We start from the raw sequence: 57,671 nt of genomic DNA, 5'->3' as shown, positions 1-57,671 counted from the left end.
CCACGGTTCGAACCATGAGTAGTCGTCCTGCTCACCGTTCAGGAACCGCCGCAACGGATCTGACTCGCTCGGTACTGCGTAGGTGTCCCTGACTTCGAGGTGGAAGGCTTCACTGTGGCACTGCCCGAACAGGTCAGGCCACGGATTTCCGCGAAGCAACTGCACCGAAAAACATCCTCTCTGCCTTCGGAACCTCAATGGCGGTTTCGTAGGTCTCCATGGTCATCTGTTCCAGAGTTTCAGGGTCGGTGATCGCCCGACCCGACACGGTGAACGTGCCGCGCCCTGTGTCCGCCAACGTGGTGCTGATGAACGTGTCCGGCTCCAGGAAGCCGAGCAGCAGGTGAGGAATCTCGACAGTGCCGGGTTGATCTGTAACCCATCCGATGATGACGTAGCTGTCCTGGTCATTGGCGTAAAGGGTGGGGCAGTCGTTGCCGCCTGAACCACCCTTGCCGAGGAAGTGCAAACGCATGATCTAGCTCCGTATTCGCTTGTATGCACAGACTTTCCGTGCTGCCTTCGATGATCCCTCGAACTATCCGAGTGGTCTGGCTGATCGCTCAATATGAGCAAGTTTTGTCATACTTCTAGACCCGTCTACAGACCGCTTCCTAGCGTGAGGTCCAGGCGTCCGGGGCCGGTGCAGTCGTCCCGGTCCCGGATTGCCTAACCAGCGACGACAGGGGCAGTCATGGCCGACACGCCTGACGAACGAGACCGCTTGGGAGTCTTCGAGTTCCCGGGTGGCTGTCTGGAGCTTCAGAGCACCGGAGACGAGTCCGACGACTTCGCGGGCTTCTACGTGGGCTTCCTGGAGTTCAGAGCACTCGACAGCCCAGACGATGAGAGGGCGATCATGCAGTACAAGCCAACGGCCATTGGGTACCTGCGAACTGACGTATCCAAGCTGGCTCAACTCTGGGACCAAAGCCAAATCCGTAGGCTCGCAACACGTCTCGGCTACGACTTTGCCGACATGGTGATCTATGACCCCCGATTCGGCCGGCCGCCGTTGGCACGGCTGAAAGCCCAAGTCACCCGGCTAGATGCCGAAGCGGTCATAGTCCCCAGTCCTGAGCACTTCGAGGATGGGCAGATACCCGGAACCTTGGTCCGGCAGGCCGACGTGATCACGGTGAACCCTGAAGAGACGTACGCGCGGCGCGCCTACCCGCCGCTGCGAGACCTCCCACCCGCCAAGGCGGACGGAGCCTAGGTAGTACCCAAAACAGAAAGGCCAGTAAATGAGTTGGACCGAGGTTGTAGTTGTAGCGATCTCCGCATTGGTGATCCTTGGCTGTACTGATTCGTTCCCGGCGTTACGCCGGACGAAGTAGGAACCACTCCGAAGCTCGGGTAGGCCAAAGGGGGGAGGTTGGTCGATGACCTGACCTAATGCGCCACCAGGCGCTGTTTACTCCACACAGAACCCTCGGGGTACGTCTGCACACCTTCCTCTTGTAAATGGGAGGTCCTTACGGATGTAACCGCCCCCGGGGGTTTCTGCATGCCGTGAGGCTTATATCACAATCTACCGTTTGTGCACAGATTTCGGGGGGTCGTAACACCCATATATATGAGGGAGGAACGACCGAACCTGAGAGTAAACACTTAAAGGCCGCTCAAGCACAGGTGTTGCCCGGAAGGCATTTCGCGGCTTAGAAGGGCATCTAGGCGGGTTTAATCTACGTCTTAGCCCCAAGGTTCGAACTACGAGGTCTAAGCCCCGCTTGGGCTACCGGTCCCGCAGTCCACTGAAACTAACTTCTGTGACGTCAGTCACAATCTAGTCTTTATGGACAGAATACGGGGGGTCGTGACAGGCATATATATATAGAGGCGGTTGAGACGATCACAGATCGGCTCCCCTCTATAGATCGCTGGGTCTCGTCAGCCAGCGATTCATGCCCGGTCCCCTGATCAACCGGGAGGGATGCCCGATAGCGGGCATCCCCAAGCTTCCCAGGCAAGGGAAGACCGCCGGAATACCGGCGGTAAAACCTGCGAGGACGAGTGCCTTTCGGGTCCTCTTCTTGCCGAGCATCAACCTAACCCCTGATGCCCGGTTACAAACTTCCAGCGGCTTCGGCCGCTTTTTCTTTTGGCCAAGAAGCCATAACCGTGATGACAGGAGTGAGACCGCATGAAGTTCTGCAAGAACGGACACCCGGTCAGAGGTCCGCAAGACCGATACAACAACCGTACCTGCCGCCGCTGCGCTGTCGCAGCAAACCGTAGATACCAAATCAAATGCCGGGAAGCATTCCGGCTAATAAGAGAGCTAGGACTAGCATAATGAGTTTTGTTGACGATATGACTATGTACTACACAGAGTCTCGTCTACTCAATCGTCCATGGATGATCAGTCCAATCGGTTCTACCGACCAACGGATGACACCCACAATCACCTTGGATCTTTCCAAGTTCACTAAGACCAGCCACTACCCAGATTCAGTTATGCTCCCCGGCCTTGTTCTCGGCAAGATCACTGCCACCGGGCAGTTCGGCCTATACGACCCGAACGCTTCGGATGGTCGGCAGACCGCAAAAGGTCTGCTGTTCTCGCCGTCCGTGGTTACAGAGGGAGCTACTCAGGTACTCGGACAGATTCTGTTGAGCGGGTACGTACAGCCAGCGTCCCTTCCGGCAGGCAACGGCCTGGATGCTGCCGCGCGTACCGCACTGCGGAATATCGTCTTCCTAGATGTCTAATGCCGAGACATTCCAAACACGAACTAAGTCACTGCGTATATCGCAAAGCACGTGCCCGGCTCCGCAGGTAAACCCGGGTATGCCGCATATGCGGATACCTCATAGATACGTCCCTACCGGCCCGATGTTTTGAACGCCGATCACATAATCCCTAGGTCACTGGGTAGTTACCTTCTTGGAAAGATGCACAAGTCAATGCGCCTGCAATTCGTCTCGCGGTTACCGCGAGACTTCCAAGCAACTCCAGTTGCCCACTACGCGCCAGTGGATCAGAGAGGCGTAACCCGACGACTGGGTTAAGTCGGTCGCGGCTTGGAGCCGCATCTTACGCATGAATGGAATTCCATCCACAGACAGGCCGAAAACGTTCTGGCTTAGGAGTTACATCCAAACCGGACTAAAAGTCCGCTCTGTGCCCATTCTAGACGGCATTGCGGGTGCCTACAGATCACCCAAGATTTATGGCAAACCACACGAAAGGAACTCATGTCCTATCTTCATGAATCGCAGCGTCGGAAGACTACGCCAACTGAGGCGGAGCAAAGACAGCTATTCGAACTCTGGTTCTACTCCGACCAACACCTTGCATACCGAAAAGCCAAGGCTGCTGGTGGAGGCACACTCGCCACGAAGGCCGAAGCCTACGAATTGTTCTGCCGCCGCTGGAAGCGTCCAGAACCGCCAGAGGGCATGAAGAACCTTTCTCAACCCGATGAGGCAATCAGCCGATGAGCATTAATGAATACGGCGACGTGATCTACCTCGATGAAGTAACCGCGGCCTATCTGGATCGGCTCTCCGGCTACTAGATCTCACGTATGGGTCCGGCTAGATCTACAGGCAATTGCCTACCTGGGGTACACCCCTCCCCTCCCCCTCAACGGCCCAGCCTCAGACTCCGGTCCGGTCCCTCCCCGACGAAAAACCTTGCCTCGAAAATCGCAGAAATACCCTTGAACTGGGGACATGTGACCTTTTGTGCAGGGATCTACGCGGGCTAATGGCTGCATTCGATCACCTCCAATGATATTAGAAAGAAAGCAATAAGCGTTATGGACATTCCCATGCGGTTCATCACCGCTGACCAAAAGAACATGATGCGATTCCGGAACGATCCTCGTATTATGCAGGCTCTTGAATCGGTCCCCGGATTCAATGAAGCTGTCGCGGTAGGTTTGAAGGCCGATGTTCTGCTTACCGAAATTGAGCAGCAAGCGGAATCGGCTAATCTGATTGACCTCGACGCTATCGTTTCACAAGGCGATATTCCGGATTCCTGGCTTGAGTCGATAGGCACTAATCATCTGAAGGCTGAGATTGCCGAGCGCAAGCTAAGGCTTGTCCGCGAGTTGCGTGGCAGGGCAGCGGCACACCTTGAGTCTGCGGCTATCTATGGTATGGACGAGATTCTATCCCAGCTTAATTCTCAGTTGCAGCCAATTTTAGCGAGCATCGAGATGGCTGTTGCAGAACTTGGTGAAGCCTGGAATATGGCCGAAGCGGTGGATGCTGGTACCGCTGAGGCTTGGCGCAAGCTGATTCAACTTCGTAGTGAATACAACACGTTGCGAGCCAGTCAGCAAAAGGTCATGGCAGAAGTCCGAGACAGCCTGGTTATCGCTAAGTCGTCACGGACGCGTGATGACCGAGCAAGCGAGACGCACATCCGAAACCTCGATGATATCTGGCCCGAATGGGCTTCGCCACTGGATACCACAGGTCAGTCTATTGTTCCTGGAATAAACCCGGCGCTTGTGCTTGATCGAGGTGAAGACTCTCAGCCTTGGCCAGAGAATGACGACGAATTCATGGTCTGGGCTGTGCGGAACGATGTCGAGTTGTGGATTCCTACGATCGCGCAGCTACGCGAACTTAGCGAAACCAGATTTGAACGCTCATTTGATAGGGAAGCCGCCCGGCGTAGCGGCTGGGTGAACTGATGGCGGTCGAACTAGGTGAGGCGTATGTCTCGCTGGTTATCGAAGACAGCAAGGTTCCCGGGCAAGTTGAGAAGGCGCTCAAAGGCGCGGAACCCGGCGCGAGCCGTGCGGGTCTAGGTATCGGATCTCATCTTGCTTCGGGTATCGGAACCACGTTTAAGACCGCTGCTGCGGGTATCGGTCTAGCTGCTGGCGCGGTTATCGGTACCGCTCTTTCTGCGGGCTTCTCTCGTATGACCGCGATCGATGACGCTAAAGGCAAGCTTGCCGGTCTGGGCAACTCCACCCAGAACGTAGCGGGCATCATGGACTCTGCTCTGGCGTCCGTGAAAGGTACCGCGTTCGGTTTGGGCGAAGCCGCTACTATTGCTGCTTCTGCTGTCGCTGCGGGTGTGAAGCCTGGTGAAGATCTAACTAAGTATCTTAAGCTGACGGCGGATGCCGCGACTATCGCGGGAACGTCTCTCGGTGATATGGGTTCGATCCTTAACAAGGTTCAAACCGGCGGTAAAGCTTACACCGACGATTTGAATCAGCTTTCCGACCGTGGCATTCCGATCTTTACTTGGTTGCAAGAGTCTTACGGCAAGTCGGCTGACGGTCTCGCGGACATGGTTAAGCGTGGCAAAATTGATGCGGCCACGTTCCAAAAGGTTATCCGTGAACATATCGGCGGCGCTGCTCTCGAATCAGGTAAAACGCTTCGCGGTGCCTGGTCTAACTTGCATGCGGCCCTAGGTCGTGTCGGTGAAGCGGCTCTATCGCCGTTCCTGGACATGATGAAGGGCTCTCTTGGAGGGCTCACCGGGTGGGCGGATAAGGTCACCCCGATCGTTAAAGCCGCTTCACAGAATATCGCTACCGGTGTCAAAGATCTCGGTGCAGCATTCAAGTCGCATGGTGCGTCTATCGATGGTGTCGCATCCAATTACGAAAAGTGGGGCGTAAGAGCACGCGCCGCATACGACGGTGTGCAAGGTGTTTGGTCTATCCTCCGGAACGGCGAATATAAAGGCGCTGCGGCCACATTCGGGCTTAAAGAAGACTCCGGGGTAGTTCGAACCCTGTTCCGTATCCGCGAATCCGCGCAAGCTCTATGGGCTGCGTTGAAGAGCCCTGAAGGTGAGAAGTTTCAAAAGTTCTTCGAGACCTTGAAGGGTTCCGGAGATAAAGCGTCTGAAGGTATCAGCAAGGTTCGACAGGAATCCAACACGCTTACCGGTGTGCTGTCGAAGGTCGGGAACGCTACTACCGATATCGGTAAAAGCCTTCTCTCGCTGGCTGGCGATACCGGCACGGTAGCCGCTACGGGTATCAAGCTTATCGGTAGTTCGATGAAGTTCCTTGCCGACCATGCCGGGGTAGCCGCTACAGCGATGATCGGTTTTGTTGCTATGCGAGGTCTCGCCGAGCTCGCTGTAGCTTGGGGCAATATCGGTCGCGGTATCACCGGTCTGTTCACCCCGATGACTTTGTTGGCGACTCGCGCTCAGACTGCCGCATTGGTGGCACATAACGCGACTATGCGGGCATACCTAGCTTTCTTGGGTGCTGAAGTGCCAGCGCAACAGCTCACTATCCGGCAACGTCTAGCAGCGGCTATTGCTACTGCACGGTCGACTGCGGCTACGGCCGCCGGTGCCACATGGCTTGCACGGTTCTCGGCAGCGCAGACCACAGCGGCAGCCAGCTCCGGTGTGCTGTTGGGTGCATTGCAACGTACTACTGCCGCGACCGCGCTACTCGGTTCCCGCGTGCAAGGTGCCACGGTTACAGCATTCTCCGGTTTGAAGAACGCGGCCGGTGGCTTGATGAGCATGCTTGGCGGCCCGTGGGGTATCGCGTTGTTGGCCGCTGGTGCCGGGTTGATGGCTTACAAGTCTGATGCTGACCAAGCTAAGCGAGTCCAGGACGCGCTATCGACCGCGACTATCCAAGGGTCTAAGGCACAACTTCAATTCAGTGCTGCTCTAGACCAAAGCCGTGGCGCTCTTGACGCTAATGCTAAGTCCGCTGCCAGGAAGCTGTTAGAAAGCAATCTAGCCTCTATTACAGAGGTCGCTAACGAAGGCCATTCCCCTTGGTCTTCGTTCCAGAAGAAGATTTTTACCTGGAACGCGGCTGATGTAAACAAACAATACGATTCGGTACAGCGCGCGATCGATCAAAACGACACCCTCAAAAAGGTGTTGAAAGATCAAAAACTTGAGATGTCGGACCTTGGTCCGATCGTCGCCGAGGGTGGAGTGAAATACGATGCTTTGATCTCCGCTTTCGAGAAGACCGGGGATGCTGGCGCGGATGTCGCAGCGTCTATCCGGAATACCCGAGACGAGTTGCAACGCGCCACCAGTGAGGCAAAGGTCTCTACCCCAGGCTTCGGCACATTGTCGGAAGCTATCTCGGTACTAGCTGACGAGTCGTCAACCGCCGACCAACGACTATCCGCGATGAAACGTGCTCTCGACGCGTTGAGCGGTAAGCCGGTCGACGTCGGGGATGCTCTTCAGGCATACAACCAAGTGTTGCGAGATACAGCAGACGCCACACAAGACACCTGGGATAAGGCCAAGGGCTTCGGCGATCAACTGATTAAAGACGGTCAGATTGATACTGCGACCACGAATGGTGACAAACTAAAGTCGATTCTCGACAATATCAAGAAGACAACTCTTGATATTGCTTCTACCGGTGATCAGAAAGCCCTAAACGATACGCTCGCGAAGAACGTTGATCAGTTCAAGGCTCTTGCTCAAGCGACTGGGCTTAACGAAGATCAGATTACGGCTCTTGCCGCATCGATCAATTTGGTTCCGAAGAACATCCAATTTCTTGCGACGCTCCAAGGTGACGGAAACATCACCCAGAAGCTTGCGGCTATCAAGGTCGCGCTTGAAGAGTCGCAGCGTACCGGCCAGAACGGTATTACGGTACCGATCAAAGAAGAGGGCCGACAACAAGTACTAGATGCGTTGAACGCGGCTCATGCGAAGGTCGAAGAGGTTACCGGCCAACCAGGCGTTTTCCGGATCATCGCACCGACCGATGATGTTCTTAAAGCGATCCAAAAGATAGTTGACCTGAAAATCCCGGATAAGAATTTCGATGTTGTCGAGACTTACACCAGGATTCAGCGCGGTATCAATGATCCGAACGTCCGTAATAATGCTGCCCCGTTTTCTCCGGAGTCCGGATACCAGCATTACGCGGTAGGTGGCTCGATTTCCGGTGCTGGCACTGGTACATCTGACTCTATTCCCGCGATGCTCTCCCATGGTGAACACGTGTGGACTGCCAAAGAGGTCGATGCGGTCGGCGGACAAAACGCTATGTACGGGCTTCGTGCTCGCGCGCTAGCAGGCGGATTCAAGTTCGCTAAGGGTGGAACACCCTATGGAATCACTGAAGCCGTCAAAGCCGCTCAAGATATGGAAGGCCACCCTTACAAGTGGGGTGGTGTTGGTCCTACCCAATTTGATTGCTCAGGCTTTGTTGGATTCTTGCAGCAGGTCGCTATGGGTTTGGGTCGAGTCGCTAAACGGCTTTACACCACGAACACTCTCATGGATGGCGCTACAGCCGGGCTAGAAACCGGTCTAGGTCCGAGTGGTACATGGTTCCAAGTTGGTACGTCTGGGTCGCATATGGCGGCGACTATCGCCGGTATGAATGTGGAATCCGGCGGCGCTAAAGGTACTTCGGGTATCGGTGGTGGACGTGCCGGAGCAGCTGACTCGCAATTCACAGCCAAGTTCCACTTGCCAAACTCGTTGATCGCGGGCATTAGCTCGCTGACGACCGGCGGGAAGTTGATCGAATGGACTGATGATGACGAGCTGGAACTACTTCAGCTTCAAGAATCCGTGAACCAGGCGAAAGAGAACCGGGATAAGGTTTACGCTAACTCGAAATCTTCGGATTCTGATAGGCGTAAAGCTGATCTGGATGTCACTTCAGCCCAAAATAAGGTTGTCAAGAAGCAAGAGCAGAAAGACAAGCAAGGTCAGATTGAGGGCGGCAACCGTGTCGCACCGCAAGCCCCGGCTTTGTCTAAGCATTACACCGATGAAGAGAAGTCGTACGCGTCTAATCTTCAAGCTGTCGAGTCTGCGAACAAGAGCCGCAACGAAGTTTACGACAATCCAGAATCGACCGATGCCGATAAGCAAGTAGCGGATACCGCGCTTCAAGCGGCTATCGACAAGCTAGAGAACGGTGATGATTCTAGCTCCAGCTCTACCAAGAGCGTGAAGAGCATTCTTACCACGTTCGCTTCCAACGTCGTCGGTTCCATCTTCGACGCGTTCAAGGAACAGCTACCCAGCAAGATCGGTAGTTCTCACTGGTGGGATGTAGCGGACAAGGCAGTAGAGCTGAGTTCCTCTTCTGGAGACTCGAATTCGTCTGTCTCCCAAGCACTTCAGAACCTCGGATCGTTCGGCGCTAGCTCTTTTCTAGGTCAGCTCGGCTACAACAAGTCTGCTGAGCTACCGGAGTGGGTCAAGAACCTGAAGAGTGCTGCGGTGTACGACACTGGCGGCTGGTTGCCGCCCGGCGGCATGGCAGTGAACCTAAGCTCTTCGCCAGAGCCAATCTTCAACTCTCCCAGTCAACTTCAGGCGTTTGCAGGGTCGCAGTTGCAACCCGCTCAGGGTGGTGGCGATACCCCGACCCGGGCAGAGATCGAACGCATGATTCACACGCGGCCCAATGTCACGTTCAACGTGGCGGATGTTCCAGCGGCTATGCAGGCGTTTCGAGTTGAGCAGAAACGGCAATCCAAGTCGTACATCCGTCGCTAGCCCTAGGATGCGATGAAGTCGTCCAGGTCAGAACGTTTGTACAGAACCGCCCGCCCGCAAGCTTCCGCATATTTGGACCAGTCCCCGCCGAAGCCCAGTTGGCAAGGGTGCTCGGGCTGACGCGAAGGTACTGGGCGGCTTCAGTGCGAGTCATGTGTTCCAACAGTGCGGAGCTTGTCGCGGGCTTGGACTGTCTCGGGGCTGAGGCTCTCTCCACCAGCGTGTTTTGTCTGGCGGAATTCTGAGCACGTTCGAGCTGATCTAGCTTCCGCTCGATCCTGTCGAGTTGAGCAAATATCTCCCTGAACGGCGAGCAGTCCGCGAGGTCGGCCATCGCGTCAATCTATGTCTGATCTCATGGTTTTGGGGCCGGTTGGGATGAGTCGTTCATCGAGTGCGGCCATCGAGTGCGGCTGGGGGCCGGACGCAGGGAAGCGTACGCAGAATGCCTGCCCCAGATTGGGTAATCGACCCCGGCGGCCGGTCTCACGGAACCTATCAGCGGTTGGATCAGCCGAATTTGACGTAGACGCTATCGGCGTTGTCGTAGCGTGTCGCGGTTCCGTCCTCGAACTTCACCACGGCCGTTTGGTGTCCTTGTCGTATTCAAGCGTCTGCACTCGATCGGCCTCGTCATAGTCGTGGGGGTCGCCGTGTTGATCAGTGATGGTCAGCTTCACACCTGCCACTCTGCCCGTGTGATGACTTGCCTCACAAGGCCGTTCGGTGCCCTAGATCTCTCACACAGCCGAGAGTGCACGCTCAGCAACAGGGACTCTGATCAGGCTCTCTGCGTACTCCACAGTGACCGGTGCGTGATCGGACCAGCGCTCGGCGTAAGTCGCCGCCTTCTCGACCCGTGCAGACACAGCCCGGGCTGTGATACTTTTCTTTTGGTAAACCGCGTCGATCCGCCAACCAGCGTCATTGTCGAAGGCGCGGCCGCGGTAGGAGTGCCAGCTGTAGGGGCCGGGGACGCCGGGGTTCAGTTCGCGGACTACATCGACGTAGCCGGCGGCCAGCATGGAGGAGACCCAGGCGCGTTCCTGGGGGAGGAAGCCGGCGTTCTTGAGGTTGCCTTTCCAGTTCTTGATGTCCAGTTCGGTGTGCCCGATGTTCCAGTCACCGCTGATGACGAAGTCGTGGTCGATGCTTGTCATGCGGGCGCCGATGGCGTCGAGGAAGCGGTACTTCTCGTCCTGTAGCGGGGTGTCGGCTTCGCCGGTGTGTACGTAGACCGAGGCTGCGGTGAGGTCGTCGAAATCGGCTTCGATGTAGCGGCCGAGTTCGGCGAATTCCGTTACGGGGGTCCAGGTTTCGCCCTCGAAGGCGCCGACGCCGATGCGTACGGCATCGGGTTCGCGGCGGGACAGGATGGCGACGCCGGCGCGGCCCTTGATGCCCGGCTCGGCGTGCGACAGGAACCAGCCCGCATCCAGGGCGGGCGCCAGCACGCTACGGGTTTGCTCGTCGGTAGCCCGGGTCTCCTGGAGGCAGATGATGTCGGCCTCGGTGACCGCTAGCCAGGCGAGCAATCCCTTGGGGGCCGCGGCGCGCACGCCATTGACGTTTACCGAGCTGAGGATTTTGGGCACCCCCCAAACGTACAATGCCGGTATCCAACCTTCTCCGTGGACATCGAGGTCCAGGAAGGGGTGATGACGATGACGTCAGGCCCTGCCAAGCCCACCACCCCGCTCGCGCCCATGCGCGCGATTCACACCGGCTCGGGTGATCCGCTGCTCCTGTTGCACGGATTCATGCTGTCGCCGCACTGCTGGGAGCAGGTGGCGGACCGGATGTCCAGTCATTGCGAGGTGTTCGCTCCGGCCTTCGCCGGGCATTGGGGCGGACCGGATTTCGACGGCTGGTACCTCGATGTCAGCGCCCTTGCCGATCGGGTGGAGAACCAGCTGGACGAATTGGGCTGGCGCACCTGCCATATCGCGGGCAATTCGCTCGGCGGCTGGGTCGGCTTCGAGCTGGCGCGCCGCGGCCGGGCCCGCACCCTCACCGCTATCGCCCCGGCGGGTGGCTGGCATACCCCGTCCGTGCTGCAGGTTCGGGTGGGTTTGAAATTCCTGTCGCTGGTGCCGGTGGTGGAGGTCGGCAAACTGCTGCCCGATGCCATCACGTTCAGCGCGCCGGTGCGGCAGGCGGTGGCAATGGTGTTGAGCAAGAACACGGCCGCCGCACCGCGCCGTGCCATCGAGGCGGCCATCACCTCGGCACTGCACTGCTCGGCCATGCTGCCGATGATCGCCGGCGTCCTGCGCGCACCGGATCTGGAGGATCTGTCGACCCTGAAAACCCCTGTGCGCCTGCTGATGTGCGAACATGATCGGGTGATTCCGTATCGCGCCTACGCCAAGCGGTTCCTGCGGGAGCTGCCGGATTCGGCGGACCGGATCGTCATGCACGATGTGGGTCACGTCCCCATGCTGGAGGCACCGGATCGTATTGCCACGCTCATCGCCGAGCATGTGTATGCCAGCCGCACCCGTCTGCGCGCTGTCTGAAAACCCAACCGGCCCACCGCGAAACTCGTACGATTTCATACATATGTCCGGACAACGGGGTCCCGCGGAGAGGGGTGTTTTCAGATGGTCGATGACGAACACGTGAATCAGGCGAAACCGAGTATTGCCCGCGTCTACGACTATCTGCTCGGCGGACAGGACAACTATGCCGTCGACCGCGAGGTCGGGGACTTCTTCAAGAACGACCTACCCGGATCGGTGGCCATCGCCTTCTCGAACCGGCATGCGCTGGTGCGCGCGGTCGAGGAAATGACCCGGCTCGGGATCCGGCAGTTCCTCGATATGGGCAGTGGCCTGCCGACGGCGGACAATGTGCATCAGGTCGCGCAGCGCTGGATCCCCGATGCGCGGGTGGTCTACATCGACAATGATCCGATCGTGCTGGCGCACGGCCGTGCACTGCTCGCCGATGAGCAGACCACCATGGTGATCCAGGCGGATCTGCATGATCCGGCCGATATTCGCAAGCGCCCGGAAGTGTTGCGGCTCATCGATTTCGAACAGCCGGTCGGTGTGATCTTCAGTGCCACACTGCATCACCTCCAGGATGAGGAGAAACCCGCCGAGGTGGTGCGCTTCTGGAACGCGGAGGTCGCGCCCGGCAGCATGTTCTACGTCTCGCACTTCCGGTCGGGCGACAATGCCGAGACCAAGGCCGCCGAGGAGATGCTGCAAACCACCTTCGGGCGCGGCCGCTGGCGCACCGATGACGAGATCCGGGGACTCTTCGGCGATCTCGAAATCCTCGAGCCCGGCCTGGTCCCGTGCGGATTGTGGCGCACCACAGCGGAATCGGGCGCGGTGACCCGTATCGGCGCGGGCGTCCACGATATGACGGTGTGGGAGCAGCTCATCGCCTGCGGTATGGCCCGCAAGCGATAGCTACTGGGCGGCGGTGGCCTCAGGCGAGCAGTCCCTTCGCCACATGCGTGACCTGGATTTCATTGCTGCCCGCATAGATCATGAGCGACTTGGCATCTCGCGCGAGTTGCTCGACGTGGTACTCCGACATGTAGCCATTGCCGCCGAACAGCTGGACGGCGTCCATGGCTACCTCGGTGGCGGTTTCGGAGCAGTACAGCTTCATGGCCGACGCCTCGGCGAGGGTCGGTGGTTTACCGGCACGGCCGCGTTCGAGAATATTGAAGACCATATTCTGAATATTGATGCGGGCGACCTCCATCTTCGCCAGTTTGAGCTGGATCAGCTGGAAGCGGCCGATCTCCTGGCCCCACAACTTGCGGGTCTTGGCGTATTCCACACTGAGCCGGTGACATTCGTTCACGATGCCCAAGGCCATGAAGGCGACGCCGACCCGTTCGGCGGTGAAACTCGAACGGGCGCTTTCCCTTCCGTCGCCGCCCTCATGCTGTTCGGTCTCGCCGAGCAGCCGGTCCCGGGACAGGCGCACATTGTCGAAGAACAGCTCACCGGTGGGTGAGGCGTGCAGGCCCATCTTCTTGAACGGTTTGCCCTGGGTGAAACCCGCCATACCCTTGTCGAGTACGAAGGTCAGCACCTTGCGGTCGCGTTTGCCGCCGCCGTCGCCCTGGTCGAGTTTGGCGTAGACGATGACGGTATCGGCGTACGGGCCGTTGGTGATGAACGTCTTCCGACCGTTGAGGATGTAGTCGTCACCATCGCGGCGCACATAGGTTTTCATACCGCCGAAGGCGTCCGAGCCGGAGTCGGGTTCGGTAATCGCCCACGCCGCAACCTTTTTCATGGTCACGATATCGGCGAGCCAGCGTTCCTGCTGCGCGAGGGTGCCACGCGACATGATGGTGGTCGCGCCGAGACCGATACTCACGCCCAGCGCGGTGACCACGCCCATGCAGACGCCGGAGAGTTCGCTGATGAGTACCGCCATCATCGATTCCTGCCCGGCGAACGGGCCACCGTCGCCGGACTTCTTCCCGGGCTTCTCCGGCAGCGGTTCGCCCGCCGCGCGTGCCTCTTCCCGCTTGCGTTGCCTGGCAATGAGTTCGGCGACCACCTCCGCACCCACCGTGTCGATTCCGAACTGGCTGAACAGTTTCCGGAGGATCGGGTACGGCAGCATGTCACCGCTGTCGAGGGCTTCCAGGTGCGGGCGGATCTCCTTGTCGATGAAGGTCCGTACCGCGTCACGGATCAGTTCATCGGTCTCGGACCATTCGAACATCGTTGTTCTCCAAGTGGTTTCAGGGCAGTTGGCCGGCGATATCGTCGAGCAGCCAGGGGCCTTCGGTTTCGATGGTCTTCACGTCGTGCCAGCCCGCCAGTTCGGAGATGGCCCCGCCCTGTACGGCGAATACCTTCCCGGTGATCGGGCACTTCTCGGTGGCAAGGTACGCCACCAGCGGGGAGATATTGGCAGGACTGAAGGCATCGAAACCACCTTCCTCCAACGCATCCGCCTCGGCGGCCAGCATCGCGCCCATACCGGGTGTGGCGAGGGTGAGACGCGTACGGGCAATGGGCGCGATGGCGTTCACGCGCACGCCATAGCGGGCCAGCTCATCGGCCGCGACCAGGGTGAGCGCCGCGATACCGGCCTTGGCCGCACCGTAGTTCGCCTGCCCGGCATTGGGCACGGTGGTGCCCGAGGCGGACGCGGTATTGATGACCGCCGCGGTGGGCTGATTACCCGCCTTGGACTGATCCTTCCAGTACGCGGCGGCGTGATGCAGTACCGCCGCATGCCCTTTGAGGTGCACGGCGATCACCGAATCCCATTGCGCCTCATCCATTCCGGCGATGAAGGCGTCGCGCAGTATGCCCGCGTTGTTCACCACCACATCCAGCCGTCCGAATTCCGAGACAGCCTGGTCGACAAGGTCTTTCGCGCCCGCCCAGTCCGCGACATCGCCGGTGTTCGCGATGGCTCGCCCCCCTGCGGCGAGAATCTCGTTCACCACCTCCTGCGCGGGTCCGGCATCACTGCCTACACCGGCATTACTGCCACCCAGATCGTTCACCACCACCGCCGCGCCCTCCCGTGCGAACAGCAGGGCGTGTTCCCGGCCGATACCGCGCCCGGCCCCGGTGATGACGGCGACCCGTCCTTCGAGTGCACCCATATCCCGCTCCTTCACGAATCAGTCGGCGATAACGGCGAGGCCGTCGGTGAGGACCAGGTCGCCGCCGCGGCCGGTCTCGAATGCGTAGGTGGTTTCCCCCTTTTCGGCGTTCCGGCGCCAGATCCGGGTCTCCAGGTCGTCACCGGGGAAGACCATCTTGGAGAAGCGCACGGCGAAGCGGCGCAGCCGGGCGACATCGGAGCCGCCAACCGCGGCGAGCACGCCCCAGGAGGACATGGCCATGGTGCACAGACCGTGCGCGATGATGCCGGGCAGTCCGGCATCCTTGGCGACCTGCTCGTCCAGGTGCAGGGGTACCGGATCACCGGAGGCGGGCGAGTATCGGAAGGTCTGATTCAGGTCCACGTGCGCGGCGATCCGCGCGAGGGGCGGCTGTTCGGTCAGCGCCGGATCGAAGCGATGTGCCGGCGCGCCGTCGCCAACCTTCGGGCCCGCGTTCACATTCCGGAAGAACGCCGTCAGATACTGCTCATTGACGAGTTCACCGTCCTGCGCCCGGCATTCGATGAGGATGGTGATGGTCGAGCCATTGTCCTTCCCCTCGTAGCCGATGGCCTTGGCTCGCGATATCAGCCGGTCGCCGGGCCTGATCGGCCGGTGGAAGTGAAAGTCCTGCTCGCCGTGCACGACTCGGCCGAAGATATTCATCGGCACGACTTCCAGCACCGGCATCATCATGGCTTCGAAGACCGGGACGATGGCGAAGATCGGCGCTGCCACTTCGCCTTTCAGATGCGCTTCGATGGGATCGTTGGTGGCGGCAGCGTATTCGGCCAGCCGTTCACCGGTGACCTCGAAGGGCTCCTCATCGCTCCAGGCATTCAGGCCCGATGCGGTGAATTCGACTGCGGTACCCGTCATCTCGCCTTGTCCTCTCACTGGCTTGCCGCCGTCGCCAGCGCGTCGAGCGCGGTGAGGGTCTTGTCCAGCTGGTTCAGGCCGTCCTTCTCGACCGCCTTGCCGAGTGCGCCCTTGATGAGCGCGCCCTCGAAGTCACCGGAGACGGCGAACCTGCTGCCGGCACCCTCGGGCTGGATGTCGAAGGCGAACTGCACCTTCACCCCCGCCATGCCGGTTCCGCTGAGTACCAGCCGATTCGGGGTGTCGACGCTCTCCACCACCCATTCGATCTTGTTCGCCATACCGAGCATGAGGATCTTGGCGACCAGCTTGGAGCCCGGCGCCAGCGCGGCGGGCGGCTCCTCCAGCCAGCGCTCGTGAATGGAGAACCACCGGTCCCAGGTCTGCGGATCGGAGACGACGGCCCACAGGGCGTCCGGGCCGGCGGTCAGGTCCCTGCTGGCTTCGATATGTCCCATGAGAGGCGCTCCTCGTCGAGTCTTGTTGCGATGTAGGGTGTTTCAGCGGTCGGCGCGCTGATAGGCGGTGACGACCGCCGCGCCACCCAGGCCGATATTGTGCTGTAGCGCGGCGGTGACATTGCCGACCTGCCGCTTGCCGGCGGCGCCGCGCAGTTGCCAGGTGAGTTCACTGCACTGCGCCAAACCTGTTGCGCCCAAAGGATGTCCCTTGGAGATGAGTCCACCGGAGGGGTTCACCACCCACTTGCCGCCATAGGTGGTCTGCCCTTCGTCGATGAGCTGACCGGCGTGACCCTCCTCGCACAGTCCCAGGGCCTCGTACAGCAGTAGTTCATTGACGGAGAAGCAGTCGTGCAATTCGATGACCTGGAAGTCCTCGGGACCAAGTCCCGCCTGGGCGTAAACCTTCTCTGCCGCTTGCACATTCATGTCGTAGCCGATGAGGTTCTCGGCGCTGCCGTCGAAGGTGGATCGGAAATCGGTGGTCATCGCCTGGCCGACGATCTCCACCGCCTGCGCCGCCAGATCGTGTCGCTCCACGAATTCCGCACTGGCGAGAATCGCCGCGCCGGAGCCGTCCGAGGTGGGCGAGCACTGCAATTTGGTGAGCGGGTCGTAGATCATTCGCGAGGCCAGGATGTCTTCCAGGGAGTATTCCTCCTGGAACTGCGCGTACGGATTGTTCACCGAGTGCTTGTGGTTCTTGTACCCGATCTTGGCGAAGTGCTCGATGGTGGTGCCGTACTTCTGCATATGTTCGCGTCCGGCCGCGCCGAACATCCACGGGGCCACCGGGAACAGCACTTCGGAGATCTCGGCCAGGGCCAGCACATGCTTGGCCATCGGCTGCTCGCGGTCGTCGTAGCTGGAGCCGAGTGAGCCGGGCTGCATCTTCTCGAAGCCCAGGGCCAGGGTGCAGTCCGCGAGGCCGCCCCGAATCGCCTGTGCCGCAAGGTAAAGCGCGGTGGATCCGGTGGAGCAGTTGTTGTTGACGTTCACCACCGGGATGCCGGTCATGCCGAGTTCGTAGACGGCGCGCTGTCCGGAGGTGGATTCGCCGTACACGTACCCGACGTACGCCTGCTCGATCTCGCGGTAGTCGAGGCCGGCGTCTTCCAGGGCCTTGGTGCCCGATTCGCGTGCCATATCCGGGTAGTCCCAGTTGCTGCCGTCTTCGTTCTTGCGTCGCCCCGGCTTTTCGAACTTCGTCATACCGACGCCGACGACGTAGACCTTGTTCGCCATCGAACTCCTCACATCGGGCCGCCCGCCTCCCGGCCGGTTGAAACAAACATACAAAGCTGTATGTAAGTCAGCAAGGGGGCGGCGCGAATCGAGCGCCGAAAGCCCAAGATCAGCAGTCCAAGCGCGGGATGTGGAACATACAGCAGAGCTGGTGAAAGTCGCCGCGATCACTCGGCGATATGCAGATCCGGCACAGTCGATTCCGCTGCCAAGCGCAGTTGCGCGGAGGCGCGCACCCAGCGTCGATGCCCGCGATCGGGATCGGGGGAGATGAAGTTCGCGACCAGGATGCCGCGCAGCGTATCCATGGCGGTGTACGCGAAGTCGCGAACACTCTTGCGCTGCATCTCATTCGGCACCAGCTGCGCCACCGCCAGCAGCACGGCGTTATTGACGAACGGCTCGACCTTCTCCATCTCGGCCGCGAGCACCGGATCGGTGCGACTGGCCACCCACAGCTCGATGGCCGCGATCAACAGCGGGCCCTGATGCAGCTCCCACATGAATTCCAGCATGTCGCCGAGGGGATCGTCACCGGCCCGCACGCGCGTGATCTCCCGCATGGCGGCCTCGGTGCGGCGCTGCGCGAGATGACTGATGGCCGCCACCACCAGATCGGTCTTGGATCCGAAATGGTGCACCTGCGCACCCCTGGTGACTCCGGCCCGCTCCGCGACGCGCGGAGTGGTGGTGCCGGCGTACCCGAATTCGACGAGACAGTCGATGGTGGCGTCCAGCAGTCGAATCCGGGTCTCGGTGCTGCGCTGCTCCTGGGTGCGACGCGGCGGTTTCGAGACGGCGGACCTGGTCATACGACGGATATTACACTTACATACACCCGTGTATGTTCGCGGCCGGATTGCGAGCCGGAGCTACTGCGACGAGTTGTACGAGCACGCGTCGCAGTACCAGCCCGAATCGCTGTTGGTGCAGTCCATCAGTCGGATCTTGGGATTCCCGACCGTCTGCTGACACTTGGTCGCACAGCTGCCGAGATCGGGACCGCAGCTCACCGGGTCGGCATTGGCCACGGCGGCGGTCGGAATGGCAAGGGTGAGAAGCAAACCGGCAGCAAAACCGGCGAAGCGGGACTTGGTCACGACGGGTCCTTTCGTACCTGAGCTTCGTCCGGATGGACGAGCACACGCGATCGGCCGATCATGAATCAGCGTAACTCCGAGTTTGCTGTCGACGTGCAATTGCCACTGTCGCGGTGAAGAGCAGGGTGCCGAGCACCGCCAGGCCCGCACCCACCACCGCAGGCGCGGTATAGCCGAGTCCCGCGGCGATGACGACTCCACCGAGCCACGCGCCCGCGGCGTTGGCGATATTCAAGGCCGCGTGATTGAGCGCCGCCGCCAGGGTTTGCGCATCATGCGCCACATCCATCAACCGGGTCTGCAAACCCGGTGCGAGCGCCGCACCCGAGGCGCCGATGAAGAACGCCCCGATCGCCGCGGTGAACGGATTGTGCGCCGCCGCAACGAAAGCCGCGAGAATCACCACCATGGCGAGCAGTGCCGCGAAGATCGCCTTGTCCACCCCGCGATCGGCCAGCACACCACCGACGATATTGCCCGCCACCATGCCCAGCCCGAACAGCATGAGCACGATCGGCACCAGGCCGACACTCATTCCGGCCACATCGGTGAGGGTGGTGGTGATGTACGTGTACACCGCGAACATGCCACCGAATCCGACCGCGCCGACCACCAGCGTGAGCAGCACCTGCGAGCGGCGCAGTGCGCCCAACTCGGTGCGCGGATCGGTCAGGCGAATACCGTGCAGCTCCGGCACGAACTTGAAAATGGCCGCCACCGTGGCCAATCCGATGATTGCCACCACCACGAAGGCATCCCGCCAGCCCAGATGCTGACCCAGCCAAGTAGCTCCGGGAACGCCGACAACATTGGCGGCGCTCAATCCGAGCATAACCGCGGCAACCGCCTTGGCCCGCTGCCCCACCGGCGCGAGCGAAGCCGCCGCCAGCGAAGCGACACCGAAATACGCGCCGTGCGGCAGACCCGAGACGAACCGGGCGGCGGTCAGAGTGGCGAAGGTCGGCGCGATCACGCTGGCCGCGTTACCGACCGTGAACGCCACCATCAAAGCGATCAGCAACCGCTTGCGCCCCACCCGCGCCGCCATGGCCGCGATCACCGGCGCGCCCACCACCACACCCAATGCGTAAGCCGAAACAATATGCCCCGCAACAGGTTCGGACACATTCATATCGTCGGCAATATTCGGCAACAACCCCATGGTCACGAACTCGGTCGTCCCGATCCCGAACCCACCCAGCGCCAGCGCCAGAATCGCCGCCACCGGCCACCGCCGTTCGGCGACCACCGAGCCCACCCCATCGGCTGCCTCGACAGCCACATCCACGCCCGGTACAGAGTTCGCCATGAAATTGCGCAACACCCCCGACCCACTCCCCCATCCCCATTTCACGGTGACTCCCCTCACCCACGCCCGCGAGCGTGCACTGGTGGCGGAGATTACGGCGAATCACCGCCACAGGTGCACTGCGGGCGAAGGGGTTCAGACGGGGAAGCTCCCGCGAATAGCGCCCTCCGGGTCATACCGCCGCTTGATCGACCGCAGCCGCACGACGGTGTCCGGTGTGAAGGCGTCGGCCGCGGAGTCACCGCCATCCAGATAGGTCAACGGCTTCCGCCCCGACACATGCGAATGCAGCGCCGAAACGACCGCCTGCTGCCGCTCCGCGACCACGGCGGCATGCTCGGGCGTCGGTACCGGACCGAGCATGGACAGCAGATAGGGCTCGCGAATACCGCCCGCGGCTCCGGCATCCACAGGCGGCCGATGCAACGCACCGCCGAGATGCCGGACCTGGACCAGCGCGAGCGGACTCACCGAACGTTGCGGGGCGGCGACATTCAGCAGGACATCGGTGACATGGCTGGAGAAATCGGTGAGGAGTTCGCCTCGAACACGAGCCGGACTGGGATTGGTGGGTTCCATGCAGATACCGCCGAGCTCGGTGGCATCCAGCGGACGCCGATTGTCCATCACCACCCCCGCGATCGCCTCGAACCAGCGCAGCGGAGCCGTAACCTCCCCTGCCGCAACCACATCCACCGCGATCATGGCCTTCCCGCGCAGCACCTCCGGCACCTGCGGAAACGGCGGGAACTGCATCAGCGTCACCCAAATGCTCAGTCCCTCAGCGGCTTCGAGGGCGGCCTCGCGATACGCCGCGAGCACGGTCTCGGCCCGATCGGCCGGCCACATCATCCGCCCGCCGTACAGTGCACCGTGTTCGAAGAGATCGAACTCCAGTGCCGTCACCACCGCGAAATCGCCGCCACCACCCCGTAGCGCCCAGAACAGCTCCGGATCGGTCTCGGCTGTCACCAGCATGTGAGTCCCGTCCGCGACGACACACTCCACCGCCCGCACCGCATTCGCCGCGAATCCCCTACTGCGAGCGAACCATCCGATCCCACCCCCGAGCGTGTACCCCGCAATCCCGACAACGGGTGAACTCCCCACCGCCCCCACCAACCCGTGCGGCGCGGTCCGCTCCGACAACGCCCCCCACTGCGTCCCCGCCCCCACTCGAGCCGATCGCCGTCGCGCATCCACCTCGATCCCGTCGAGCGCAACGGTTTTCACCAATACGGTCCCCTCCGCGGCCTCCGAAGCCCCATGCCCCGTAGCCTGCGCGGTCACCGCCACCCCGACCTTGGCCGCATACTCCACCACAGCCGCCACATCCCCGGCGTCGGCAACCTCGACCACAGCCGAAACCCGCTGCTCCACAGCCGAATTCCACGGCACCCGAGCCCCCTCGAACCCCTCCTCCCCCACCGCGAGCACCCGCCCCCGAACCACCCGCCGTAAATCACTCCCGATACCCGACACATCTCCTCCTTCACCACAGGCCGGGCACAGCCTCTCGCACCCCCTATGACTGTTTCGTGACCGCGGCGGAACCGGCCCGGAAAACAGTTCGGGCACCCGCTCCGCCGGAGAGTGGCGAGGGCAGGTGCCCGGAATGTAGGTGGCGAATCGATGGTCTCGGCCGGGACGATCGGTCCCGGCCGCCATCGGTTCGCGAGTTTCGGACGCCGGAGCGTCCTGGGCGCCGAAACGCCCTGGACTCAGCGCAGGGTGCGGGCCAGGTTGGCGTCGAGCACGCCGAGGAATTCCTCGGTGGTGAGGTAGCCCTGGTCGCCGCCCACGAGGAGGGCGAGGTCCTTGGTCATCTGGCCGTCTTCGACGGTCTTGATGACGACATCCTCGAGGGTCTGGGCGAAGCCGATGACCTCGGGGGTGTTGTCCAGCTTGCCGCGGTGCGCCAGGCCACGGGTCCACGCGAAGATCGAGGCGATCGGGTTGGTGGAGGTGGGCTTGCCCTGCTGGTACTGGCGGTAGTGGCGGGTGACCGTGCCGTGCGCGGCTTCGGCCTCACAGGTGCGGCCGTCCGGGGTGAGCAGGACCGAGGTCATCAGGCCGAGCGAGCCGAAGCCCTGCGCGACGGTGTCGGACTGCACATCGCCGTCGTAGTTCTTGCAGGCCCAGACGTAACCGCCCTCCCACTTCAGAGCGGAGGCGACCATATCGTCGATGAGACGGTGCTCGTAGGTCAGACCGGCGGCGTCGAATTCCTTCTTGAATTCGGTCTGGTACACCTCTTCGAAGGTGTCCTTGAACATGCCGTCGTACGCCTTGAGGATGGTGTTCTTCGTGGAGAGGTACACCGGGTAGTTCTGCTGCAGGCCGTAATTCAGCGAGGCACGCGCGAAATCGCGGATGGAATCCTGGAAGTTGTACATACCCATGATCACGCCGCCGTCTTCGGGCATGCGGACGACCTCGTGCTGGATCGGCTCGGAGCCGTCCTCCGGCGTGAAGGTCAGGGTGACGGTGCCGGCCTGATGCACCTTGAAATCGGTGGCGCGGTACTGATCGCCGAAAGCGTGACGGCCGATGATGATCGGCTTGGTCCAGCCCGGAACCAGTCGCGGAACATTCGAGATGATGATCGGCGCGCGGAAGATGGTGCCGCCCAAGATATTGCGGATGGTGCCGTTCGGCGACCGCCACATCTTCTTGAGATCGAATTCCTGCACCCGGGCCTCGTCCGGAGTGATGGTCGCGCACTTGACGCCGACGCCGTGCTTCTTGATGGCGTTGGCGGCGTCGACGGTGACCTGATCATCGGTCTTGTCGCGGTATTCGATGCCGAGGTCGTAGTACTCGAGGTTCACATCGAGGTACGGGTTGATCAATTTTTCTTTGATGAACTGCCAGATGATCCGGGTCATCTCGTCGCCATCGAGTTCGACGACAGTCCCTTCAACCTTGATCTTGGACATGGACTTCGTGTCCTCCTAGGAAGGTGGTGCTCCCATTGCACGGCCAGGTGAGCACGCTTGTGAGCGGGAACCCCGGCTGTATCAACAAACAACGTATATGCCCGGCGTTTCCTGCGGGACCTCTGGTACCAGGTCCGCGCCGTCCGTGGCGCCAAACAAGACGAGCGTACTGCTGCTATGTACCTCACCGCACGGGCAGCCCCCGCTGTGCGGGACCCCGCCTTCAATTACTCACAAGTAGTTCCCGGGTGATCCACGACATGCCGCACCCCCGCCGCGCATGGCACGACGGGGGTGCGGATCGGACAAATCAGACTCCGACGTGCACGTGCTCGCCACCTTCGAGCAGATTCTCCGGCTTATCGCGAATCATGAACGCGATGATCGGAATCGTCAGCAGGAAGAAACCGGCACCCGCGTAGAACGCGACGTCGTAACCGTGGATCGAGGCCCGCGCCACCAAACTGTCGACGGTCGGGTTACCGCGGGCATACCGTTCGGTCGCCTGCACCGACAGCGTCATCAGCAATGCCGTGCCGATGGAACCACCGACCTGCTGAGCCGCGTTCAGCAGCGCACTGGCCACCCCGGAATCCTTCTCGTCGACCTGATGCAGCGCGGTCGCCTGCATGGCCACGAACAACCCACCCATACCGAGCGAGATGAGCAGCATCGCGGGCAGCACATGAGCGGAGTAACTGTCCCCGAGCGAGAGCTGAGCCAGGTACAGCAGACCACCCGTGCCCAGCACCGCACCGGCCAGCATGATCGGCCGCGGCCCGATCCTCGGCAGCAGCGTGCTGGCGATACCGGCCGAGATGACAATGCCGATCGGGAACGGCAGGAACGCCGTGCCCGCCTTCAGCGCCGAGTACCCGAGCGTGATCTGCATGTAGAAGCTCAGATTCAGGAACATGGCGAACATGGCGATCGGGGTGATGAGCGCGACCAGGAACGAGCCGCCCCGGTTGATCTCACCCGGAATACGCAGTGGCAGTAGCGGATTCGCCGAACGCTGCTCGATGACGACGAAGGCGGTCAGCAGCACCACACCCACGATGAGCAGTGACAGCGTGCTGGCCGCGGCCCAGCCGTCATCGGCCGCGCGGCTGAACCCGTAGACCACCGAGACCAAGCCGAGCGTCGCGGTGATCGCACCGGGCAGGTCGTAGCCGCCGGTGCGCGGGGCCGGAGTGTCCTTGACGACGAACGCCATCGCACCCGCGAACGCCAGCAATGCGATGGGAGTGTTCACCAGCAGGCACCAGCGCCAGCTGGCGTATTCGGTGAGCGCACCGCCGACGATCAGGCCGATGGCCGCGCCACCCGCCGAGACACCCGCGAACACACCGAACGCGCGCGCCCGCTCCTTGGCCTCGGTGAAGGTGACCGACACCAGCGACAGTGCCGCCGGGGCCAGCAGTGCGCCGAACGCGCCCTGTAAACCGCGGCCCGCGAACAGCTCCGCGGTGTTCTGTGCGAGACCGGCCAGTGCGGAGGCCGCGGCGAAGCCGATCAGGCCGATCAGGAAGATGCGGCGGCGGCCGAGGTAGTCGGCCAGCCGTCCGCCGAGCAGTAGTAGCCCGCCGAAGATGAGCGTGTACGCGGTCAGCACCCATTGCCGGTTGCCGTCGCTGATGCCCAGGTCCTGTTGGGCGAAGGGCAGGGAAATGGTGACGATGGTGGCGTCGAGTACCACCATCAGCTGGGCCATGGCGATCACGCCCAGCGCCAGCCAGCGCTTGGAAGCGCTTGCCGGACTTGATGTTTCATTGGGCGCGAGTTTCGCCGTCCCAGTGGTCATGCCGTCTCCTCGGGGAGTGGTTCGAACAGCCCGTTCCATCGTGACACTCCCGGACATTTGACGTCAAGAGAAAAATGTCGCAGCCAGACAGTTGGCCGTTAACGTCACAATCGAACAGTGCGGCTATACAATGGCGGTATGTCCGAGTCGTCGATGCACGCCGATCTGCTGGAGCGCCACCGTCCCGGCCTGCGCGAACGCAAGAAGCAGCAGACCCGCACCCGGATCATCGATGTGGCGCTGCGACTCTGCGACGCCCAGGGCTTCGACGCCACCACCGTCGAGCAGATCGCCGACGCGGCCGATGTCTCACCGCGCACCATCAACCGGTACTTCGACAGCAAAGAGGCGATCGTCATCGCCCCCATCGAAGAGGTGGGCATCGCACTGGCGGAACAGCTACGCGCACAACCGATTACCGGCAACGAACTGCAGGCGCTGCTCAATGGATTCACCGCCTTCGTCGAACAGGTCATCGAGAGCGACCATCCGGTGCCGTTCCGCTGGTTCCAGCAGATGCAGCGCATCACCCAGAGCAGCCCGACGGTCCGCGCGCAGAGCCTGCAGACCGCGGACGGCAAAACCCGCGCCATGACAACCGTGCTCGCCGAACGCCTGCGCACCGACCCGAATTCCATGCAGGTCCAGGTGATCGCGACCACCTGGCACGCCATCGCGCGCATCGGCATGGAGTGCGACTTCGACGGCAACTCCACACTCCCGGACTGCTCCACCCCCGTCTCGGGCCGCGACCTCATCAAGAATGTCGAGGCGGCCTTCGAAGAGTTCACACGCAGTTGTGCCCTCCCCGTGGCAACGGCTGTTGCGCCGCCCCGTTAGAATCTCCGCCAAGGTCAAGAGCATCAGCGCAAAGCCCCGGCTCGCTGATCGGCAACCCTCCAGCAGCGGCGGGGTGCTCCGGGTGAGGACCAGGCGCTCGAAGGCCGAGCGCAAGCGCACTGTAGGAGGACCCGAGATGTGTTGTTGTCGAAGCCAATTCGCCTTCCGATAACGTCCACCTCCGCCGCTCAGGCGATCTGCATTCCTGGAGCACGACATGAGTGACTCGACCGCGTCCATCGACCCCGCCAACTGGTCCTTCGAGACCAGGCAGGTCCATGCCGGCCAAGCCCCCGACGCCACCACCGGCGCGCGCGCACTGCCGATCTACCAGACCACCTCGTACGCCTTCCGCGATACCGATCACGCCGCCGCGCTCTTCGGACTCGCCGAACCGGGCAATATCTACACCCGCATCATGAACCCCACCCAGGACGTGGTGGAGCAGCGTATCGCCGCCCTGGAGGGTGGTGTGGCCGCACTGCTGCTGGCCTCCGGGCAGGCCGCGGAGACCTACGCGATCCTGAATCTCGCGGAGGCGGGCGATCACATCGTCTCCAGTCCGCATCTGTACGGCGGCACCTACAACCTCTTCCACTACTCGCTGCCCAAGCTGGGTATCGAGGTCAGCTTCGTGGAGGATCCGGACGATCTGGCGCAGTGGGAAGCGGCCGTGCGGCCCAATACCAAAGCGTTCTACGGCGAAACCGTCGCGAATCCGAGCAGCTCCATTCTGGATATCCCGGGCGTCGCAGGTGTCGCGCACGCGGCGGGTGTGCCGCTGATCGTGGACAACACCGTTGCCACGCCCTATCTGATCCAGCCGCTGCGGCACGGTGCGGACATCGTGGTGCACTCCGCGACCAAGTACCTCGGCGGACACGGTTCGGCCGTCGCCGGCGCGATCGTGGACGGCGGCACCTTCGACTGGACCGTCACCGATGCCGACGGCACGCCACGGTTCCCGGGCTTCACCACCGCCGATCCCAGCTACCACGGCGTGGTCTTCGCCGAACTGGGCGCACCGGCGTTCGCGTTGAAGGCACGGGTACAGCTGCTGCGCGATCTGGGTGCGGCGGTCGCGCCGTTCAATGCCTTCCTGATCGCGCAGGGCATCGAGACGCTGAGCCTGCGGGTGGAGCGGCACGTGTCCAACGCGCAGGCCGTGGCGGAGTTCCTCACCCAGCAGCCGGGCATCGAGAAGGTCTACTACGCCGGGCTTTCCGATTCCCCCTGGTTCGAGCGCGGCAAACAACTGGCACCCAAGGGCGTCGGCGCGATCGTCTCCTTCGAATTGGCGGGCGGCGTCGACGCGGGCAAGAAGTTCGTGGACGCGCTGGTACTGCACAGCCATGTCGCTAACATCGGGGATGTGCGTTCGCTCGTGATCCACCCTGCCTCCACCACCCACTCCCAGCTGACACCCGCGGAGCAGCTCGCCTCCGGCGTCACCCCTGGTCTGGTGCGGTTGGCCGTGGGTATCGAGGGAATCGACGACATCCTGGCGGACCTGCGCGCCGGCCTGACGGCGGCCGCAAATTGACCGCGAATACCGAATCCGGCACGACCGTTCCGACGGCGGCGGCACTACTACCGCCGCCGGACGGGACGCTCGGCAGCATTGCCATCGGGGATGTGCTGCTGGAGAGCGGCATTGTCATTCCCGATGTGACGCTGGCCGTGCAACGCTGGGGCGAACTATCCGCGAACGCCGACAATGTGGTGTTGGTGGAGCATGCGCTGACCGGTGACTCGCATGTGATCGGCCCAGCCGATGTGCATCACGACTCCCCCGGCTGGTGGGACGGGACGATCGGCCCGGGCAAGCCCGTCGACACCCGGGAATGGTGTGTCATCGCGGTGAACGTGCTCGGCGGCTGTAAGGGCAGCACCGGGCCGTCCTCCTTGGCGCCGGATGGAAAGCCTTGGGGCGGAAGGTTTCCCGAGTACACCATTCGCGATCAGGTGACCGCGGAGGCGCAGTTCTTCGATCGGCTCGGCATCGACCGGCTGGCCGCGATCGTCGGCGGATCCATGGGCGGTATGCGGGTCCTGGAGTGGATGATCGACTATCCCGAACGCGTCGGGGCGGCACTGGTGCTCGCGGCCAGTGCTCGCGCCACGGCCGATCAGATCGGCCAGCAAACCACCCAGATCGCCATTATCAAAGCCGATCCGGACTGGCAGGGCGGCAACTACTACGGCACCGGGCGCGCCCCGATGACCGGTATGGGTCTGGCCCGCCGCATGGCGCACCTGACCTACCGCGCCGAGGCCGAACTCGACCACCGTTTCGAGAACCACGCCCAGGGTGACGAAAACCCTTGGGCGGGTGGACGTTACGCGGTGCAGAGTTATCTGGAGTATCAGGCCGACAAGCTCATCGCGCGCTTCGATCCGGCCACCTACGTGCTGCTCACCGAGGCACTGAACCGGTACGACGTGGGCCGCGGGCGCGGCGGCATCGCGGCGGCGCTGGCCGGCACCCCGGTGCCGGTCGTGGTCGGCGGCGTGGACTCCGATCGGCTGTATCCGCTGCGTAATCAGCAGGAACTGGCCGATCTGCTGCCCGGCTGCAAGGGCCTGGAGATCGTGCATTCGCGGGACGGCCACGACGGCTTCCTGACCGAGACCGAAGCGGTCGGCAAGCTCATGGCCGAGACCATGGAATTGGCGCGCGCGGCGCGCCGCTGATCGATCCTGGATGCCCGCGGTGCAATGACCGCGGGCGCTCCATGAGTCACGCCTGTTTCGTATGAATTATCTTGACGCACTGCCGGTTTCGCGACGATGACACCTCGGTAACCGACACGCCGATGTCGTGACTGAAACGGCGCCGCACCGTAAGGTATGCAACATGACAGCAGCCTTCGATGACATGGATCTGCGCGATCTGGTCGCGTTGCTCTCCGATGAGGAACAACACGAATTACGCCCCGCCGTGCTGCGCGTTTTACACCGCCTACCCGACCAGGAAATCCTTCGCCGCGAACTCGGCCGCCGCCTCACCACCGCCTGACATCGGCTAGGTGACGCCCAGGCTGTTGATGGTCGCCGCCAGCACGATGATCACACTTCCCATCACCGTCAACCACCCCACGTCGAAGGGCTTGCTTCGCACCGCGAGCAAGCCCACCCTCCCCGTCGGCAACAGCAACCGGAACGCCGCCGCCAGCAATGCGGCCCCGCCGAAGAAGAACGTCCCGCGCCGCCACCGATCCCACGCCAGGAACACCACCGCCACCACCAATACGGCACCGATCAGCACCATCGGCAAATTGTCACGCACGGACTGACCGAACCGGCTGGTGGTACCCGAAGGGGCGGCATGGGCTGGACTCACGCCCCAGAGCTTAACCGGCCCGGCTCTCCCACAGGCCCTCGCTGCGACCCGATCCGCGCGGGCTGCGAACAATACGGTTGTCGTCCTCTGCAATGCTGGTGGGCGTGTTCCATTTGGTGTTCTTCTCCCCGCGCATCCCGCCCAATACCGGCAACGCCATCCGGCTGGCCGCCGGCACCGGCTGCGCGCTGCACCTGATCGAACCCCTCGGCTTCGACCTGTCCGAGCCCAAACTACGCCGGGCCGGATTGGACTACCACGACCTGGCCTCGGTCACCGTGCACGAAAACCTCAGCGCCGCATGGGAATCCATCAACCCCACCCGCGTCTTCGCCTTCACCGCCACCGCCACGACCCGCAACACCGACATCGCCTACCGCGACGGCGATGTCCTACTCTTCGGCCCCGAACCCACCGGCCTCCCCGACGAGGTCCTCACCGACCCCCGCATCACCGACCAACTCCGCATCCCCATGCTCCCCGGCCGCCGCTCCATGAACCTCTCCAACGCCGCCGCCGTCGCGGTCTACGAAGCTTGGCGGCAGCAAGGTTTCCCGGGCGCGGTGTAGTGACAGGCGGCCGCACGAGCGGCCCGCCAGCAGCCAAGGTGCGCGACAATAGGGACTAAACCGTCCTAGCTGCGAAAAACCCGGAGGGCTGCGGATATGCCGAATTATCCTGACGACGTGGCGATTCCGTATGCGCAACCCGAACTTCCCGAATACATGACCTGGGAGGAGCTCGAGCAGCTTCCCGAGGAGATCGCGGAACAGATCGAACTATGGGACGGCCGGGTTGTCTGGGTGCGGCGTGGACCTGCCGAGCACCAAACATTTTCAAATCTGCTGTGGAGCGGATTACGCAGGTGCGCGAGAGAGGCTTCGACACACCAGCCCGAACACTGTTGGCGCGCCACGACGGAGACCAACGTCTTTCTGCGCCCTACCGGTAAGTCGGACTTCCTCACGCCCGACTTTCTGGTTCACCGCTGCCTCGAATCCCCGTACCAGGAGGTGCGCGCCACCGATGCGGTCCTGGTCGGCGAAGTCCTCTCCCCCTCCAACACCTCGTCCGATATGGAAGCGAAGAAGAGCCGCTACGCGAACGCCGGAATCCCTTGGTACTGGGAGGTATCCCTGGCAGAGGAAGCCAGTGCGATCGCCAGAGTGCGGGCGTTCGGTCTTCAGGCCGAGCCGGGGGAGTTACCCGCAGGTGTCCACCCGCTTTGGACAGCCAACTACCTGGCCATCGGGGAGTGGACACACGCCGACGCCGATGGCATCGAGTTCGACCACCCCTTCCCGATCCACATCCCATGGGACGAACTCGAATTCTGAGCTGTATCAGTCGGCGATCTCGAAGCGTTTGAAGCGGGAAGTGGCGCCGGCGGTGAGGGTTATCGCGGACTTGGGGACGCCGAGGTGGGTGGCGAGGAGTTCTATGGCGGCCTTGTTGGCTTTGCCTTCTACCGCGGGGGCGCGGACGTAGAGCTGGAGGGTGCCGTCTTCGAGGGTTTCCACGAGGGGGCCCTTTTTGCTGTTGGGTTTGATGGTGGCCCTGATTACGGTGGGCACGGTTGACTCCTCTCGAATCCGCTGTCGATGGATTGTCTCGTGGGTCAGCGGAAGTCGCGGGAGCGGCCCTCTATGCGGAGGTTCATGCGCTGAAGGTGGTCGGCTACCACGGTGACCGCGCCTTCGGCGTTTTGGACTCGGCCTCGGATGAGCAGGGCGGGGGCGGATTGGGCCAGGCGGCGGTAGCGGGCCCAGAGGCCCACGGAGCAGACCACATTCACCATGCCGGTCTCATCTTCCAAGTTGAGGAAGGTGACACCGCCGGCGGTGGCGGGGCGCTGCCGGTGGGTTACCGCGCCGCCCACCAGAACCCTTGTGCCATCGCGGATTCCGAGTAGGTGGGAGGCGGGGATTACACCCAGGGCATCGAGTTGGGGGCGGAGGAATTCGGTGGGGTAGCTCCCCGGGGAGACACCGGTGGCCCAGACGTCGGCGGCAGCCAGCTCGAGGGCGCTCATACCGGGGAGGGCAGGGGCTTGCACGGCCGCACCTATGCCGGGGAGGCGGTCGGGGCGTTCGCCCGCGGCGGCTCCGGCCGCCCAGAGGGCTTCGCGGCGGGTGCCGCCGAGACTGTCCAGCGCACCCGCCGTGGCCAGCGATTCCGCTTGCGGCACAGTCAATTCCACGCGGCCGGTGAGATCTAGGAAGGACGCGTAGGGACCGGCGGTGCGGGCCTCGACGATCTTCTCGGCCAGCTCCGTGCCGATACTGCGGACCGCGCCCAGGCCGAGCCGGATCTGCATACCCTCCGCCTCCAGGGTCGCCTCCGCCAGACTGTGGTTGATATCCGGGCCGTGCACCACCACCCCGTGCCGCCGGGCATCGGCCACCAGCGATTGCGGGGAGTAGAAACCCATCGGCTGGGCGCGCAGCAGACCCGCGCAGAACGCCGCCGGATGATGCAGTTTGAACCAGGAGGAGTAGAACACCAGGGAGGCGAAACTCTGCGAATGACTCTCCGGGAAGCCGAAATTCGAGAAGGCGTACACCTTCTCGTAGATGCGGTCGGCGATATCGCCGGTAATGCCGTGCAGCTCGCGCATGCCGTCGTAGAAGCGTTCACGTAGCCGCTCCATCTTCTCCGGGGAGCGTTTGGAGCCCATGGCGCGGCGCAGTTGATCGGCCTCGGCGGCGGTGAAACCGGCGATATCCACGGCCATCTGCATGAGCTGCTCCTGGAACAGCGGGATACCGAGGGTGCGTTCGAGCGAATTCTGTAGTGCCGGATGGTCGTAGGTGACCCGCTCCCGCCTATTTCGGCGACGGATATAGGGGTGCACCGAGCCGCCCTGAATGGGTCCGGGGCGAATCAGCGCCACCTCCACCACCAGGTCGTAGAAGTTGCGCGGCTTCAAACGCGGCAGGGTCGCCATCTGCGCGCGGGATTCGACCTGGAAGACGCCGACCGAGTCGGCGCGGCACAGCATGTCGTATACGGCGGATTCGGTCAGATCCAGGCGATGCAATTCGACGACCTCGTCCTTGTGCTCGCGCACCAGGTCGATCATGTAGTGCAGCGCCGACAGCATGCCGAGGCCGAGCAGGTCGAATTTCACCAAACCGGCTGCGGCACAGTCGTCTTTATCCCATTGCAGGACGCTGCGGCCGGGCATGCGCGCCCACTCCGTCGGGCAGACATCGGCGATGGGGCGATCACAGATCACCATGCCGCCCGAGTGAATGCCCAAATGCCTTGGCAGGCCCTCCAATTCACCGGCCAGCCCGAGCACGTCGGCCGGTATCTCGGTGTGCTCCTCCTTGGCGACGCCGGTCCAGCGGCTCACCTGTTTACTCCACGCGTCCTGTTGACCGGGCGAAAACCCCAGTGCGCGTGCGGCATCGCGCACCGCGGAGCGACCGCGATAGGTGATCACATTGGCGACCTGCGCGGCATACTCACGCCCGTACTTGGTGTAGACGTGCTGGATCGCCTCCTCTCGCCGATCCGATTCGATATCCACATCGATATCGGGCGGGCCGTCCCGCACCGGCGAGAGAAAGCGCTCGAACAGCAGTTTATTGGCGACCGGATCCACATTGGTGATGCCGATGGCGTAGCAGACAGCCGAGTTGGCGGCCGAACCCCGCCCCTGACACAGGATGTCATTGGTGTGGCAGAAGCTGACAATATCGTGCACGACCAGGAAGTAGCCCGGAAACTTCAGTCGGCCGATCACTTCCAGCTCATGTTCGAGCTGTTGATACGCCTTCGGATTACCCGCGCGCGAACCGTAGCGACGACCCGCACCCCGCATGGTGAGCTCGCGCAGCCAGGAGTTCTCGTCATGCCCGTCGGGCACATCGAACGGCGGTAGCTGCGGCGCGATCAACCGCAGATCGAAGGCGCATTCCCGCGCCAGCGCAGCAGCATTCGCGACCGCTCGCGGATGCGCTGCGAACAATCGGGCCATCTCCGCACCGGAGCGCAGGTGCGCGCCACCGGTCGGGGGGAGCCAGCCCGCCATCTCGTCCAGGCTGGACCGGGCACGAATGGCGGCCAGCGCCATGGCTCGCCGCCGCTGCGGTGGTGCGGCGAAATGCGCTCCGGTGGTTGCCAATACGGGCAGGCCGACCCGATCCGCGAGCGCGATGAGCCGGGCGTTGCGCTCATCGTCCTCCGGAATCCCGTGATGGGTGAGCTCCACACTCACATGCTCGCGCCCGAACCGCTCGATCAACTCTCGCAGCGCGGCTTCACCGGCGGCATCCCCCTGCGTAAGCGCTTGCCGCACAGTCCCTTTCCGGCATCCGGTGAGCACATGCCAGTGCCCGCCCGCCGCCTCGGTGAGCCGATCCAGGTCGTACCGCAGGATCCCCTTCTCCCCCGCCGCCATATGCGCCGCCGCCATCTCCCGCGACAACCGCCGATACCCCTCCTGCCCGCGCGCCAGGATCAGTAGGTGCGGCCCGACGGGATCCGGCGCACCGGTGCGCGGCGCGGAATCGGACCACGTGCCATCGCCGAAAGTGCTCGCACCCTTGCTATTTCGGCTACCGGAAGCCCCAGCGGCGCCGCTCTCGCCACCCCCGCCTTTTCGCGCCGGGCCGCCCCGTCGCCCCGTTGCCTCGGCGGTCGCCTCGACAGCAGGGGCGGATTCCCCGCGCCGGCCGCGTCCCCGCACGCCTCGCGGTGCCAGGTGCGCGCTCGCGCGGGCGGCGGTGCCGAGGGATAGCTCGGCGCCGAAGACCGTGGGCATACCCCATTCGCGGGCGGCTTCGGCGAAGCGCACCACGCCGTAGAAACCATCGTGGTCGGTGAGGGCGAGGGCTTCGAGGCCGAGGCGGACGGCCTCCTCGACCAGTTCTTCGGGTGGGGACGCGCCGTCGAGGAAGCTGTAGGCGGAGTGGGTGTGCAGTTCCGCGTAGGGGACCTTGGGGCCCGCGGCGCGGGTGAGGGGTACGGCCTCGTATTTCTCACGTTTGCGGGACCAGGCGGGGCTGTCGCCGCCGTCGCCGTCGATATGCCGGGCGGGATCGGGGCGGCCGGAGAGCACGCGCTCCAGTTCCGCCCAGGTCGGCGGAGCGTTATGCCAGCCCACAGCCCCTCCTCCACCTCTATCAACACAGCGCATCGAACATACATTCGATCTCTGGTGGCAGTATAGGAGACCCAACCGAACGGTCTGTACAAGGTCGCCCCGATGCGTCCCGGACATTCCCCGCCCACTCCTGGCACCGGAACTTACTTAGGAGTAAGTTCTAGGCAATTCGATCTGCAAGGGAGCAGTGATGACCGATACCTCGGGTTACCTGGCCCGTCGGCGCGCCAGCCGCGACCTGACCGGCAAGCACATTGTCATTACCGGCGCGTCCTCCGGCATCGGCCGCTCGGCCGCCGTGGCCGTCGCCGAGAAGGGCGCGATCGTGCTCCTACTCGCCCGCCGCGGCGACGAACTCGCCGACGTGGTCGAGGAGATCGAGGCCGCCGGCGGCGAAGCACACGGCTACCAGTGCGATATCACCGACGCCGACTCGGTGGACGCCGTGATCACGCTCATCCTGTCCCAGCACGGACACATCGACATGCTGGTCAACAATGCGGGCCGCTCCATCCGCCGCGCCGTGCACCGCTCCACCGATCGCATGCACGACTTCGAACGGACCATGGCGGTCAACTACTTCGGCGCGGTGCGCATGACCCTGGCCCTGCTGCCGCAGATGCGCGAACGCAAATTCGGGCACATCGTGAATATCTCCAGCGCGGGCGTACAGGTGGCCACCCCGCGTTTCGCCGCCTACCTGGCCAGCAAGGCCGCCCTCGATATGTTCGCCGAGGTGACCGCGGCCGAAATGCGCACCGACAACATCACTTTCACCACCATCCACATGCCGCTGGTGCGTACCCCCATGATCACTCCGAGCGGCGATCAGGGCACCTCCACCCAGTCGCCGGAGTGGGCGGCGGCGACCATTGTGCGTGCGCTCAGCGAACGCCCGCGCCGCATCGATGTGCCGCTGGGCACGCTCGCCGAGTACGGCACCCTCATCGCGCCCGGTATCAAGGAGCGCGTGCTGCACCGGTACTACCGTGCCATTCCGGATTCGCCTGCGGCCAAAGGCGAGACGGTCGTCGAACCGGAGACCGAGGCGGTGGAGATCGTGGTGCCGCAACGCCGTCGGCGCAGCACGCCACCCGCCCTGCGGGTCACCGGGACGGCGCTGCGCCGAGCCGCGCGACTGGTACCCGGCACGCACTGGTAAACCCCCGGCAACTCGTTAACTCCGGATCGATTCCACGGCAACACCTTCCCGCCGACCGAGCGCGGAAGGTGTTGCCGTCGGCGCATTTCCGCGCGCACGGAGCAGAAGTACCCGCTACCGTCACGATTGAAAACACGTTGGTTTCTGTTTAATCGAAGGTGGGGGCAACTCACGTGACGCACGAAGTGGTCGAGAAAGTCCAGGCACTACTGCCCGAGCTGCGCGAGCGCGCACAGGACACCGAGGACCGGGGCCAGGTCTCCGAAGCAAGCATCAAGGCGCTACAGGACACCGGATTCTTCAAGCTCATGCAGCCGACCCAGTGGGGCGGGTACGCGGCCGAGCCGGTCGTGCTGTACGACTGCGTCCGCATACTCTCGAGCGCCTGCTCCTCCACCGGTTGGGTGGCCAGCATCGTGGGGGTGCACAACTGGCATCTGGCACTCTTCGATCAGCAAGCGCAGCAGGATGTTTGGGGCGAGGACACCAACGTACGAATCAGCTCCTCGTACGCACCGATGGGCTCGGGCACCAAAGTGGACGGCGGCTATATCGTCAAGGGCTCCTGGGCCTTCTCCTCCGGCAGCGCACACGCCGACTGGGCCTTCGTCGGCGGTCTGGTCATGATCGACGGCAATCCCGCCGATTTCGGCACCTTCCTCATTCCGCGCGCCGAGTACCGCATCGACGAGACCTGGAATGTGATCGGACTCTCCGGCACCGGCTCCAACACCATCGTGGTGGAGGACGTGTTCGTCCCCGAACACCGATTCCTGTCCTTCCTCGTCATGAACGAATTCGCTTCTCCCGGAGCGGAAGTCAATACCGAACCGCTGTACCGCATGCCCTGGGGCACCATCATGCCCACCACCATCTCCGCCCCCGTCGTGGGTATGGCGCAGGGCGCGTACGCCGCCTTCGTCGAGCATCAGGGCAAGCGGGTGCGCGCCGCCTTCCTCGGCGAGAACGCCAAGGACGACCCGTTCATCAAGGTGCGCGTGGCCGAGGCCGCCAGCGATATCGACGCCGCCTGGCGCCAGCTCGCCGGCAACCTGCGGGCCGAATGGGAACTGGTCCTGGCCGGTCAGGACATCCCCATGGACCTGCGCATGGCCGCCCGCCGCGACCAGGTCCGCGCCACCCAGCGCTCGGTCGGCGCCATCGACCAGCTCTTCGCCGCCTCCGGCGCTACCGCCCTGGTCAAAGGCACTCCACTGCAACGCTTCTGGCGCGACGCGCACGCTGCCCGCGTTCACGCCACCAATGACGCCGAACGCGCCTACGTCATGTTCGGCGACCACACCTTCGGCCTCCCCGGAGCCCCCGGCATGGTGTGACCCGCGGCCACCCACCCCGGCGGCCGGTGCGACACTGGTGTGATGCCGGAGGCGAACGCCGAGGTCGAGGTATTGATCGTCGGGGGTGGGCCGGTCGGGCTCACCGCCCGGGCGCTACTGGAACGTTGGGGCGTCCGGACGCTGCTGGTCGAGAAGCATCGGGAGTTAGCGCCGTTTCCGCGATCGCGGCTGGTCAATGTGCGAACGATGGAGATCTATCGCGGGCTCGGCCTGGCCGCCGGGATGACCGCCCGGGCCTTCGCGCCGGAGTACGGGCGTATTCGGTTTCGCGACAGTATGCAGCACCCCGACTTCGCGAGTGCGGCGATGGTCGGGGTGCACGCACCGATCGCGGAGAGCCCGGAGATCGGGATCGTCACCTCACAGGATCGACTGGAGCCCGCGCTGCTGGATGCGGCGCGGGCTCCCATGCGATTCGGGGTCGAGCTCGTGGATCTGCGTGAAACCGGTGCGAGTGTCGAGGCGGTACTCGATGAACAGGGCGCACCGAGCACGGTGCGGGCGCGCTGGCTGATCGCCGCCGACGGGGCGAATTCCACTGTGCGGCAACGGCTCGGAATCGGCACCACCGGTCCGGGGGTGCTGGCGGATTTCACCACCGTCGTCTTCGATGCCGACCTCGATCGATGGTGTGCGGACCAGCCCGCCGGGGTCTACTTCACCATGAACGGGCTGTTCGGCCCGCTCTATCCCGACCACGGCTGGGCCTGGTTAGTGCGCACACCGGACGATACGGCGGGCAGCGATTGGCGTGCACACGTCGCGCGGGCACTCGGACCGGATCACGATATTTCGATCGAAGTATTGCGGGTGCAGCACTGGGCGATGAATGCGACTGTCGCCGAACGGTTTCGGGCGGGGCGCGTACTGCTGGCGGGTGATGCCGCACATGCCATGCCCATTATCGGCGGGCTCGGAATGAATACCGGTATCGCGGATGTACACAATCTCTGCTGGAAGCTGGCGGGCGTACTGCGGGGGTGGGCCGGGGCGGGACTGCTGGAAAGCTATGCGGCGGAACGGCTACCGGTGGCTCAGCGCACGCTCGGTCAGACGGTCGCCAATACCCAGCTCACCCTGCAGGTGCAGAGCAGGCGGCAGGAACAGACGCTGCTCGGTGCGGATCCGGGCATAGTCGAATTACCCTGGTCGGAGCAGTATTTCGCACAGCTCGGGCTGGTGCTCGGCGTCGTGTACCGCTCGGATGCGGTGCTGGACGACGGCAGCGCCGACGAATCAGCGGCCACCGGAACGGATTACATTCCCACACCGCTACCCGGTCACCGAATGCCACATCTCTGGCTCGCTCCCGAGCGCAGCACCCTCGACACACTCGGCGAATGGTTCACCCTGTTCACCCCGGACCCCGGCCGATGGCAGGCATCCACCGCCCCGTGGCCGCTGCGTCTCGAGCCACTCACCGGCGAGCACGCCGATGCCTGCGATCTCGGCGCGGACGGGGCATTACTCGTCCGGCCCGACGGTCATATCGCCGCCCGCTGGCATGACCGCCCGCCCGGCGACTCGACGCTGCACGACGCGCTCGCCGCGATCACGCGACCGTAGCCGAAGAATTCCGATCCGGAAAGCCAAATCATGCCCTTGATCTGCGCTTTCGAGGAAACTTCCATTGCCGTGGTACGGGGTCACTGAAGACGATGGGAACTGTCTTCGACGCTCTTCCAAAGATTTTGGAGTTTCCCATGATCAAGAATTTCACTCGACTGGCGATCGCCGCCTCGACCACCGCGGCGCTGGCGTTTCTCGCACCGTCGCAGGCGCACGCGGCTTCCAGCACGTGGGGCGCGATTTCACTCGGGAACAACGATCGGAACGTGGCGATCGCTGCCGGGTATTCGTCATGGCAGGCGGCAGCCAATGCCGCGAACAGCAAGTGCGGATACACCGACTGTGGATATGTCATCACTTGGACCAGCAGTCAATGCGGTGCGGCCGCAGTGGATTTCAACGGGCACTGGGGCTGGGCCGTGGAGGACACCCTGTCCTATGCCGAGCATGTCGCCATGGGGTGGGCCGGCCCCGGCTCAGCGGTTCAGGTCGCCGGGTGCGAGTCCATCCTCATCAGCTGAACGCACCCGGTCCGCGACCACCGCGGTGGCGGGTTTGGGTCCGGCTCCGCAGCTGGCCTGCCGGGGGGCGTAGGCGATGGTGCGGGCGGTGACGAGCCAGCGGCGGCCGTCGCGATGGGTGACGGTGGCCGCGCCCGCGTAGGTTGCGGGGTTTTTCGCGGTGGCACTGTCGATTTCGGTGGATTCGACGGTGAGGTCGTCGATCCGCACGGTCGCGGCGGGATCACCGGCGGCGGGCTGGACGGCGTCGGCCGTGTAGGTTTCGTCGCTGATCAGTTGGCGGACAGCGACTTCCGCGACCTGTTCGACGGGGGTGTAGCAGCTGCGGCCGCGGAGACCGGTGAGGGAGACCTCGCCGAGGTCGGCGGCGGCGACCATCTCGAGGGCCGAATCCGCTTCCAGGCGGCCATAAGTCAGGCCCGAGGGCAGTTGGATGACAGCGGGGGCGAAGCGGTGCCCGCCGGTGTGTGAGCATTCCCAGACTCGATCGGGGTATCGCTCGGCCAGGCTCGCGGCAATGGGGCGGCCGAGCAGGGCGCAGCATTGGTCGCGTTTACCGTGCGCGCACACCAGGATCAGCGGATCATCCACGCGCACACCGATTCCCGGTGCGGGACCGTTCAGCAGGTGCAGGTCCAGATCCAGCAGTTCCTTCAGATCGGTGATCTCGAACCGCTCACACCAGGACCCCTGCGGGCGGGAACTGGCGATGAGAACCGTTCGCACACCGGTGAATTCATTGCGTCCGGGCCGCCGGATGAGGGTCGGGCGCACATGCGCGGCCTTGGTGCGGGCGGCCAGATCCGCGGTGATCTCCGGACCCAGCACCTCGTCACCGATCACATCGCGACCCCACGCCCCGGGTTGTTCGATACACAGCCAGCCGGTGATGCGTGTAGCACTGCCCGGCAGCGGAACCTCCAGTGCGGCAGCCGAACACGACAGACCGTCGAATGTCATAGCGGCTGCCCGTCGGCGAGTTTGCGAATCAACTGCTCCAGTCGCCGGGCCCGCGTCTCCGGGCGCACGGCGCTGCCGAGGTGGTAGCCGACCGCGATCCGGGACTGCACGGGCAGGGTTTCGAAGAAGGCCGCCGCCTCCGGATGCTGTGCCAGTGCGGCGAGGAAGTCCTCGGGCAGATCGCGGCCGGAGGCGTTCTCCCAGCGGCCGTCCTGCTTGGCGCGGTCGATCTCGGCCTGCCCGGCCGGATGCATGAGACCCTGTGCGATCAGCTCGGCCACCAGGCCCTGATTACGCTGTGACCAGGGGCTGCTGCGGCGGCGCGGGGTGAATCCGACGAGATGGAACTCCTCGTCCAGCGGTCGTGCCTGCCCGTCGATCCAGCCGAAACACAGCGCCTGACGCAGTGCGGCGGCATGATCCAGCGAGAGATAACCGGAGCCCTTCTTGGCGAATTTCATCCATATACCGTCCACGGCGGCGTGATTGGCCGCCAGCCATTCCCGAAACGACTGCTCATCGGTGAAGAACAGGGTAGGACGCTCGAGTGCGGACACCGTCTAACTGTAGATTCCGCCCGAACCGCCGGTGTTCAGTGCCCGGAAAACGCAATTCGCCCGATTCGCCCGAGGCGATTCCTCAGTGCCCGAGGAACGGGAGAACCTCGGCCTCGAACTCGTGATACCGATCGCGGTGAATACTGTGCCCGCAGCCGAACGCCCGCACCGTGCACTCCGGCACAGCCGCCGCCAGCAACTCCAACTTGACCGGATCCACCATGCCGCCCGGCCCGCCACGCAGGAAAAGCAGCGGCGCGGTGATCTCACACAACCCCTCCCACCACTCCGGATACGGTTTGCGGAACTGCTCCAGCGCGGTACCGGTCATGGACCGGTCGAAGGCGAGCACCGCCCGCGGATGCCGCAGCAGACTGGTGGTGGCGTGCCACAGCTCCGGCACCGACGGCAACCGCCGCGTGAACGTCACCTGCTCATCCCCCGAGCGCAAGGGCAGCGGCTGCTCCTCGATCACCAATCGCCGCACCAACTCCGGCCGCTCCATCGCCGCCCACGACACCGCGTACCCGCCCAGTGAATGCCCGACCAGATCCACCCGTTCGAGCCCGAGCCGATCGCACAACCGCAGCACATCCGCCCCGAACTCGGGAAAACGATACGAACCGGTATGCGCACTGCGCCCATGCCCCCGCAGATCCGGAATGATCACCCGCCGCCCCTGCCGCACCAGCCGCGCCGCGAACCGATCCCAGGTATGCCCGTCCCCGCCCATACCGTGCACCAGCAGCACCGGCACCTCGGCCGATTCCCCCGCTCCGGAATCCCGGTAAGCGATCAGCACGTCCTCGAACGCCTCGCGCGCAACCGTCAACTCCACGATCAGCCAGCGTACGTACCCACTCCGGCCCCCGCCGCAGGTTGTGTGCATCGCCATAGCCGTCCGCCGCGAGACGTCCGGCCGCGCTTCGCCGTCCCTACCTCGTCACCCCGGCGGTCCTCCCACCTGGATTCATTGAGATATGTTGCGGCGCCACGGGTGTCGATCCCGGCCGAAAGCCTGCCGGGATGACGGGGCGCGTCCCGGCGCGGCGGGAGCGGATTCCACTGCTCGGTACGCGATCACTCGTAGAGGCCCTCGACGTGCCAGGTGCGGTCGTAGCCGAGTAGAAGCAGGGCGCGGTGGTCGGTGTTCAGCAGAACCTGGGCGCGGGCGGCGAAACCCTGCTGGTGGGTCCACCAGCGGTCGTCCAGGGGCCAGGGTCCGGCCCAGCCGTTCAGGGTCCAGGAGCGGCGGCCCCAGTGCAGGTGGACGGGGTCCGCGGTGAAGAGGCCGCGGTCGGTGACCCAGATGGGGGTGCCGTCGGCGGACTCCAGGCGGACCTCGGGGCGGGAGGCCCAGACCACGGTGGGGGCGGGCTCCGGGAGGCGGCCGGGCCAGGGCTGGGCCGGATCGGCGGCGGGGACCGGCTCCTCACCGAGCGGGACCAGGGTGACGCGTTCGGCGGGGCCGCGACCACCGCTGAGCACGCCCAGGCGCACGGCATCACCGCCCAGCAGGCCCTGTACCCGGACCAGGGCGCGGCGGGCGCGCTCCTCGTCCGCGCCGACACCGCCCCACAGGCCCAGTTGCAGCGCGGCCGCCGAGACCACCTCGATCGGCTCCAGCCGCAGCAGGGTGATCGGATCATTCGGGGTGTCATCCCATTCGACCGAATCCTCTTGCGCCCCAGCGAAATCCCGGCGAGCACGGCGGGCTCGGTCGAGGGAACGGCGGGTGAGCCAGCCGTCGAGTTGCCAGCGGACGCGGTCGGCGGTGCTGTCGGGGGTGAGGGGTTCGGCGCAGCGCCAGATACGAGAGAAGTGTTCGCCCGATTCGGTTTCCGCGTGGATCTCCAGGCGGGTACAGGCCACCGAGGCCGCGGCGAGCGATTCGTGTAGCCGGGTGGCGAGCAGGCGACCGGCGAAGGCCGCCGCGTCCACACGTTCTATCGGTGGGTCGCAACGGTATTCGACGGTGAGTTCGGGAGCGGGAGTCTGCGCGGAGGGCGGGCGCTCCGGTTCGGCGCGGGAACAGCGGTGCGCGGCAATGGCATCCGCGCCGAAGCGAGAGGACACCTCGGCCGGGGTCAGGGCGGCGAAATCACCGATCCGGCGTAAACCCAAGCGGTGCAGCAGATCCACCAGATCTGCGCGCTGCGGCGCGGCCAGCGCCGGCTCCACCGAAAGTTCCGAGACCGATAGCGGGGCAAGGAATTCCGCACCCTTACCGGTCAGCACAATGGTGGCGCGGCGGGCCGCCAGTACGGCGGTGGACATTTCGTCGGCAATGCCGATCTGACACTCCACGCCGACCGCCGACACCGCATCCACCAGCCGCTCCGCCGCGGTCTCCTCGGAGCCGAAGAACCGCGCCGCACCGCGCGCCGAGAGCACCAGCAGTCCGGGCCGCAGCACCTCCACCCCCGGCACCGTCGCATCCACCGCCGCCACCACCGGTTCGAACAGGCGCGCGTCCCGATCCGAATCCTCCTGGGCCACCAGCAGTTCCGGGCAGCGCCCCTGCGCCTCCCGCTTGGTCAGCCCGCGCCGGATACCCTCCGACCTCGCCATCGCCGAACACGCCACCACCCGATTCGCCGAGAGCACCGCCACCGGCCGCGTCACCGGCGCACCCGCCGCGGCGGCCGCGGCCATGGCGGGCCAATCCAGACACCACAGCGCCAATACCCGTCGCGTCTTCATTCCGGCACTGCGGCGCGCCCGATACCCGCACCGCCGCGCCGGTCAGGAGACAGCATGGCGGACAACGCCGACCGGTTCGGCCACACCGTGATTCGCGTCCACACCGTGCACCCACTCGACCCGGCCATTACTGGGGCAGAGCGCGAGATGCCCCTTGCGCGGCTGCGCGGAGCGGCCGTGCACCGAAACCTTCAGGCTGACCGTGCGCAACCGGCCGCAGCCGCGCCCCAAACCGGAGTACCCGGCGACCTGGGTGTCGATCCGCAGCACCGGACCCGCCCAGGAACCACCGGTCACCACCAGTGTCGACCCCTTACTCCGGGCCTTCGCGGTGAGCACCCGGGTGCGCGACATGGGCACCGAAGCGCCATTCAGGCCCAGCACAACCAAATCCATCCCATCCAGCAAAACCGAAGCAACCTCCAGCGGGTCGGAGCCCGGGTCGGCGATAATGGCCAGCCGGTCCAATCGCGCACCCATCTCCGCCACCGCCAGCAAGCCGAGCCGCGGCAATCCCACCACCGCCGCATACCCACCGGACCCCGTCACCGCGGCCAGCAAACCCGACAGCAGCGAACTCGCACCGCCATACATGACCACCGAACCTTTCACCAAACCGCCTTCGGGCAAAAGACTTTCGAGTGCGGCGGGCACCGGCAGCGCCTCCCGTCGCAGCGATTCGGCCGGCGCCCGCGTGTCTTCCCCAAGCCCGCGCGACGCCTCCTCCGACCGACCGTTGGACCCCGGTGGCGAACCCGTCGCCGAGGGTCGCGATACCACCGGTCTCCCCGCCGCCACCGGCCTCGATTCCACTTCGGGCAACCGCGATTCCGCTGTGGCCGAACGTGACTCGACCGAACGCGACTCCGTCGGCACCGGCCGCAAACCCGCCACGGGCAGCCGTGCGGTGGAGTCCGCACCCCGCGCGGGGATGGCCGCCATGCGTCGCCGTAACTCCGCGAGCTGAGCCTGTTTCCCCTCCGCCGCCGAACCCATCTATCGACCACCTCTCCCAACCGATGAGGGATATCAACGCCTGGAGCGCGCGGCTCCACCGCCCTGCGCCGGGGCTCGCGCCCCGACTTCGAAAGGGCATGAGCACGGCGAGACAGCACCTATCCAGCTACCTGACATAATCGCACATACGTTCGATCAATGCACAGTAGAACTCGAGCGCGGGCGTCCGTCAAGAGGCAGTGGCGCAAACCTCGAGCTTCGAAGCAGGCCAGTCAGGATGGTTTTCCGCTACCCTGCACCCGTGACCGAACGCGCCCGTCCCATCGTCGGCCCCGATTACCTCGTGGCCGGTCGCTACCGCCTGCAATCCAAGCTCGGCGGCGGTGGCATGGGTGCGGTATGGCTCGCGACCGACCGCCTGCTGCACCGCGATGTCGCCATCAAACAGGTGCTCACCACCGCCGGACTCAGCGAGGACGAGGCGCGGGAAGTGCGGCAGCGCATCATGCACGAGGGGCGGGTCGCGGCCAAGCTCTCACACGAGCACGCCATCGCCGTCTACGACGTGGTACTCGAAGCCGGTGAACCCTGGCTGGTGATGGAGTACCTGCCGTCTCGCAGTGTGGCCAAGGCACTTTCGCTGGCGAACGCGCTGCCGCCCATCGAGGTGGCGCAGATCGGCGCGCAGGTCGCCGACGCGCTCGCCACCGCGCACTCCGCGGGCATCGTGCACCGGGATATCAAGCCCGGCAATATTCTCATCGCCGATCGCGGTGACGAGGTCGGCAAGGTCAAGCTCAGCGACTTCGGTATCTCCAGCGGCGCGGGCGACGCCAGCGACGATCCCGGCGACGTCATCACCGGTACACCCGCCTATCTGCCGCCAGAAGTGGCACGCGGCACCCAGCCCAGCACCGCCAGCGACGTATTCTCGCTCGGCGCAACGATGTACACCGCCATCGAAGGCCAGCCGCCCTACGGCTTCCACGAGGACAGCGATGTGATCGTGGAACGCGCCGCCATGGCGCAGATCATTCCGCCGCAGCGCAGCGGACCGCTCACCGACGTACTGCTGCACATGATGGAGCCCGCACCACAGCGCCGCCCCACCATGGCCGAGGCGCGCAATGAAATCCTCACTGCCGCATTCGGTCCCGGCACCGCGCCCTATATTCTCGGCGCGCCCGTCCGCACCGACGACGGCACCATTCCGGCGTGGGCGGCCCGCAACTCCGCCGCCGGACTACGCAGCCCGCACTCCAGCCCACTCCCCCGCCCGCAGCGCGCCGATACCGCGGCGGCCGCTGCGCCGCAACCGAAGTCGAAAACCATCGACTTCGCCAAGCTCGGCCCCAACGCCGGCCCGCTCGCGGTGGCGATCGGCCTGCTCATCGGCCTGCTGATCATCATCGTCGTCCTGGTCGCGTTGTAATTCGCGAAGGCGACAACTGATTTCGCGCGATCGGGGTAACTCCCCGGGTACACCCGAAATCGGTTCGGCGCCCAACCGCCGGCACGCGTGCTCGGCGGTTAGCGGCACTCAGCCGCGCGCCGAAGTCCCGGAGAGACGGGACAGCTCAGTCGATACGACGGCGGTGCGCCCAGCGGGTCAGGGCATTTCGGTTGGACTGCTGGGTCTTTCGCAGCACGTTCGAGGCGTGGGTTTCCACCGTCTTCACCGAGATGAAGAGATTCTCGGCGATCTCGCGGTAGGTGTAGCCGCGCGCGAGTAGGCGCAGGACTTCCAATTCGCGCGGGGTCAGCGAATCGAGTTCGGGATCCAGGGGCGGCTCCGGCACCGGGGACTTACCGGTGAACGAGTCGAGGACGAAACCCGCCAGGCGCGGACTGAATACGGCGTCACCGCCCGATACCCGGCGAATGCCGTCCGCCAGTTCGGGTCCTGAAATCGTCTTGGTGACATAGCCGCGCGCACCCGCGCGAATCACCGCGATCACATCCTCGGCGGCATCGGAGACGCTCAGCGCCAAGCACACCGGCCCCGCCTCGATACCCTGCAGCACCGCGACCCCGCCACCGTCCGGCATATGCACATCGAGCAGCACCACATCCGGTGTGGTGGCCTTGATTCCGGCAATGGCCTCGGCCACCCCACCGGCCTCGCCGACCACCTCCATATCGGATTCGCGGCTCAGCTCCGCCCGCACCCCGGACCGGAACACCGCATGATCGTCGACCAGAAAGACCCGGACAGACACCAACATCTCCTCATTCGTCTCCAGCGTCGTGCTGCTCCTGCTGCACCACTATGCGCTCGTCCGCACCATCCTTGCGCGGCATGATGATTCGCACCTCGGTACCGCGCCCGGGAGTGGACAGGATCTCCACCTTGCCGCCGCGGCGTTCGATCCGCGCGCGAATGGAGCGCGTCAAACCCTGCCGATCGGATTCCACGGCATTCACATCGAAACCCTTACCGCGATCGCGCACGAACACACTCACCTGATGGGGTTCCACCTCGGCGAACAGGTCGATGGCCGGCACCTCGGCATGTTTGGCGGCATTCACCAGCGCCTCCCGCGACGCACCCAGCACCGCGGTGAAATGCTCCTTCGGCAGGCCGATTCCGCTGTCGTCCACATCCATGGAGACATCGCCGACGGTCACCGGCGTCACCTTCACCCCGTGCTGATCCTCCACCTCACCGGAGATGGTGCGCAGCGCCGCGGCCAGACTCGACTCGGCGGGTCCGGCGTCGTCGAACAGCCATTTGCGTAGCTCGCGTTCCTGACTGCGCGCCAACCGCACCACCTCGTGCGGATCCTCCGCCTGCCGCTGAATCAGGGCCAGGGTCTGCAGCACCGAATCGTGCAGGTGTGAGGCGATCTCCTCGCGCTCGTCATTGCGAATACGTGCCGCCCGTTCATCATTGAGCGCCCGCACCATACGCAGCCACAGCGGCACCGTGAGCAGTCCGGCCCCGATCAGCGTCACCGCCACCGCCAGCAGCGCCGAACCCATCGAGCTCCAATTGACGCGCGCCAGCACCACCACGCCCAGCCCGACCACGATCAGCGTGGCCCCGCCGACAATGCGCGCCCAGGTGACCACCGACGGTCGCGCGGGTAGCCCGATGACGGATCTCGGTCCGTCCGCGTCGAATTCGCGCCACACCAGCGCCGCGCCGATGGCGACCACGATGATCGGGCCGACCACATGCGCGGCCGTCCCACTGAACAACCACGACATACCCACGGACAGCGCCAAACCCAGCAGCACCAGACCGACCGCCTGCCGCCGCTCCGACGACGACGGCCGCACCTCGTCCGCACCGCCGGGCGTGAAGATCCACAGCATGCCGTAGGCGACCACCCCGGCCCCGAGTAGACCGGACAGCAGCATGAACGCGATGCGCACCTTGAGCACATCGATACCGAGATGATCGGCGACACCGCCCGCCACCCCGCCGACCACCCGGCCACCCGAGCGCCGCACCAGCTTCGGCGGCTGCGCCGCACCCCCCGCGTCGAGGGACCCACGCGCGGGATCGAGCGCCCCACGGGCAGGGTCGAACAGGGGTGCGGACGGATACATGCCTCGATACTGGCATGCGCCTCCGACAGCCGACATCAGGAAACACCCCGATTCCGGCCCTGAGACGACGGTTTGTCCGGTCCGGCAGGGAAAGCGGTGTCGAACTGCGCGGATATCGAACCGGTCGGTCGAGACGCGATATCGGCTCGAGATCGAACCTGTCCGGACCGGACGACCATTCGATGCATGCCCGCGCGTCGGCCGACCGGACCGGAGAACCCACGGAATCTCCCCTCACCTGCGGTTTCACCGGACCGGAAACGGAAAGGCGATCGGCTCGAACCCCCGTCACGTCCATACCTTTTCAACAGGGCCGCAAGGCCCGCCGGATCGATCAACAGTCCGGCACCGCGACCGCTATCGCAGCGGCGCACCAGGTTCGGGGAGGAACCAGCATGATCACCAAGACCGTTATCGCCGGCATGCTCACCGCGGTCGGACTCGTACTCGGGTCGGGGGACGCACAGGCCGCGGCACTGGCACCACACGAGAAGACCACCGTCGCACCGAACGGCATGTCGATCACCGTCGGACATCAGGACAACGCGGTCAATCCGGTCGCGCCGATGAACTTCATGCGGACCAGTCGGCAAGTGTATGTGGACAACACCTCCTACGGCCGCGTCGACGGCGGCACCGGCAAGATCCGCACCGGAGTCTTCGTCGCCTGCGCGGTCGACCTGGATGTGAAGTTCACCGTCTCGGCAAGTGCCGGTGTCGATCTCGACGCTTCGGCCGGCATCGGCATCGGCACAACCGGGGTGACGCCGAGCGCCAGCGTCGACATCTCACCGAAGATCGGCGGCAGCGTCGGCTTCACCCTGGCGATCACGCCCGGCAAGATCGCCGATATCAAGTTGGGCGAGAAACAGATCCCGCCCGGCGGCACCGGCTACATCGTCACCCGCGACTACCGCATCACCGCGGACGGCTGCGGCGGACCACTGACGGTACAGGCGTACACCATCATCGAGGCCACCTCATCCGAAGTCGACGCCGCGGATTGGGTCATGGGCGACCCGGTGGTGATGTGAAGTTCCCCCGGCTACATTTGCCAATTGTGGGCGGGGACAGCCTGATCCGGGAAGCCACCGGCCCGGTCGCCCTCATCGGCGACTGACCCTGCGCACAGCCGATTCACAGGCATCGCGCAGCACCCGTGGAGGTTGCCCCCCGATGATCATTGCTGGCTCGCGCGGCGGGTCGCCGGGTCGATGGGGAGAAGAATGCAACACATACGGGTGCTGGCCGCCGCGGTCGCGGCGGCCGGGTATGTGCTGGGCGCGGCGGGCGCGTCCGCCACCACTTACACACCGCATGAGAAAACCTATTCCACGCCACAAGGATTCGAGTTCACGGTAGGGAATCAGGATCAGGATGTGCGGGCGGTGCCGCCTATGAACGGGATGCCTACCAATCGGGAAGTGTTCTTGGACAACACTTCCTACGGGAAGGTCGCGGCGGGCGGTAAGGGGCATGTGAAGGCCGGGTATTACGTGGCCTGTCAGGTCGATGTGGATGCCAAGCTGCATATCGATCCGGAGCTCGATCCCAATCCGACCGTCACCGCGCATGCCGGGGTCGGGTTGGACGGACCGCAGGCCGGGGTCGACCTGTCGCTGGGGCCGGCGATCTACGGCGGGGTCGGCCTGGACATCTATCTGGCTCCCGGCAAGATCGCCGATGTGACGGCCGGAGAGAAGGATCTGCCCGGTGATGGCAGCCTCGCCTACCTGATGAACAATGACTTTCATCTCAATGTCACCGGCTGCGGTGGGCAACTCACCCTGCGGCCGTACACGATCATCACCGCCAACTCCGATGGCGACAGCGGCAGTGGCGCGGTCTATGGCGACCTGATCGTGCTCTGACCATTTCCCGTCCCTGACAGGCAAGTTCAGGCGCATATTCAGGGTGTTCCCCGATGCGCCCGGAGTGGGCTCGCAACCACCATGGAAGCCATGACGAGAACGAGCGACTGGTCCAGGGGCACCGGGCGTGCCGGCTTCGCGGAACAGATTCAGGACATGTGGCAGACGCGGCCGCTGCGGCTGCCCCAGCATGGGCCGATCGCGGGTGTCGCCGCCGGATTCGGGCGGCGCTACAACGTGGACCCGGTGCTGGTGCGGGTCGCGTTCGTGGTGTCGGCGCTGTTCGGCGGGGCTGGGATCGTGCTCTATCTGCTCGGCTGGCTGCTGCTGAATCAGGCGGGTGATCAGTCCTCGGCAGCGGAGTCGCTGTTCGGGAAGGGACAGAGCTCGCAGACCTCGTCCAAGACCATCGTGCTCCTGGTGGCGCTGGGGATCGCCGTGAGCACGATGGGCCCCGTCGGCGTCGGACTCGGCGGATCCGGCGTGGTGAGCTTCGGGCTCATGCTGGCCGGATGGTGGCTGCTGCATCAACGGCAACCCGAACCGCCGCTCGGCTATCTGGAACAGACGGCGGGCGAGGCCGTCCTCGGGGGCTTCCCCGTCGCCAACTCGCCGTTCTGGACCGGATATCCCGGCACCACAGCACCTTTCGAAGGCTACGGGCCATACACCAAACTCCCCGACAGCTACATTCCGGACCCGAACATGCAGCAGGCGGCCGAAGCTCCCACAGAAGTCCTTGCCACCCAGGATATTCCGGCACCGCAAAACACCGAAACAGTAGTGCTGCGCAAGGCTGGCACGGATTCCGCGCTGGAAGAGGCAGCGCAACAGGATATTCCGCAGGAGACCGCCGATAATGACACCGTCATGTTCGGCAAGCACCCCACCGGCGCGACCACCGAATCCGATTCGGAACCGACCCCCGGCCCGGTCGCACCGGAGCAGGCCCCGGCGACAGCTACCGAAGAGCCTGTCCTGCATCACATTCCACCGGCCTCCGAGCGCCCGTCCTTCGCCTACGGCCCCGCGCCGATCTCCCCCGACTTCGGCCCCACCCCGCCTGGCTGGGATCCTCTGGCCGTGGCACCACTGGCCTGGGATCTGCCCGAACCCATTCCCGCACAAGCGAACCCGGTCACCATCGACACGGAGCGTAAACCGCGTTCACGACTGACACCGGTGATAATCGGTCTGTCCATCCTGGCGGCAGCGGCGGCCGGCTCGGCGGCGGCCGCGGGCGTCGAATGGATGACACCCAGCCGGATCGGCGCGGCCGCACTGGCCGTCCTCGCCCTCGGTCTGATCATCGGCGCGTTCCTGCGCCGCGGCTACGGCCTCATGGTGCTGCTCGCCCCGCTGGCCGGATTCGTCATCCTGTCCTCGCTCATCGGCCCGATCCAATTCGATCAGGGCGCCATGGGTGATCGCAGTTGGAGCGCCGCCGCGGGCACCGAACTACTGCCCGAATATCACGTCTCCATGGGCTCGGCGACCCTCGATCTGAGCAAACTGTCCCTCACCGAGGATCACGCCACCACGGTGTCGGTGCGCCTCGGCGATGCCCGGGTGATCCTGCCGCCGAACCTGCGGGTGAACACCACCTGCACTGTGCGCCTGGGTGATTCGAATTGTGTGAGCGGAATGTCCGGCCCCGCAACGGGTCCGGTCCTGAATCTGACCGTCGATGTACAGATGGGCAATGCGGAGGTGCAGCGTGGCTGAGCAGAAGAATCGTCGTCCCTCGTTCTCGCTCCTGCTGGCGGGCCTGCTCGGACTGGGCGTGAGCATCTGGGCCTTCATCGGCCCCACCTCCTGGCCGGTCTCCGAGGGCCTGTCCCTCGGCTGGATTGTGGTCATCGCCGCGATCGTTGTCGGAATCGTGCTTGTGCTCTCCCCCAGGAAGAACAGAGACTAGCCCCGGCGCTGCCCCACCCTCGCCGGGGCAGCGCACCGCCTTCGAGGACTGCCCTCCGAGAAGGCCGAAGGCCCCCTCGCCGACACGGCGAGGGGGCCTTCGTATGTCCGGGGAGTCAGCCACTCACTCCCATTCGATGGTGCCCGGCGGCTTGCTCGTCACGTCGAGGACTACGCGGTTGACGTCCGGCACCTCATTGGTGATGCGGGTGGAGATGCGTTCCAGGACCTCGTAGGGCAGGCGGGTCCAGTCGGCGGTCATGGCGTCCTCGCTGGAGACCGGGCGCAGCACGATCGGATGACCGTAGGTGCGGCCGTCGCCCTGCACGCCGACGCTGCGGACGTCCGCGAGCAGTACGACCGGGCACTGCCAGATCTGCTTGTCCAGTCCGGCGGCCGTAAGTTCTTCGCGCGCAATGGCATCGGCCTGACGGAGCAGGTCGAGCCGGTCCTGGGTCACCTCGCCGATAATGCGGATGGCCAGACCCGGACCCGGGAAGGGCTGGCGCGCAACGATTTCCTCGGGCAGGCCGAGCTCGCGGCCGACGGCGCGGACCTCGTCCTTGAACAGCAGGCGCAGCGGCTCGACCAGATCGAACTCCAGATCGTCCGGCAGGCCGCCGACATTGTGGTGGCTCTTGATATTCGCGGTGCCAGTGCCGCCACCGGACTCGACCACGTCCGGGTACAGCGTGCCCTGCACGAGGTACTCGACCTTGGTCTCACCCTGCTCGCCGACCACCTCGGAGACGGCGTCCTCGAACGACCGGATGAACTCCCGGCCGATGATCTTGCGCTTCTCCTCCGGATCGGTGACGCCCTTCAGCTCACCCAGGAACTTGTCCACCGCGTCCACGGTGACCAGCTTGGCCCCGGTCGCGGCGACGAAATCACGCTGCACCTGCTCGCGCTCACCCGCACGCAACAGACCGTGATCGACGAACACACAGGTCAGCTTGTCGCCGATGGCGCGCTGCACCAGCGCCGCCGCGACAGCGGAATCGACGCCACCGGACAGACCGCAGATGGCATGCCCGTCACCGACCTGCTCACGCACCTGATTGATCAGCGCCTCAGCGATATTGGAGGCCGTCCACGCGGCGGGAATCCCGGCGACCTCATGCAGGAAGCGGCTCAGAATCTGCTGCCCGTGCGGCGAATGCAGCACCTCCGGGTGGTACTGGACACCGGCGAGGCGACGCTCCAGATTCTCGAACGCCGCGACCGGCGCACCCGCGGAAGTACCGGTGACCTCGAAACCCTCGGGGGCGTCGGTGACCGCGTCACCGTGGCTCATCCACACCGGCTGCCGGGTCGGCAGACCGCCGTGCAGCACACCACCGTCCACACTCAACTCGGTCCGCCCGTACTCCCGGGTTCCGGTGTGCGCGACGGTACCGCCGAGCGCCTGCGCCATGGCCTGGAAGCCGTAGCAGATACCGAATACCGGCACATCGAGATCGAACAGCCGCGGATCCAATTGCGGCGCGCCCTCGGCGTACACGCTGGACGGGCCACCGGACAGAATCACCGCGAGCGGGTTCTTCTCCGCGATCTCCTCGACGGTGGCGGTATGCGGCACCACCTCGGAGTACACGCTCGCCTCGCGCACCCGGCGCGCGATCAACTGCGCGTACTGCGCGCCGAAGTCGACAACAAGGACTGGTCGCTGGGTATCTGCCACCGGCCCAGTCTAAAGAGCGACACAGGACACACTGGACCCGCCCGGCCCGAGATCAGTTGTCACCTTTGGAACGCAAGGGTCTTCGGCCCCCAGCCGGTCGGGCAGTCCGGCCCGAGGGCGGCGGGCCGGGAGTGTCGGCGCGCACCAGAGGCTACAAACCAAATGTTTTTGTCAGAGGTTCTGGCTATCGTGTAACTCGTGCCATTCGCCCGTGCGATCGATGCCGAGATCCACTACGAAGACAGCGGGGGCGAGGGGCCGGTACTGCTATTGGGGCACGAATTCCTCATGGACAGAACAATGTTCACGTCGCAGCAGGCGGCGTTGACGCCGCAGCTCCGGTTGGTCACATGGGATGCCCGGGGGCACGGCGACACTCGTGATGAGGGGCTGCCGTTCACGTACTGGACCTGCGCCCGCGACGCGCTCTCCGTGCTGGATCAGTTAGGCGTGGAAAAGGCTGCGCTGGGCGGGATTTCGCAGGGCGGGTTCATCGCGCTGCGCACCGCACTGCTGGCTCCCGAACGCGTATCGGCGCTGGTGCTACTGAGCACCGAGGCGCACGAACCCACCGCGGCCGAACTCGGCAATGCCCGCAGATTCCTGGACAAATGGCAGGAGGACGGCTCCCGTCCGGCGCTGGCCGACCACCTCGCGCATTCGCTCATCGGCGATGACGAATGGCACCGATCGGTTTGGATGCGGCACTGGCTGACTCGCGATCCACACGCCACCGAGATCGCCGCCGGCGCCCTACTGAGCCGTGATTCGATCCTGGACCGACTAACCGAAATCACCTGCCCCACACTGGTTATCCACCCCACCCGCTGCGGTATCCCCCGCGCGCACGCCCGTGAACTGGCAGACCGTCTCCCCGATGCCCGCTACCTCGAAATAGAGGGCGCCCGCCAAACCGTCAGCATGACCCACCCGGTATCGGTCAACAACGCCATCCGAGACTTCCTCCGCGAAACCGTCATCCCCCGCGCGGTCACCTCGCCACGCGTACGCACCGGCGAGATCCCGGTCTATCGCAAACCTGAACAGTAGAAACAGGATTCGGCCGCACAAACGACTCCGTCCCCCGTTCACACACCGCGAGGCAGGTGATCAGGGGACGAAAGTCCTTGTCTTCGTTCGAGAAAGCGCCGACCGATCTCGTTCCGGTCGGGGTAACTCCCCGGGTACCCCCGAAATCGGTTGGGCACCAAACGCAACCACGCGTCCCCAACGACCTACGGCACCCGAGCCGGGCGCGAAAGTCCCGGAGAGGCAAGACAGCTCAAGCCCGGATATTCAAGCCGACCTTCTGGAATTCCTTGAGGTCCGAGTAACCGGTCTTCGCCATCGCACGGCGCAGGCCGCCAACGAGATTCAGCGAACCGAACGGGTCGTTGGACGGGCCGTCCAGGACCTGGGCGAGCGGGACGCGCTCCTCGTCGATGGCGTAGGGCAGCAACGCACCACGCGGCACCGAGGGGTGCGCGGCGGCCGACGGCCAGTACCAGCCGGCGCCGGGAGCCTCCTGCGCCAGGGACAGCGGCACGCCGAGCATGACCGCGTCCGCACCGCAGGCGATGGCCTTGGCGATATGACCGGAGCTCAGCGTCTCGCCGTCGGCGATGACATGCACGTACCGGCCACCGGTCTCGTCCAGGTAATCGCGGCGCGCGGCGGCGGCATCGGCGATGGCGGTCGCCATCGGAACCCGAATGCCCAGTACCTCATTGGTGGTGGTCGCGCCCTGCAGCGAGCCGTAACCGACGATCACACCGGCGGCACCGGTGCGCATCAGGTGCAGTGCGGTGCGGTGATCGCTCACGCCACCGGCCACCACGGGCACATCCAATTCGGCGATGAAGGTCTTGAGGTTCAACGGCTCACCATCGCCGACATGCTCGGCTGAGATGATGGTGCCGTGCACGACCAGCAGGTCGATTCCGGCCTGCACCAGGCCCGGGGTGAGTGCCCGCGCGTTCTGCGGGCTGACCCGCACCGCGGTGGTCACACCGGCGGCGCGCACCTCGGCGACCGCGGCGGCGAGCAATTCGGGCTGCATCGGCGCGGCGTGCAACTGCTGCAGCAGCTGGACCGCGGCCTCGGTGCCCTCCTTCTCGGCGACCTCGGCGAGCTGGGAGATCTTGGCCTCGACATCGGCGTGCCGAGCCCACAGGCCCTCACCGTTGATCACACCGAGCCCACCGGCCTTGCCGAGCTCGATGGCGAAGCGCGGCGACACCAGCGCGTCGGTCGGATGCGCCAGGAACGGGATCTCGAACCGGTAGGCGTCGAGCTGCCATGCCACGGACACCTGCTTGGACGACCGCGTCCGCCGGGACGGCACGATGTCGATATCGTCCAGCTCATAGGTGCGACGGGCGGTCCGGCCCATGCCGATCTCGACCATATCGCGCATGACAGTTCAATCCTCTCTGTGGCCTGAAGTGCCGCCCGGGTGGCGGCATGGTTCGCGGCCCGCACGAAACGCGCGGGCCGCGAACGAATCTCAGGCGCGGGTTGTGTAGTTCGGAGCCTCGACGGTCATGGTGATGTCGTGCGGGTGCGACTCCTTCAGACCCGCCGCCGTGATCTGGACGAACTGCGCCGCCTGCAGATCCGGAATGGTCTGCGCGCCGGTGTAACCCATGGCCGCGCGGACGCCACCCACCAGCTGGTGGATCACCTGGTCCAGCGGACCACGGAACGGCACCCGGCCCTCGATGCCCTCGGGCACCAGCTTCTTCTCGGACAGCACATCGTCCTGGAAGTAGCGGTCCTTGGAGTACGACTTGGCCTCACCACGACTCTGCATGGCGCCGAGCGAACCCATACCGCGGTAGCTCTTGAACTGCTTGCCGCCCACCAGAATCAGCTCACCCGGGGACTCGGCGGTACCCGCCAGCAGTGAACCCAGCATGACGGTCGACGCGCCCGCGGCGATCGCCTTGGCGATATCACCGGAGTACTGCACGCCGCCATCGGCGATGACCGGCACACCGTGCGGCTTGCACGCGGCGGTCGCCTCGAGAATCGCGGTGATCTGCGGCGCACCGACACCCGCGACCACGCGAGTCGTACAGATGGAACCGGGACCGACACCGACCTTGACCGCGTCCACGCCCGCCTCGACCAGCGCCAGCGCGCCCGCGCGAGTGGCGACATTGCCGCCGATGATCTGCACCCGGTCGCCGACCTCGGCCTTGACCTTGGCGACCATCTGCAGCACGCCCGCCTGATGCCCGTGCGCGGTATCCACGACCAGCACATCGACGCCGACATCGGCCAGGGTCATGGCACGCGCCCAGGCGTCCTCACCGACACCGACCGCGGCACCGACGAGCAGTCGCCCGTCGCGGTCCTTGGTGGCATTCGGGTACTGCTCGGTCTTGACGAAGTCCTTGACGGTGATCAGCCCGCGCAGCTTGCCATTGCCGTCCACGATGGGCAGCTTCTCCACCTTGTGGCGGCGCAGCAGACCCAGCGCGGCCTCGGCGGTCACACCCTCCCGAGCGGTGATCAGCGGCGCCTTGGTCATGATCTCGGCGACCGAAACGTTCTGATCCACCTCGAACCGCATATCGCGATTGGTGATGATGCCGACCAGCTGGCCCGCCTCGTCCACCACCGGCAGCCCGGAGATGCGGTAGCGCGCGCACATGGCGTCGACCTCGCCGAGCGTGTCGGTGGGGCGACAGGTCACCGGATCGGTCACCATGCCCGCCTCGGACCGCTTGACGGTCTCGGCCTGAGCCGCCTGCGCGGCCACCGACAGATTGCGGTGCAGCACGCCCATACCGCCCGCACGCGCCATGGCGATGGCCATCCGCGCTTCGGTGACGGTGTCCATGGCGGAGCTCACCAGCGGCGTGCGCAGTGAGATATCTCGCGTGAGACGACTCGAGGTGTCGACCGCGCTCGGAATCAGATCCGAGGCGGCCGGCAACAGCAGCACATCATCGAAGGTGAGGCCGAGCATTGCGACCTTGTTCGGATCGTCGCCACCCGTATGAGGGCGGCCGGCGTTTCGTTCGCCCGTAACGGGACTGCTCATCGGATCGACCCCTCCTGGAGCTCGGCACAGTCCCCCGGCCCGGATCCCGGCGGACGACTGGATGAATGACAATGCCGGCGTTCACCACCCGGCCTTTGGTCAACCATGGTATCGGTCCCCCAATCTGCGCCTCACTTGCCTCCGCTCCGCTCCGGCTGTTCGCGGCCCCCGAAGCCCCATTTCTTCCCTCCCTCCGCTCCTCCGCTGCGCTCCCCCGCTCCACTCGGTCCAGAAATGGGGCGGGCCGCGAACTAGGGCGCTTTGGTCATGTGTCGCATGCCACTCCTCGGCAGCGCCGCAAAGTAGGGGCAAATACTCAACAGCGCTGGCGCAGACACCCACTTTCTGCGTACCGTGGGACTGTGCGTGACCATCTACCACCTGGCTTGCCGCCGGATCCATTCGCCGGAGATCCCTCCGACCCGTCGGCCGCGCTCGATGCCATCGAGCCGGGGGAACCGCTGGATCCTCACGAGCGCCTAGCGGTCGAGGAGGATCTCGCCGACCTCGCGGTATATGAGGCGTTGCTGGCCCACCGCGGAATCCGCGGACTCGTGGTCAGCTGCGAGGACTGCCGACAGGACCATTACCACGATTGGGATATGTTGCGCGCCAACCTCCTCCAGCTATTGGTGGATGGCACGGTGCGCCCCCATGAGCCCGCCTACGACCCGACCCCCGAGGCGTACGTCACCTGGGATTACTGTCGCG

General features: G+C 64.5%; 51 protein-coding genes and 1 riboswitch (2 of these 52 running past the window's edge). Of the genes, 24 read left to right on the top strand and 27 right to left on the bottom strand.

What is annotated here, in order from left to right; genetic code table 11:
• Both GFY24_RS15330 and GFY24_RS15325 read right to left on the bottom strand, forming a co-directional pair.
• Positions 1-165 carry the beginning of a DUF6879 family protein gene (locus GFY24_RS15330; protein WP_309230880.1) on the bottom strand. Its footprint begins 372 nt before the window's first position, so the window shows 165 of its 537 coding nt (coding positions 1-165); it begins with the start codon at positions 163-165; the stop codon falls past the left edge of the window.
• On the bottom strand, positions 134-475 hold the full coding sequence (locus tag GFY24_RS15325) for a hypothetical protein (RefSeq protein ID WP_153805714.1): 342 nt from the start codon (positions 473-475) through the stop codon (positions 134-136). The genes GFY24_RS15330 and GFY24_RS15325 overlap by 32 nt, the downstream gene beginning before the upstream one ends.
• Positions 476-694: 219 nt before the next feature.
• On the opposite strand from GFY24_RS15325, the gene GFY24_RS15320 reads away from it, so the two are divergent.
• The 4 genes from GFY24_RS15320 (at position 695) to GFY24_RS15305 (ending at position 9,457) form a co-directional block, all read left to right on the top strand.
• A complete protein-coding gene (locus tag GFY24_RS15320) occupies positions 695-1,219 on the top strand; it encodes a hypothetical protein (RefSeq protein WP_228566340.1) in 525 nt (174 codons plus the stop codon).
• A gap of 1,079 nt (positions 1,220-2,298) precedes the next feature.
• Positions 2,299-2,715 carry a head decoration protein gene (locus GFY24_RS15315; protein ID WP_194852885.1) on the top strand — a complete coding sequence of 139 codons (417 nt, stop codon included), beginning with the start codon at positions 2,299-2,301 and terminating at the stop codon, positions 2,713-2,715.
• Positions 2,716-3,779: 1,064 nt separating this feature from the next.
• Positions 3,780-4,655, top strand: a complete 876-nt coding sequence (locus GFY24_RS15310) for a hypothetical protein (protein WP_153805712.1) — start codon at positions 3,780-3,782, stop codon at positions 4,653-4,655.
• Entirely contained in the window at positions 4,655-9,457 is a 4,803-nt protein-coding gene (locus GFY24_RS15305) for a tape measure protein (protein WP_153805711.1), read from the top strand. Before GFY24_RS15310 ends, GFY24_RS15305 begins: the two co-directional genes overlap by 1 nt.
• 740 nt (positions 9,458-10,197) lie before the next feature.
• Here the strand turns inward: GFY24_RS15305 and GFY24_RS15300 are convergent.
• Positions 10,198-11,052, bottom strand: coding sequence for an exodeoxyribonuclease III (locus GFY24_RS15300; protein WP_309230879.1), 855 nt, complete (start codon positions 11,050-11,052; stop codon positions 10,198-10,200).
• 63 nt (positions 11,053-11,115) lie between these two features.
• On the opposite strand from GFY24_RS15300, the gene GFY24_RS15295 reads away from it, so the two are divergent.
• Positions 11,116-11,976 carry an alpha/beta fold hydrolase gene (locus GFY24_RS15295; RefSeq protein ID WP_228566339.1) on the top strand — a complete coding sequence of 287 codons (861 nt, stop codon included), beginning with the start codon at positions 11,116-11,118 and terminating at the stop codon, positions 11,974-11,976.
• A gap of 84 nt (positions 11,977-12,060) precedes the next feature.
• Positions 12,061-12,879 carry an SAM-dependent methyltransferase gene (locus tag GFY24_RS15290; RefSeq protein WP_153805709.1) on the top strand — a complete coding sequence of 273 codons (819 nt, stop codon included), beginning with the start codon at positions 12,061-12,063 and terminating at the stop codon, positions 12,877-12,879.
• A 19-nt stretch (positions 12,880-12,898) separates the two neighbouring features.
• Here GFY24_RS15290 and GFY24_RS15285 read toward each other — a convergent pair whose 3' ends face one another.
• The 11 genes from GFY24_RS15285 to GFY24_RS15235 all read right to left on the bottom strand — a co-directional run bounded on the left by GFY24_RS15285 (position 12,899) and on the right by GFY24_RS15235 (position 24,799).
• Positions 12,899-14,161: an acyl-CoA dehydrogenase family protein gene (locus GFY24_RS15285; RefSeq protein WP_153805708.1), complete on the bottom strand. Its 1,263-nt coding sequence runs from the start codon at positions 14,159-14,161 to the stop codon at positions 12,899-12,901.
• 19 nt (positions 14,162-14,180) lie between these two features.
• Positions 14,181-15,059: an SDR family oxidoreductase gene (locus GFY24_RS15280; protein ID WP_153805707.1), complete on the bottom strand. Its 879-nt coding sequence runs from the start codon at positions 15,057-15,059 to the stop codon at positions 14,181-14,183.
• Between the two features lie 18 nt (positions 15,060-15,077).
• Entirely contained in the window at positions 15,078-15,941 is an 864-nt protein-coding gene (locus GFY24_RS15275) for a MaoC/PaaZ C-terminal domain-containing protein (protein WP_153805706.1), read from the bottom strand.
• A gap of 14 nt (positions 15,942-15,955) precedes the next feature.
• Positions 15,956-16,399, bottom strand: a complete 444-nt coding sequence (locus tag GFY24_RS15270) for an SRPBCC family protein (RefSeq protein ID WP_153805705.1) — start codon at positions 16,397-16,399, stop codon at positions 15,956-15,958.
• Positions 16,400-16,441: 42 nt separating this feature from the next.
• Positions 16,442-17,647: a lipid-transfer protein gene (locus GFY24_RS15265; protein ID WP_153805704.1), complete on the bottom strand. Its 1,206-nt coding sequence runs from the start codon at positions 17,645-17,647 to the stop codon at positions 16,442-16,444.
• Between the two features lie 167 nt (positions 17,648-17,814).
• Positions 17,815-18,459: a TetR/AcrR family transcriptional regulator gene (locus tag GFY24_RS15260; protein WP_153805703.1), complete on the bottom strand. Its 645-nt coding sequence runs from the start codon at positions 18,457-18,459 to the stop codon at positions 17,815-17,817.
• Between the two features lie 60 nt (positions 18,460-18,519).
• Positions 18,520-18,747 (bottom strand): hypothetical protein, encoded by a 228-nt coding sequence (locus GFY24_RS15255; protein ID WP_153805702.1) that lies wholly within the window; start codon positions 18,745-18,747, stop codon positions 18,520-18,522.
• 58 nt (positions 18,748-18,805) lie between these two features.
• Entirely contained in the window at positions 18,806-20,056 is a 1,251-nt protein-coding gene (locus GFY24_RS15250; protein WP_153805701.1) for an MFS transporter, read from the bottom strand.
• A gap of 135 nt (positions 20,057-20,191) precedes the next feature.
• Positions 20,192-21,538: an FAD-binding oxidoreductase gene (locus GFY24_RS15245; RefSeq protein WP_309230878.1), complete on the bottom strand. Its 1,347-nt coding sequence runs from the start codon at positions 21,536-21,538 to the stop codon at positions 20,192-20,194.
• Positions 21,539-21,777: 239 nt separating this feature from the next.
• On the bottom strand, positions 21,778-22,995 hold the full coding sequence (locus GFY24_RS15240) for an NADP-dependent isocitrate dehydrogenase (RefSeq protein ID WP_153805699.1): 1,218 nt from the start codon (positions 22,993-22,995) through the stop codon (positions 21,778-21,780).
• Between the two features lie 310 nt (positions 22,996-23,305).
• Positions 23,306-24,799: an MFS transporter gene (locus tag GFY24_RS15235; protein WP_153805698.1), complete on the bottom strand. Its 1,494-nt coding sequence runs from the start codon at positions 24,797-24,799 to the stop codon at positions 23,306-23,308.
• A gap of 138 nt (positions 24,800-24,937) precedes the next feature.
• Here GFY24_RS15235 and GFY24_RS15230 point away from each other — a divergent pair, with 138 nt between their 5' ends.
• From GFY24_RS15230 to GFY24_RS41105, 4 genes are all read left to right on the top strand, one after another.
• The gene (locus tag GFY24_RS15230; RefSeq protein ID WP_153805697.1) at positions 24,938-25,639 is read left to right on the top strand and encodes a TetR/AcrR family transcriptional regulator; all 702 of its coding nucleotides are present in this window, start codon (positions 24,938-24,940) and stop codon (positions 25,637-25,639) included.
• Between the two features lie 12 nt (positions 25,640-25,651).
• Positions 25,652-25,762: riboswitch (SAM riboswitch) on the top strand.
• Between the two features lie 94 nt (positions 25,763-25,856).
• The gene (locus GFY24_RS15225) at positions 25,857-27,182 is read left to right on the top strand and encodes a bifunctional o-acetylhomoserine/o-acetylserine sulfhydrylase (protein ID WP_153805696.1); all 1,326 of its coding nucleotides are present in this window, start codon (positions 25,857-25,859) and stop codon (positions 27,180-27,182) included.
• Positions 27,179-28,333 carry a homoserine O-acetyltransferase gene (locus tag GFY24_RS15220; protein WP_153805695.1) on the top strand — a complete coding sequence of 385 codons (1,155 nt, stop codon included), beginning with the start codon at positions 27,179-27,181 and terminating at the stop codon, positions 28,331-28,333. The genes GFY24_RS15225 and GFY24_RS15220 overlap by 4 nt, the downstream gene beginning before the upstream one ends.
• A gap of 163 nt (positions 28,334-28,496) precedes the next feature.
• Positions 28,497-28,658 (top strand): hypothetical protein, encoded by a 162-nt coding sequence (locus tag GFY24_RS41105; RefSeq protein WP_194852884.1) that lies wholly within the window; start codon positions 28,497-28,499, stop codon positions 28,656-28,658.
• A 6-nt stretch (positions 28,659-28,664) separates the two neighbouring features.
• Here GFY24_RS41105 and GFY24_RS15215 read toward each other — a convergent pair whose 3' ends face one another.
• Complete coding sequence (locus GFY24_RS15215) at positions 28,665-28,910, bottom strand: DUF3017 domain-containing protein (protein ID WP_153805879.1); 246 nt, start codon at positions 28,908-28,910, stop codon at positions 28,665-28,667.
• 164 nt (positions 28,911-29,074) lie between these two features.
• Between GFY24_RS15215 and GFY24_RS15210 the strand changes: the two genes are divergently transcribed.
• A complete protein-coding gene (locus GFY24_RS15210) occupies positions 29,075-29,551 on the top strand; it encodes a tRNA (cytidine(34)-2'-O)-methyltransferase (RefSeq protein ID WP_153805694.1) in 477 nt (158 codons plus the stop codon).
• 156 nt (positions 29,552-29,707) lie between these two features.
• Positions 29,708-30,319 (top strand): Uma2 family endonuclease, encoded by a 612-nt coding sequence (locus tag GFY24_RS15205; RefSeq protein WP_153805878.1) that lies wholly within the window; start codon positions 29,708-29,710, stop codon positions 30,317-30,319.
• A gap of 6 nt (positions 30,320-30,325) precedes the next feature.
• On the opposite strand, the gene GFY24_RS15200 is transcribed toward GFY24_RS15205, so the two are convergent.
• Together GFY24_RS15200 and GFY24_RS15195 are read right to left on the bottom strand one after the other, a co-directional pair.
• Entirely contained in the window at positions 30,326-30,556 is a 231-nt protein-coding gene (locus GFY24_RS15200) for a DUF167 domain-containing protein (RefSeq protein ID WP_309230877.1), read from the bottom strand.
• Between the two features lie 44 nt (positions 30,557-30,600).
• Positions 30,601-34,095 (bottom strand): error-prone DNA polymerase, encoded by a 3,495-nt coding sequence (locus GFY24_RS15195; protein WP_309230876.1) that lies wholly within the window; start codon positions 34,093-34,095, stop codon positions 30,601-30,603.
• Positions 34,096-34,285: 190 nt separating this feature from the next.
• Here GFY24_RS15195 and GFY24_RS15190 point away from each other — a divergent pair, with 190 nt between their 5' ends.
• From GFY24_RS15190 to GFY24_RS15175, 4 genes are all read left to right on the top strand, one after another.
• Positions 34,286-35,257, top strand: a complete 972-nt coding sequence (locus tag GFY24_RS15190; RefSeq protein ID WP_153805692.1) for an SDR family NAD(P)-dependent oxidoreductase — start codon at positions 34,286-34,288, stop codon at positions 35,255-35,257.
• 173 nt (positions 35,258-35,430) lie between these two features.
• The gene (gene hsaA, locus GFY24_RS15185; RefSeq protein WP_309230875.1) at positions 35,431-36,594 is read left to right on the top strand and encodes a 3-hydroxy-9,10-secoandrosta-1,3,5(10)-triene-9,17-dione monooxygenase oxygenase subunit; all 1,164 of its coding nucleotides are present in this window, start codon (positions 35,431-35,433) and stop codon (positions 36,592-36,594) included.
• Between the two features lie 42 nt (positions 36,595-36,636).
• Entirely contained in the window at positions 36,637-38,181 is a 1,545-nt protein-coding gene (locus tag GFY24_RS15180; protein WP_153805691.1) for an FAD-dependent monooxygenase, read from the top strand.
• 137 nt (positions 38,182-38,318) lie between these two features.
• Positions 38,319-38,705 (top strand): DUF4189 domain-containing protein, encoded by a 387-nt coding sequence (locus GFY24_RS15175; protein WP_194852883.1) that lies wholly within the window; start codon positions 38,319-38,321, stop codon positions 38,703-38,705.
• Here GFY24_RS15175 and GFY24_RS15170 read toward each other — a convergent pair.
• The 5 genes from GFY24_RS15170 to GFY24_RS15150 all read right to left on the bottom strand — a co-directional run bounded on the left by GFY24_RS15170 (position 38,661) and on the right by GFY24_RS15150 (position 43,537).
• Positions 38,661-39,665: a sucrase ferredoxin gene (locus GFY24_RS15170; RefSeq protein WP_153805689.1), complete on the bottom strand. Its 1,005-nt coding sequence runs from the start codon at positions 39,663-39,665 to the stop codon at positions 38,661-38,663. The genes GFY24_RS15175 and GFY24_RS15170 overlap by 45 nt on opposite strands.
• Positions 39,662-40,222 (bottom strand): YdeI/OmpD-associated family protein, encoded by a 561-nt coding sequence (locus GFY24_RS15165; RefSeq protein WP_309230874.1) that lies wholly within the window; start codon positions 40,220-40,222, stop codon positions 39,662-39,664. The genes GFY24_RS15170 and GFY24_RS15165 overlap by 4 nt, the downstream gene beginning before the upstream one ends.
• Positions 40,223-40,304: 82 nt before the next feature.
• A complete protein-coding gene (locus GFY24_RS15160) occupies positions 40,305-41,060 on the bottom strand; it encodes an alpha/beta hydrolase (RefSeq protein WP_309230873.1) in 756 nt (251 codons plus the stop codon).
• Between the two features lie 242 nt (positions 41,061-41,302).
• Entirely contained in the window at positions 41,303-42,925 is a 1,623-nt protein-coding gene (locus GFY24_RS15155; protein WP_153805688.1) for a DNA polymerase Y family protein, read from the bottom strand.
• A gap of 42 nt (positions 42,926-42,967) precedes the next feature.
• On the bottom strand, positions 42,968-43,537 hold the full coding sequence (locus tag GFY24_RS15150) for a hypothetical protein (RefSeq protein ID WP_194852882.1): 570 nt from the start codon (positions 43,535-43,537) through the stop codon (positions 42,968-42,970).
• 82 nt (positions 43,538-43,619) lie between these two features.
• On the opposite strand from GFY24_RS15150, the gene GFY24_RS43335 reads away from it, so the two are divergent.
• On the top strand, positions 43,620-43,892 hold the full coding sequence (locus GFY24_RS43335) for a hypothetical protein (protein WP_194852881.1): 273 nt from the start codon (positions 43,620-43,622) through the stop codon (positions 43,890-43,892).
• Between the two features lie 267 nt (positions 43,893-44,159).
• Positions 44,160-45,314: a serine/threonine-protein kinase gene (locus GFY24_RS15145; protein ID WP_153805687.1), complete on the top strand. Its 1,155-nt coding sequence runs from the start codon at positions 44,160-44,162 to the stop codon at positions 45,312-45,314.
• Between the two features lie 145 nt (positions 45,315-45,459).
• Here GFY24_RS15145 and GFY24_RS15140 read toward each other — a convergent pair whose 3' ends face one another.
• Both GFY24_RS15140 and GFY24_RS15135 read right to left on the bottom strand, forming a co-directional pair.
• Positions 45,460-46,107 (bottom strand): response regulator transcription factor, encoded by a 648-nt coding sequence (locus GFY24_RS15140; RefSeq protein WP_153805686.1) that lies wholly within the window; start codon positions 46,105-46,107, stop codon positions 45,460-45,462.
• Between the two features lie 4 nt (positions 46,108-46,111).
• Positions 46,112-47,437 carry an ATP-binding protein gene (locus GFY24_RS15135; protein ID WP_153805685.1) on the bottom strand — a complete coding sequence of 442 codons (1,326 nt, stop codon included), beginning with the start codon at positions 47,435-47,437 and terminating at the stop codon, positions 46,112-46,114.
• A 395-nt stretch (positions 47,438-47,832) separates the two neighbouring features.
• Here GFY24_RS15135 and GFY24_RS41095 point away from each other — a divergent pair, with 395 nt between their 5' ends.
• The 4 genes from GFY24_RS41095 (at position 47,833) to GFY24_RS15115 (ending at position 51,226) form a co-directional block, all read left to right on the top strand.
• A complete protein-coding gene (locus tag GFY24_RS41095; protein ID WP_194852880.1) occupies positions 47,833-48,471 on the top strand; it encodes an MspA family porin in 639 nt (212 codons plus the stop codon).
• 192 nt (positions 48,472-48,663) lie between these two features.
• A complete protein-coding gene (locus GFY24_RS15125) occupies positions 48,664-49,308 on the top strand; it encodes an MspA family porin (protein WP_194852879.1) in 645 nt (214 codons plus the stop codon).
• Between the two features lie 90 nt (positions 49,309-49,398).
• A complete protein-coding gene (locus GFY24_RS15120; RefSeq protein ID WP_153805682.1) occupies positions 49,399-51,033 on the top strand; it encodes a PspC domain-containing protein in 1,635 nt (544 codons plus the stop codon).
• Positions 51,026-51,226, top strand: a complete 201-nt coding sequence (locus tag GFY24_RS15115) for a hypothetical protein (protein WP_228566382.1) — start codon at positions 51,026-51,028, stop codon at positions 51,224-51,226. Before GFY24_RS15120 ends, GFY24_RS15115 begins: the two co-directional genes overlap by 8 nt.
• 123 nt (positions 51,227-51,349) lie before the next feature.
• Here GFY24_RS15115 and guaA read toward each other — a convergent pair whose 3' ends face one another.
• On the bottom strand, positions 51,350-52,909 hold the full coding sequence (gene guaA / locus GFY24_RS15110) for a glutamine-hydrolyzing GMP synthase (RefSeq protein WP_309230872.1): 1,560 nt from the start codon (positions 52,907-52,909) through the stop codon (positions 51,350-51,352).
• 198 nt (positions 52,910-53,107) lie between these two features.
• On the opposite strand from guaA, the gene GFY24_RS15105 reads away from it, so the two are divergent.
• Positions 53,108-53,959, top strand: coding sequence for an alpha/beta hydrolase (locus GFY24_RS15105; protein WP_309230871.1), 852 nt, complete (start codon positions 53,108-53,110; stop codon positions 53,957-53,959).
• Between the two features lie 232 nt (positions 53,960-54,191).
• Here GFY24_RS15105 and GFY24_RS15100 read toward each other — a convergent pair whose 3' ends face one another.
• Both GFY24_RS15100 and guaB read right to left on the bottom strand, forming a co-directional pair.
• On the bottom strand, positions 54,192-55,325 hold the full coding sequence (locus tag GFY24_RS15100; RefSeq protein WP_153805680.1) for a GuaB3 family IMP dehydrogenase-related protein: 1,134 nt from the start codon (positions 55,323-55,325) through the stop codon (positions 54,192-54,194).
• Between the two features lie 90 nt (positions 55,326-55,415).
• Positions 55,416-56,960, bottom strand: coding sequence for an IMP dehydrogenase (gene guaB / locus GFY24_RS15095; RefSeq protein WP_153805679.1), 1,545 nt, complete (start codon positions 56,958-56,960; stop codon positions 55,416-55,418).
• Between the two features lie 362 nt (positions 56,961-57,322).
• Here guaB and GFY24_RS15090 point away from each other — a divergent pair, with 362 nt between their 5' ends.
• Positions 57,323-57,671, top strand: partial view of a DUF5319 domain-containing protein gene (locus GFY24_RS15090; RefSeq protein ID WP_067561879.1) — the 5' portion only. Its footprint extends 65 nt past the window's final position; only the first 349 of its 414 coding nucleotides appear in the window; it begins with the start codon at positions 57,323-57,325; its stop codon lies off the right edge, out of view.

Source organism: Nocardia sp. SYP-A9097, from assembly GCF_009649815.1.
Taxonomy (GTDB): Bacteria; Actinomycetota; Actinomycetes; order Mycobacteriales; family Mycobacteriaceae; genus Nocardia.
Note: the sequence above shows the minus strand (reverse complement) of the source record. Positions and strands in the feature narration are given on the sequence as shown.

What these genes read in the sequence shown, in the direction of transcription:
- GFY24_RS15325 (WP_153805714.1), bottom strand. Translation starts at nt 475, where the DNA reads ATGCGTTTGCACTTCCTCGGCAAGGGTGGTTCAGGCGGCAACGACTGC.
- GFY24_RS15320 (WP_228566340.1), top strand. Translation starts at nt 695, where the DNA reads ATGGCCGACACGCCTGACGAACGAGACCGCTTGGGAGTCTTCGAGTTC.
- GFY24_RS15315 (WP_194852885.1), top strand. Translation starts at nt 2,299, where the DNA reads ATGAGTTTTGTTGACGATATGACTATGTACTACACAGAGTCTCGTCTA.
- GFY24_RS15310 (WP_153805712.1), top strand. Translation starts at nt 3,780, where the DNA reads ATGCGGTTCATCACCGCTGACCAAAAGAACATGATGCGATTCCGGAAC.
- GFY24_RS15305 (WP_153805711.1), top strand. Translation starts at nt 4,655, where the DNA reads ATGGCGGTCGAACTAGGTGAGGCGTATGTCTCGCTGGTTATCGAAGAC.
- GFY24_RS15295 (WP_228566339.1), top strand. Translation starts at nt 11,116, where the DNA reads ATGACGATGACGTCAGGCCCTGCCAAGCCCACCACCCCGCTCGCGCCC.
- GFY24_RS15290 (WP_153805709.1), top strand. Translation starts at nt 12,061, where the DNA reads ATGGTCGATGACGAACACGTGAATCAGGCGAAACCGAGTATTGCCCGC.
- GFY24_RS15285 (WP_153805708.1), bottom strand. Translation starts at nt 14,161, where the DNA reads ATGTTCGAATGGTCCGAGACCGATGAACTGATCCGTGACGCGGTACGG.
- GFY24_RS15280 (WP_153805707.1), bottom strand. Translation starts at nt 15,059, where the DNA reads ATGGGTGCACTCGAAGGACGGGTCGCCGTCATCACCGGGGCCGGGCGC.
- GFY24_RS15275 (WP_153805706.1), bottom strand. Translation starts at nt 15,941, where the DNA reads ATGACGGGTACCGCAGTCGAATTCACCGCATCGGGCCTGAATGCCTGG.
- GFY24_RS15270 (WP_153805705.1), bottom strand. Translation starts at nt 16,399, where the DNA reads ATGGGACATATCGAAGCCAGCAGGGACCTGACCGCCGGCCCGGACGCC.
- GFY24_RS15265 (WP_153805704.1), bottom strand. Translation starts at nt 17,647, where the DNA reads ATGGCGAACAAGGTCTACGTCGTCGGCGTCGGTATGACGAAGTTCGAA.
- GFY24_RS15260 (WP_153805703.1), bottom strand. Translation starts at nt 18,459, where the DNA reads ATGACCAGGTCCGCCGTCTCGAAACCGCCGCGTCGCACCCAGGAGCAG.
- GFY24_RS15250 (WP_153805701.1), bottom strand. Translation starts at nt 20,056, where the DNA reads ATGGCGAACTCTGTACCGGGCGTGGATGTGGCTGTCGAGGCAGCCGAT.
- GFY24_RS15240 (WP_153805699.1), bottom strand. Translation starts at nt 22,995, where the DNA reads ATGTCCAAGATCAAGGTTGAAGGGACTGTCGTCGAACTCGATGGCGAC.
- GFY24_RS15235 (WP_153805698.1), bottom strand. Translation starts at nt 24,799, where the DNA reads ATGACCACTGGGACGGCGAAACTCGCGCCCAATGAAACATCAAGTCCG.
- GFY24_RS15230 (WP_153805697.1), top strand. Translation starts at nt 24,938, where the DNA reads ATGTCCGAGTCGTCGATGCACGCCGATCTGCTGGAGCGCCACCGTCCC.
- GFY24_RS15225 (WP_153805696.1), top strand. Translation starts at nt 25,857, where the DNA reads ATGAGTGACTCGACCGCGTCCATCGACCCCGCCAACTGGTCCTTCGAG.
- GFY24_RS41105 (WP_194852884.1), top strand. Translation starts at nt 28,497, where the DNA reads ATGACAGCAGCCTTCGATGACATGGATCTGCGCGATCTGGTCGCGTTG.
- GFY24_RS15215 (WP_153805879.1), bottom strand. Translation starts at nt 28,910, where the DNA reads ATGGTGCTGATCGGTGCCGTATTGGTGGTGGCGGTGGTGTTCCTGGCG.
- GFY24_RS15210 (WP_153805694.1), top strand. Translation starts at nt 29,075, where the DNA reads ATGCTGGTGGGCGTGTTCCATTTGGTGTTCTTCTCCCCGCGCATCCCG.
- GFY24_RS15205 (WP_153805878.1), top strand. Translation starts at nt 29,708, where the DNA reads ATGACCTGGGAGGAGCTCGAGCAGCTTCCCGAGGAGATCGCGGAACAG.
- GFY24_RS15190 (WP_153805692.1), top strand. Translation starts at nt 34,286, where the DNA reads ATGACCGATACCTCGGGTTACCTGGCCCGTCGGCGCGCCAGCCGCGAC.
- GFY24_RS15180 (WP_153805691.1), top strand. Translation starts at nt 36,637, where the DNA reads ATGCCGGAGGCGAACGCCGAGGTCGAGGTATTGATCGTCGGGGGTGGG.
- GFY24_RS15175 (WP_194852883.1), top strand. Translation starts at nt 38,319, where the DNA reads ATGATCAAGAATTTCACTCGACTGGCGATCGCCGCCTCGACCACCGCG.
- GFY24_RS15170 (WP_153805689.1), bottom strand. Translation starts at nt 39,665, where the DNA reads ATGACATTCGACGGTCTGTCGTGTTCGGCTGCCGCACTGGAGGTTCCG.
- GFY24_RS15155 (WP_153805688.1), bottom strand. Translation starts at nt 42,925, where the DNA reads ATGAAGACGCGACGGGTATTGGCGCTGTGGTGTCTGGATTGGCCCGCC.
- GFY24_RS15145 (WP_153805687.1), top strand. Translation starts at nt 44,160, where the DNA reads ATGGTTTTCCGCTACCCTGCACCCGTGACCGAACGCGCCCGTCCCATC.
- GFY24_RS15140 (WP_153805686.1), bottom strand. Translation starts at nt 46,107, where the DNA reads ATGTTGGTGTCTGTCCGGGTCTTTCTGGTCGACGATCATGCGGTGTTC.
- GFY24_RS15135 (WP_153805685.1), bottom strand. Translation starts at nt 47,437, where the DNA reads ATGTATCCGTCCGCACCCCTGTTCGACCCTGCCCGTGGGGCGCTCGAT.
- GFY24_RS41095 (WP_194852880.1), top strand. Translation starts at nt 47,833, where the DNA reads ATGATCACCAAGACCGTTATCGCCGGCATGCTCACCGCGGTCGGACTC.
- GFY24_RS15125 (WP_194852879.1), top strand. Translation starts at nt 48,664, where the DNA reads ATGCAACACATACGGGTGCTGGCCGCCGCGGTCGCGGCGGCCGGGTAT.
- GFY24_RS15120 (WP_153805682.1), top strand. Translation starts at nt 49,399, where the DNA reads ATGACGAGAACGAGCGACTGGTCCAGGGGCACCGGGCGTGCCGGCTTC.
- GFY24_RS15100 (WP_153805680.1), bottom strand. Translation starts at nt 55,325, where the DNA reads ATGCGCGATATGGTCGAGATCGGCATGGGCCGGACCGCCCGTCGCACC.
- guaB (WP_153805679.1), bottom strand. Translation starts at nt 56,960, where the DNA reads ATGAGCAGTCCCGTTACGGGCGAACGAAACGCCGGCCGCCCTCATACG.